This window comes from Micromonospora carbonacea (assembly GCF_014205165.1).
In the GTDB taxonomy this organism is placed as follows: Bacteria; Actinomycetota; Actinomycetes; order Mycobacteriales; family Micromonosporaceae; genus Micromonospora; species Micromonospora carbonacea.
Genome location: NZ_JACHMZ010000001.1, coordinates 6,714,911 through 6,771,132, shown reverse-complemented (window position 1 = coordinate 6,771,132; position 56,222 = coordinate 6,714,911). Strand labels below are relative to the sequence as shown.

General features: G+C 74.5%; 50 protein-coding genes and 1 pseudogene (1 of these 51 cut by a window edge). 30 read left to right on the top strand and 21 right to left on the bottom strand.

The genetic code is table 11. The features are described 5' to 3' along the window. Positions 1–304 precede the first annotated feature (304 nt). On the top strand, positions 305–907 hold the full coding sequence (locus tag HDA31_RS28325; protein ID WP_178062916.1) for a ferritin-like domain-containing protein: 603 nt from the start codon (positions 305–307) through the stop codon (positions 905–907). On the opposite strand, the gene HDA31_RS28320 is transcribed toward HDA31_RS28325, so the two are convergent. Then, the gene (locus HDA31_RS28320; protein ID WP_178062917.1) at positions 843–3,608 is read right to left on the bottom strand and encodes an ATP-binding protein; all 2,766 of its coding nucleotides are present in this window, start codon (positions 3,606–3,608) and stop codon (positions 843–845) included. The two genes, HDA31_RS28325 and HDA31_RS28320, sit on opposite strands and share 65 nt — an antisense overlap. A 139-nt stretch (positions 3,609–3,747) precedes the next feature. Then, positions 3,748–4,656: an AraC family transcriptional regulator gene (locus HDA31_RS28315; RefSeq protein ID WP_178062918.1), complete on the bottom strand. Its 909-nt coding sequence runs from the start codon at positions 4,654–4,656 to the stop codon at positions 3,748–3,750. Between the two features lie 94 nt (positions 4,657–4,750). On the opposite strand from HDA31_RS28315, the gene HDA31_RS28310 reads away from it, so the two are divergent. Continuing rightward, the gene (locus HDA31_RS28310; protein WP_178062919.1) at positions 4,751–5,056 is read left to right on the top strand and encodes a hypothetical protein; all 306 of its coding nucleotides are present in this window, start codon (positions 4,751–4,753) and stop codon (positions 5,054–5,056) included. A gap of 197 nt (positions 5,057–5,253) precedes the next feature. Here the strand turns inward: HDA31_RS28310 and HDA31_RS28305 are convergent, their stop codons facing one another. From HDA31_RS28305 to HDA31_RS28290, 4 genes are all read right to left on the bottom strand, one after another. Further along, positions 5,254–6,000 carry a ZIP family metal transporter gene (locus HDA31_RS28305; RefSeq protein WP_178062920.1) on the bottom strand — a complete coding sequence of 249 codons (747 nt, stop codon included), beginning with the start codon at positions 5,998–6,000 and terminating at the stop codon, positions 5,254–5,256. Positions 6,001–6,061: 61 nt separating this feature from the next. Continuing rightward, positions 6,062–7,258, bottom strand: coding sequence for a GNAT family N-acetyltransferase (locus HDA31_RS28300; protein WP_178062921.1), 1,197 nt, complete (start codon positions 7,256–7,258; stop codon positions 6,062–6,064). Next, the gene (locus HDA31_RS28295; protein WP_178062922.1) at positions 7,255–7,977 is read right to left on the bottom strand and encodes a PP2C family protein-serine/threonine phosphatase; all 723 of its coding nucleotides are present in this window, start codon (positions 7,975–7,977) and stop codon (positions 7,255–7,257) included. Before HDA31_RS28295 ends, HDA31_RS28300 begins: the two co-directional genes overlap by 4 nt. Positions 7,978–8,103: 126 nt before the next feature. After that, positions 8,104–8,673, bottom strand: coding sequence for a helix-turn-helix domain-containing protein (locus HDA31_RS28290; protein WP_221486709.1), 570 nt, complete (start codon positions 8,671–8,673; stop codon positions 8,104–8,106). Positions 8,674–8,729: 56 nt separating this feature from the next. Here HDA31_RS28290 and HDA31_RS28285 point away from each other — a divergent pair, with 56 nt between their 5' ends. Continuing rightward, entirely contained in the window at positions 8,730–10,007 is a 1,278-nt protein-coding gene (locus tag HDA31_RS28285; protein WP_178062923.1) for a benzoate/H(+) symporter BenE family transporter, read from the top strand. Positions 10,008–10,113: 106 nt separating this feature from the next. Here the strand turns inward: HDA31_RS28285 and HDA31_RS28280 are convergent, their stop codons facing one another. From HDA31_RS28280 to HDA31_RS28265, 4 genes are all read right to left on the bottom strand, one after another. Next, the gene (locus HDA31_RS28280) at positions 10,114–10,497 is read right to left on the bottom strand and encodes a hypothetical protein (protein ID WP_178062924.1); all 384 of its coding nucleotides are present in this window, start codon (positions 10,495–10,497) and stop codon (positions 10,114–10,116) included. Positions 10,498–10,542: 45 nt separating this feature from the next. Continuing rightward, entirely contained in the window at positions 10,543–10,782 is a 240-nt protein-coding gene (locus HDA31_RS28275) for a hypothetical protein (protein ID WP_074475507.1), read from the bottom strand. Between the two features lie 82 nt (positions 10,783–10,864). After that, positions 10,865–11,338 (bottom strand): large conductance mechanosensitive channel protein MscL, encoded by a 474-nt coding sequence (gene mscL, locus HDA31_RS28270; protein ID WP_178062925.1) that lies wholly within the window; start codon positions 11,336–11,338, stop codon positions 10,865–10,867. 39 nt (positions 11,339–11,377) lie between these two features. Beyond that, positions 11,378–12,133: a FadR/GntR family transcriptional regulator gene (locus tag HDA31_RS28265; protein WP_246384264.1), complete on the bottom strand. Its 756-nt coding sequence runs from the start codon at positions 12,131–12,133 to the stop codon at positions 11,378–11,380. A gap of 197 nt (positions 12,134–12,330) precedes the next feature. On the opposite strand from HDA31_RS28265, the gene HDA31_RS28260 reads away from it, so the two are divergent. Continuing rightward, positions 12,331–13,491 carry an MFS transporter gene (locus HDA31_RS28260; RefSeq protein WP_221487866.1) on the top strand — a complete coding sequence of 387 codons (1,161 nt, stop codon included), beginning with the start codon at positions 12,331–12,333 and terminating at the stop codon, positions 13,489–13,491. Between the two features lie 4 nt (positions 13,492–13,495). Here HDA31_RS28260 and HDA31_RS28255 read toward each other — a convergent pair whose 3' ends face one another. Continuing rightward, a complete protein-coding gene (locus HDA31_RS28255; RefSeq protein WP_178062926.1) occupies positions 13,496–13,852 on the bottom strand; it encodes an STAS domain-containing protein in 357 nt (118 codons plus the stop codon). A gap of 164 nt (positions 13,853–14,016) precedes the next feature. On the opposite strand from HDA31_RS28255, the gene HDA31_RS28250 reads away from it, so the two are divergent. The 7 genes and pseudogenes from HDA31_RS28250 to HDA31_RS28220 form a co-directional block, all read left to right on the top strand. After that, positions 14,017–14,877 (top strand): STAS domain-containing protein, encoded by an 861-nt coding sequence (locus HDA31_RS28250; protein WP_178062927.1) that lies wholly within the window; start codon positions 14,017–14,019, stop codon positions 14,875–14,877. After that, the gene (locus tag HDA31_RS28245) at positions 14,877–15,281 is read left to right on the top strand and encodes an STAS domain-containing protein (protein WP_178062928.1); all 405 of its coding nucleotides are present in this window, start codon (positions 14,877–14,879) and stop codon (positions 15,279–15,281) included. The genes HDA31_RS28250 and HDA31_RS28245 overlap by 1 nt, the downstream gene beginning before the upstream one ends. Continuing rightward, positions 15,278–15,697 (top strand): ATP-binding protein, encoded by a 420-nt coding sequence (locus tag HDA31_RS28240; protein ID WP_178062929.1) that lies wholly within the window; start codon positions 15,278–15,280, stop codon positions 15,695–15,697. The genes HDA31_RS28245 and HDA31_RS28240 overlap by 4 nt, the downstream gene beginning before the upstream one ends. After that, positions 15,694–16,710, top strand: a complete 1,017-nt coding sequence (locus HDA31_RS28235; RefSeq protein ID WP_178062930.1) for a SpoIIE family protein phosphatase — start codon at positions 15,694–15,696, stop codon at positions 16,708–16,710. The genes HDA31_RS28240 and HDA31_RS28235 overlap by 4 nt, the downstream gene beginning before the upstream one ends. 32 nt (positions 16,711–16,742) lie before the next feature. Further along, entirely contained in the window at positions 16,743–18,068 is a 1,326-nt protein-coding gene (locus tag HDA31_RS28230; RefSeq protein ID WP_178067022.1) for an ATP-binding protein, read from the top strand. A 2-nt stretch (positions 18,069–18,070) separates the two neighbouring features. Beyond that, entirely contained in the window at positions 18,071–19,612 is a 1,542-nt protein-coding gene (locus HDA31_RS28225) for a SpoIIE family protein phosphatase (RefSeq protein WP_178067023.1), read from the top strand. 423 nt (positions 19,613–20,035) lie between these two features. Next, positions 20,036–20,152: pseudogene (locus HDA31_RS28220) on the top strand (DUF397 domain-containing protein); the annotation flags it as partial. A gap of 29 nt (positions 20,153–20,181) precedes the next feature. Here the strand turns inward: HDA31_RS28220 and HDA31_RS28215 are convergent. Further along, complete coding sequence (locus HDA31_RS28215) at positions 20,182–21,087, bottom strand: helix-turn-helix domain-containing protein (RefSeq protein WP_246384265.1); 906 nt, start codon at positions 21,085–21,087, stop codon at positions 20,182–20,184. 32 nt (positions 21,088–21,119) lie between these two features. On the opposite strand from HDA31_RS28215, the gene HDA31_RS28210 reads away from it, so the two are divergent. Both HDA31_RS28210 and HDA31_RS28205 read left to right on the top strand, forming a co-directional pair. Then, entirely contained in the window at positions 21,120–21,689 is a 570-nt protein-coding gene (locus tag HDA31_RS28210; protein ID WP_178062933.1) for a TIGR03086 family metal-binding protein, read from the top strand. 29 nt (positions 21,690–21,718) lie between these two features. Next, a complete protein-coding gene (locus HDA31_RS28205; protein ID WP_178062934.1) occupies positions 21,719–22,666 on the top strand; it encodes a threonine ammonia-lyase in 948 nt (315 codons plus the stop codon). Between the two features lie 55 nt (positions 22,667–22,721). On the opposite strand, the gene HDA31_RS28200 is transcribed toward HDA31_RS28205, so the two are convergent. Next, positions 22,722–24,818 (bottom strand): S9 family peptidase, encoded by a 2,097-nt coding sequence (locus HDA31_RS28200; protein WP_178062935.1) that lies wholly within the window; start codon positions 24,816–24,818, stop codon positions 22,722–22,724. 110 nt (positions 24,819–24,928) lie between these two features. On the opposite strand from HDA31_RS28200, the gene HDA31_RS28195 reads away from it, so the two are divergent. Then, on the top strand, positions 24,929–26,287 hold the full coding sequence (locus tag HDA31_RS28195) for an FAD-binding oxidoreductase (RefSeq protein WP_178062936.1): 1,359 nt from the start codon (positions 24,929–24,931) through the stop codon (positions 26,285–26,287). 194 nt (positions 26,288–26,481) lie between these two features. On the opposite strand, the gene HDA31_RS28190 is transcribed toward HDA31_RS28195, so the two are convergent. Next, on the bottom strand, positions 26,482–28,563 hold the full coding sequence (locus HDA31_RS28190; protein WP_178062937.1) for a SpoIIE family protein phosphatase: 2,082 nt from the start codon (positions 28,561–28,563) through the stop codon (positions 26,482–26,484). A 212-nt stretch (positions 28,564–28,775) separates the two neighbouring features. Here HDA31_RS28190 and HDA31_RS28185 point away from each other — a divergent pair, with 212 nt between their 5' ends. Together HDA31_RS28185 and HDA31_RS28180 are read left to right on the top strand one after the other, a co-directional pair. Next, entirely contained in the window at positions 28,776–33,143 is a 4,368-nt protein-coding gene (locus HDA31_RS28185) for a HAMP domain-containing protein (RefSeq protein ID WP_178062938.1), read from the top strand. Further along, a complete protein-coding gene (locus tag HDA31_RS28180; protein ID WP_074475491.1) occupies positions 33,140–33,694 on the top strand; it encodes a response regulator in 555 nt (184 codons plus the stop codon). The genes HDA31_RS28185 and HDA31_RS28180 overlap by 4 nt, the downstream gene beginning before the upstream one ends. A gap of 86 nt (positions 33,695–33,780) precedes the next feature. Here the strand turns inward: HDA31_RS28180 and HDA31_RS28175 are convergent, their stop codons facing one another. Beyond that, the gene (locus tag HDA31_RS28175) at positions 33,781–34,293 is read right to left on the bottom strand and encodes a GbsR/MarR family transcriptional regulator (protein WP_074475490.1); all 513 of its coding nucleotides are present in this window, start codon (positions 34,291–34,293) and stop codon (positions 33,781–33,783) included. Between the two features lie 87 nt (positions 34,294–34,380). On the opposite strand from HDA31_RS28175, the gene HDA31_RS28170 reads away from it, so the two are divergent. Further along, positions 34,381–35,298 carry an ABC transporter ATP-binding protein gene (locus HDA31_RS28170; protein WP_178062939.1) on the top strand — a complete coding sequence of 306 codons (918 nt, stop codon included), beginning with the start codon at positions 34,381–34,383 and terminating at the stop codon, positions 35,296–35,298. Beyond that, positions 35,295–36,944: an ABC transporter permease gene (locus HDA31_RS28165; RefSeq protein WP_246384266.1), complete on the top strand. Its 1,650-nt coding sequence runs from the start codon at positions 35,295–35,297 to the stop codon at positions 36,942–36,944. Before HDA31_RS28170 ends, HDA31_RS28165 begins: the two co-directional genes overlap by 4 nt. 69 nt (positions 36,945–37,013) lie before the next feature. Here HDA31_RS28165 and HDA31_RS28160 read toward each other — a convergent pair whose 3' ends face one another. Beyond that, positions 37,014–37,349, bottom strand: coding sequence for an STAS domain-containing protein (locus tag HDA31_RS28160; protein WP_074475488.1), 336 nt, complete (start codon positions 37,347–37,349; stop codon positions 37,014–37,016). A gap of 176 nt (positions 37,350–37,525) precedes the next feature. Between HDA31_RS28160 and hemL the strand changes: the two genes are divergently transcribed. The 7 genes from hemL to HDA31_RS28125 all read left to right on the top strand — a co-directional run bounded on the left by hemL (position 37,526) and on the right by HDA31_RS28125 (position 45,740). Then, the gene (hemL, locus tag HDA31_RS28155; RefSeq protein ID WP_178062940.1) at positions 37,526–38,863 is read left to right on the top strand and encodes a glutamate-1-semialdehyde 2,1-aminomutase; all 1,338 of its coding nucleotides are present in this window, start codon (positions 37,526–37,528) and stop codon (positions 38,861–38,863) included. A 3-nt stretch (positions 38,864–38,866) separates the two neighbouring features. Continuing rightward, complete coding sequence (locus tag HDA31_RS28150) at positions 38,867–39,514, top strand: histidine phosphatase family protein (RefSeq protein ID WP_074475486.1); 648 nt, start codon at positions 38,867–38,869, stop codon at positions 39,512–39,514. Further along, positions 39,514–40,089 (top strand): TlpA family protein disulfide reductase, encoded by a 576-nt coding sequence (locus tag HDA31_RS28145; protein WP_178062941.1) that lies wholly within the window; start codon positions 39,514–39,516, stop codon positions 40,087–40,089. Before HDA31_RS28150 ends, HDA31_RS28145 begins: the two co-directional genes overlap by 1 nt. Further along, a complete protein-coding gene (locus tag HDA31_RS28140) occupies positions 40,089–41,018 on the top strand; it encodes a cytochrome c biogenesis CcdA family protein (RefSeq protein ID WP_178062942.1) in 930 nt (309 codons plus the stop codon). Before HDA31_RS28145 ends, HDA31_RS28140 begins: the two co-directional genes overlap by 1 nt. Continuing rightward, positions 41,018–42,721, top strand: coding sequence for a cytochrome c biogenesis protein ResB (gene resB, locus HDA31_RS28135; RefSeq protein ID WP_178062943.1), 1,704 nt, complete (start codon positions 41,018–41,020; stop codon positions 42,719–42,721). The genes HDA31_RS28140 and resB overlap by 1 nt, the downstream gene beginning before the upstream one ends. Continuing rightward, positions 42,721–43,710 carry a c-type cytochrome biogenesis protein CcsB gene (ccsB, locus tag HDA31_RS28130; RefSeq protein ID WP_178062944.1) on the top strand — a complete coding sequence of 330 codons (990 nt, stop codon included), beginning with the start codon at positions 42,721–42,723 and terminating at the stop codon, positions 43,708–43,710. Before resB ends, ccsB begins: the two co-directional genes overlap by 1 nt. 551 nt (positions 43,711–44,261) lie before the next feature. Continuing rightward, positions 44,262–45,740, top strand: coding sequence for an AAA family ATPase (locus tag HDA31_RS28125; RefSeq protein ID WP_246384267.1), 1,479 nt, complete (start codon positions 44,262–44,264; stop codon positions 45,738–45,740). A gap of 58 nt (positions 45,741–45,798) precedes the next feature. Here the strand turns inward: HDA31_RS28125 and HDA31_RS28120 are convergent, their stop codons facing one another. Then, positions 45,799–46,671 (bottom strand): alpha/beta fold hydrolase, encoded by an 873-nt coding sequence (locus HDA31_RS28120; protein ID WP_178062945.1) that lies wholly within the window; start codon positions 46,669–46,671, stop codon positions 45,799–45,801. Positions 46,672–46,862: 191 nt separating this feature from the next. On the opposite strand from HDA31_RS28120, the gene HDA31_RS28115 reads away from it, so the two are divergent. Further along, positions 46,863–48,323: a menaquinone biosynthesis decarboxylase gene (locus HDA31_RS28115; protein ID WP_178062946.1), complete on the top strand. Its 1,461-nt coding sequence runs from the start codon at positions 46,863–46,865 to the stop codon at positions 48,321–48,323. Beyond that, on the top strand, positions 48,323–49,234 hold the full coding sequence (gene mqnP / locus HDA31_RS28110; RefSeq protein ID WP_178062947.1) for a menaquinone biosynthesis prenyltransferase MqnP: 912 nt from the start codon (positions 48,323–48,325) through the stop codon (positions 49,232–49,234). The genes HDA31_RS28115 and mqnP overlap by 1 nt, the downstream gene beginning before the upstream one ends. Positions 49,235–49,337: 103 nt before the next feature. Here the strand turns inward: mqnP and HDA31_RS28105 are convergent, their stop codons facing one another. Then, positions 49,338–50,345 carry a terpene synthase family protein gene (locus HDA31_RS28105; protein WP_178062948.1) on the bottom strand — a complete coding sequence of 336 codons (1,008 nt, stop codon included), beginning with the start codon at positions 50,343–50,345 and terminating at the stop codon, positions 49,338–49,340. 132 nt (positions 50,346–50,477) lie between these two features. Here HDA31_RS28105 and HDA31_RS28100 point away from each other — a divergent pair, with 132 nt between their 5' ends. Next, positions 50,478–51,107 carry a UbiX family flavin prenyltransferase gene (locus HDA31_RS28100; RefSeq protein ID WP_074475477.1) on the top strand — a complete coding sequence of 210 codons (630 nt, stop codon included), beginning with the start codon at positions 50,478–50,480 and terminating at the stop codon, positions 51,105–51,107. A 136-nt stretch (positions 51,108–51,243) separates the two neighbouring features. On the opposite strand, the gene HDA31_RS28095 is transcribed toward HDA31_RS28100, so the two are convergent. After that, positions 51,244–51,510, bottom strand: a complete 267-nt coding sequence (locus HDA31_RS28095) for a BldC family transcriptional regulator (RefSeq protein ID WP_043961351.1) — start codon at positions 51,508–51,510, stop codon at positions 51,244–51,246. Positions 51,511–51,778: 268 nt separating this feature from the next. On the opposite strand from HDA31_RS28095, the gene HDA31_RS28090 reads away from it, so the two are divergent. Together HDA31_RS28090 and cds1 are read left to right on the top strand one after the other, a co-directional pair. Beyond that, positions 51,779–52,237: an Lrp/AsnC family transcriptional regulator gene (locus HDA31_RS28090; RefSeq protein ID WP_074475476.1), complete on the top strand. Its 459-nt coding sequence runs from the start codon at positions 51,779–51,781 to the stop codon at positions 52,235–52,237. A 42-nt stretch (positions 52,238–52,279) separates the two neighbouring features. After that, on the top strand, positions 52,280–53,371 hold the full coding sequence (gene cds1 / locus HDA31_RS28085; protein WP_178062949.1) for an L-cysteine desulfhydrase Cds1: 1,092 nt from the start codon (positions 52,280–52,282) through the stop codon (positions 53,369–53,371). 74 nt (positions 53,372–53,445) lie between these two features. Here the strand turns inward: cds1 and HDA31_RS28080 are convergent, their stop codons facing one another. Further along, the gene (locus tag HDA31_RS28080) at positions 53,446–54,108 is read right to left on the bottom strand and encodes a putative glycolipid-binding domain-containing protein (protein ID WP_246384268.1); all 663 of its coding nucleotides are present in this window, start codon (positions 54,106–54,108) and stop codon (positions 53,446–53,448) included. A gap of 104 nt (positions 54,109–54,212) precedes the next feature. Then, positions 54,213–56,222, bottom strand: partial view of a DEAD/DEAH box helicase gene (locus HDA31_RS28075; RefSeq protein ID WP_425488124.1) — the 3' portion only. It continues 99 nt past the right edge of the window; only the last 2,010 of its 2,109 coding nucleotides appear in the window; the start codon falls outside the window, past its right edge; it ends in the stop codon at positions 54,213–54,215.

Sequence of the window (56,222 nt, the reverse complement as noted above, 5' to 3'; positions counted from 1 at the left end):
CGCCGGATCCGGCGGCGACGGTGTTGCCTGGCTGGGCTCCACTCTCGGGGCCGCCCGGCCGGCCCCCATCAGTCATCCGACTTCCCAGTTCGGGCCACCGCCGGCCGGTGACCTAGCCGGACGTGCCGGAACCGGGCAGGCCGGCGCCCGGGTGGGGCCGGCGACGCGGGCGGAGCCGCCGGCCGGGCCGCGCCCCGGTGCGCCGGGGCACGGCTGCGAGGACCCTCCGCCGCCGGCACCTCGTCCCCGGGTTAGGTCATTCGACAGATGCGCAGGTCGAGAGCCCCGCCGCACCATCGACGGCGTGACGCCATCAGGACGGGAACACCCCGCATCGCCGCCCAGCGTGCTGCGGATGCGCGAGGTCCGCGACCGGGCCCTGTTCGACCTCGACGACGGGCCGGTCACGCCGTCGAACCGGGCCGACCTGACGGCGACCACGCGCCTGCTCAACGTGTTGCTGGCGAGCCTGGTCGTGTCCTCGTTGCAGTACGAGCAGCACGCGCTGGCCGTCCGCGCCCCGTCGGCCCGGCCGCTCGCGGAGCTCCTGTTCGCCGGGGCCGACCGCGACCGTGGCGACGCCCGGCTGGTCGCCACCCGGATCCGGCAGCTCGGCTGCGCCGGCGACTACGACCCGCAGCACCTGAGCGCCCGGTCCCGGGTCGCCTTCCGGGCGTTCCCCGACGGTGACGTCGTCGGCATCGTGACGCAGAACCTCGTCGGGGCGCGGATCCTCGTTCAGACGTTGCAGGAGGCGGTGCGCTGGATCGGCGACGACGACCCCACCACGCGGCGGCTCCTGGAGCGGCTGCTCGAAGCGAAGGAGACGCAGGCCGACGAGCTCAGCGCGCAGCCTGCCCAGCAGCAGGCGGCGACAGCGCGTCCCGGAGCGCGGCCCGGGACGTGACGCCCAGCTTGGGGAAGATCCGGTACAGGTGGGCGCCGACGGTCCGGTGGGACAGGTACAGGCGCTCGGCGATCTGCTTGTTGGTCATGCCGCTCGCCGCCAGCTCCGCGATCTGGAGTTCCTGCGCCGTCAGCGCGGTCAGGTCACCCCGCTGCCGGGGGACCGGGCGGTGACCGCCGGCGCGCAGTTCCCCTTCCACCCGGTCGAGCCAGGGCTCGGCCGCCAGGGCGGCGAACCCGTCGCGCGCGGCGAGCAGGTGCCGCCGGGCCTCCGTCGCCGACCGGGTCCGCCGCAGCCGCTCCCCGAGGGCCAACCGCACCCGGGACGCGTCGAACAGCCACCGCCGGGTCCCGGCGTCGGCCAGCAGGGCCTCCAGGCGGGTCACCGACTCGTCGTCGTCGAGGACGAGAGCCTCCGCGCCGGCCTGGAGCAGGGCCATCCGGGGCGACAGGGCGGCCACGTCCGCGTCCCGCATCGCCCGGACGTGCGCCCGGGCCTCGGCCGTGCGCCCGGTGCGTACGGCTGCCTCGACCAGGTCGAACATGACCCAGGTGCAGTGCGGCACGTGGGAGGCGAGCACGCCGGGCGGGCTCATCGCGGCGGCGTGGCCGAAGGCGGCGTCGTAGTCGCCCTGCCCCATGGCGGCGAGCACCCGGGGGTGCTGCGCGAACAACGCGGCGGCGGCGACGCCCCGGGGCAGCGCCCAGTGGGTGATCTCGTCGGCGAGCGCGTACGCCTCGTCGAACCGCCCCCGGCCGGCGGCGAGGATCGCCCGGTTGTACCTGAAGTACCACGCGAAGAACGAGAAGCCGCTGGTGTCGCAGATCCGCTGGCCCTCGGTGGCGAGTTCCCCGGCCTCGTCCCAGCGGCCCGTCAGGAAGTCGTCGAGGCACAGGTGCATCAGGGCGCCGAGGTGCCGGCGGGGCGCGCCGCCGTTGCGCCCGTGCTGGACCAGCCGCCAGGACGCCTCCCGCGAGTCGCCGAGACGGTCGAGATACACCGAGGCCGTGCCGATCCGCACGATGCGGGTGGGGTCGGCGTCCTCGGTCAGCGTCCGCAGCACCGCGTCGATCCGGCCCAGCGCCGCCTTCCCGGTGCGCACCGGGTCGGCGAAGCTGTCGCTCGCCAGCGCGAGCACGTCCGGCGGCCGGGGCTGGATCCGGCGCAGCACCGCGAAGAAGGGCTCCCAGTACTCCGGGGTGCTGCCGTACCAGCACAGCAGCAGCAGGGTGTGCATGGCCTCGACGAGCGCGGGGTCGTCGGCCCGGTAGCCGTGGTCGCCGGTCTCGATGGCGCCCGCCAGCAGCCGGTGGGCGGTGTTCACGTCGCCGTCCCCGTTGATCATGAGAAAGGCGGTCGCGTTGGCCGCGTGCAGGGAGCTGGCCGAGTCGGGGGCCGCCCGCCTCGCGTCGGTCAGCAGGATCTTCGCGTCGTCGATGGTGCCGCTGGCCTCCGCGCCGATGTACGCGGCCTCGGCGAGCCGCCGCCCCCGGCCGGCGCTGGTGGTGCTCAGCTCGGCGGCGCGGACCAGGGCCGCCACCGCGGCGAACCCGTCCCCGCGCCGCATCACCCGGTGCGCCGCCTCCTCCAGGAGCTCCGCCACCACCTCGTCCGGGCCGACGGCCGCCGCCGCGAGGTGCCACGCGCGGCGTTCCCCGTCGTCGGGCAGGGCTCCGGCGAGGGCGACGTGCGCGGTGCGGCGCTCCTCGTGGGTGGACATGGCCACGACCGCCGACCGGATCAGCGGATGCCGGAACGCGATCCGGGCCGTGGCGTCGTCCACCCGGACGAGCTGCGCCCGCTCGGCGGGGGCCAGGTCGGCCAGGCTGGGCTGGTCGGGCAGGGCGGCGCGGAGCACCCGGACGTCGCCGGTGCCCTCGAAGGTGGCGAGCAGCAACACCCGCCGGGTCGCCTCGGGCAGCCCGGTCAACCGGGCCGCGAAGATCGCCTGCAACCGGTCGCTGAGGGGGACCACCTCGGGTTGCGTCTCCGTGCGCCGCACGGAACCCAGCAGCGTGGCGGGCAGCTCCATCAGCGCGAGGGGATTGCCCTGGGCGAGGTCGAGCAGGCGTCGGCGCACCCGCGCCGGCAACTGCGGGTGGCGGGCGTCGACCAGCCGCCCCGCGGCCTCGTCGTCGAGCGGCCCGACGACGTGCTCGGCCAGCCCCCGCAGGTCGAGGAAGCTCACCGAACCCGTTCTGGTCGACGCCAGCAGCCCGGCCCGGCGACCCGCCAGCCGCCGGGCGACGAAGCCCAGGACGACGGCGCTCGCCCGGTCGAGCCAGTGCACGTCGTCGACCACCAGCACGACCGGGCCGTCGACCGTGAGCTCCGTGACGAGCAGCAGGGCGGCGTTGCAGACCAGGAGGACGTCCGGGGGCGTGCCGACGCCGAAGCCGAGCGCCACCGACAGCGCCTCGCGCGGGCCGGGCGGGAGGCGGTCGAGAGCCGCGTACGCGGGCAGCAGCAACTCGTGCAGGCCGGAGTAGCTGACGTCGGCCTCGAACTCCGACCCGGACGCCCGCAGCACGCGCATCCCGTCCGCGAGGGCGAACTCCATCGCGGCGGTCATCAGGGCGGACTTGCCGACCCCCGGCTCGCCGCAGATCAGCCGCGCGCCGCCGCCCTGGCGTACACCGTCGAGGAACTCGGCGAGCTGCGCCAGGTCGGCGCGGCGTCCGAACAGTTCGCTACCGGCCACCCGTACCTCACGTGCCCGTCGTCGTCCGTCGGCCCCGGCCGACCTTGCCTTCTGTCCGGGCAGGCTACCGGGGACGTTCCGCCATCCGGACGTCCGTCCGGCAGGCGGGCAGGATCGCGCAAGGAAACGCGAGTTCTGGTCAACTGTCGTGGGACGTGACCCGCGGGGCGGTCCGGGCGTGCAGGCGGGCCGCGTCCTGGCGGGGCGGGCCCCCGAACTGCCGGCGGTATTCGCGGCTGAACTGTGCGGGGCTCTCGTAGCCGACGCGGCGGCTGACCCCGGCGATGTCGCCGGGGCTGGCGGCGAGCAGCAGCCTCGCGCGTTGCAGGCGGATCTGCTTCTGGTACTGGATCGGGCTCATCGAGGTGACGGCCTGGAAGTTGCGGTGGAACGCGGAGACGCTCATCCCCGCCTGCTGCGCCACGTCCTCGACCCGGAAGGGCTGCGCAAAGTTGTCGCGGATCCACTGGACGGCCCGGGCGACGTGGCTGAGGCTGCTGTCGGGCAGGCCGAACTGGCGCAGGACGCCGCCCTGCTCGCCGGTGAGCAGCCGCCAGATGATCTCCCGCTTGATCAGGGGCGCGATCATGGGAATGTCGCGGGGCTGGTCGAGCAGGCGCAGCAACCGGACGGCGGCGTCGAGCAGCTCGACGGGGGCCCGGCTGACGGCCAGGCCCGCCGGTGTGTCGGCGGCAGGCTCCGGCAGGCCCGCCGGGTCCGCCTGGAGCAGCACCTCGGCGACGGCCGCCGGGTGGAGGGTCAGGCCGAAGCCGAGCGCCGGCTCCTCCGGGCTGGCGCGGGCGAAGTGCGCGGTCACCGGCAGGTCGACCGAGGCGACGAGATAGTCGCCGGCCTGGTACTCGTACACGCGGTCGCCGAGCGCGAACCGCTTCGTGCCCTGGGCGACGAGGGCCAGCACCTTGCCGTAGGTGGTCGGCGTCGGCGGGTTGGGCCGGTCGGCGCGGAAGATACGGACATCGGGGATGCCCGTGCTCAGGTCGGGCCGGGCATGCCGGGCCAGCAGAACGCGCAGCTCGTCGAGTGGCATGCCCACCATTGAAGCACCGTGACCAGGAGCGAGGCCCCGGTCGATCCCGCCGCGAGCGGCGGATGGATCGCCCCCGACGGGGGAAGCGGAGGACATGCGGATCAGCAGCGCGCCGGCGGTGGCGGCGTCGAGCGAGGAGACCGGCCCCGACGGGGTGCGCCGGCCCGGCGGCGAGGTGCACGCCTGGCTGCCCGGGCAGAACCAGACCCTGTGCGGGCTGCCCCTGAGCAGGGCCGGGCTGCGCCGCTTCCCGCACGTCCGCTTCGACTACTCCCCGACCGACGTGCTCACCGCCGCCGACGCGGTGGGCCACGTCTGCCCGCGCTGCCTGGCCGCCACCGGGCGCAGCCGGGACCGCCGGCAGCGGCAGAGCTGGGTACGCACCTCCCCCCGACCCTGACGCCCCGCGCGGTTCGGCCCCCGCGCAGCGGGTACGGGGCCAGGCATGCGGATCGTGGTGGTGGGGGCGAGCGGGAACGCCGGGACGGCGCTGCTGCGCCGGCTACGCCGGGAACGGGGCCTGGACCTGGTCGGGGTGGCCCGCCGCCCGCCCGGCCACACCAACCCCTACCGACCTCGCCCGCGCCCGGAGCGCACTCAGGCGTGGGAGAGCGCGAAGGCGGTCAGGAAGCCGGCGACCGTGATCAGGCCGACCAGCAGGTGCGCGTCCTCGAACGCCTCGGGGACCATGGTGTCGGTGATCATCGCGAGGATCGCGCCGGCTGCCAGCGCGGTGATCGAGGCCAGCACCTCCGGCGGCGCGCCACCCAGCAGCGTGTAGCCGGCGAGCGCCGCGAGGCCGCTGACCAGGGCGATCCCGGCCCACAGGGCGAAGACGTACCGGCTGCTCCGGCCGGCCCGGCGCATCCCGGCGGCGCTGGACAGGCCCTCCGGCACGTTGCTGAGGAAGACCGCGACGACCGTGACCAGGCTGACCGGGCCGCCGGTGAGCAGGCTCGCGCCGATCACCACCGACTCGGGGATCCCGTCGAGCAGCGCGCCCACCGCGATCGCCGACCCGGAGCCGGGCGCGTCCTGTTCCGACGGCTGCGCGCCGGAGCGCTTGCGGTGCCGCGCGCCCCGCCGGGCCAGCAGGACGTTCGCCCCGGTGTACGCGACCGCGCCGCCGGCCGCCCCGACCGTGGTGGGCAACAGGCCGCCCTGCTCGTGCGCCTCGGCGATCAGCTCGAAGGAGACGGCGGAGAGCAGCACCCCGGCCCCGAAGGCCATGATCGACGCGATGACCCGGCGCGGTACGGGCACGAACCAGCCCAGCGCCGCCCCGAGCAGCAGCGCCGACCCGGCCAGCAGCCCCCAACCACCCGCTTGCGACCATTCCGGCATCCGCAGGACGCTACCCGCGCCCCCGAGCCGCGAAACAGCACCCGCTCGCCGCGGCCAGGGTCTAGAAGTCCGCGAAGAGGTATGGCAACCGGCGGGGGAAGAGCCGGCGCAGCTCGGCGGCGGCGTCCGCCGGCACCCGGCCCAGGCCCCGGACGTCGACCTCCGCCGGGTCCAGCACCCCGTACGCCAGGGCGGAGAGCCCGGCCGCCGTGAGCGTCGCCGCCGGCACGGACCCGGCGGTGCCGGCGTCGCCGGGCAGCTCCAGCCGACCGGTCGCGCCGTCGAGCAGGTGGGTGCCGGCGAGCCACCGGTCCCCGGTCAGCTCCACCCGGACCCGCCCCGGCCCGGCCGGGAGACCGGCCAGCGCGTCGAGCGCGAGCAGCCGGGCCATCGGCGCGGACGACCCTGGCCGGGCGACCCGCGCCTCGACGTGCACGGCCAGGTCGGTCAGCCACAGCTCGGGCAGCTCGTCCGCCGGGATCCGCAGGCGGACCCGCTCCACCTGGTCGACGTGTCGGGCGAGGAACTGCAGGATCAGGGACCGGGCGTACGGGTCGGCGACCAGCAGGTCGTCGCCGGCCAGCTCGCCGCCGTGGTCGTCGATCCGGTACGTCAGCACGCCGACCGTCTCGCCGTCGACGCGGGCGGTGAGCTGCCACCGGTCGTCGTCGTCGCGCTGCCGCACCGCCCTGGTGTCGGGGAAGACCGCGAACCCGTGCCGCTCGGCCAGGCAGCGCTCGGTGAAGGCGCGGTGGTCGGCGTACCCGACGCCGCTGCGGCCCCAGGCCAGCTCGCCGGGCAGGTCCGCGCGCAGCAGCGGGGCCAGGTCGGCCGGGGCGAAGGCCACCGTGCGCGCCCGGGGCAGCCCGACGTAGCCGAAGCGCTCGTAGAACGACGCGCGGAACGGGTACAGCGTGGTCAGCGGGTGCCCCTCGTCGCGCATCTCGTCGAGGAGCTGGCGCAGCAGGTCCCGGACGTGCCCGCGCCGCCGCGCCAGCGGGTGGGTGGCGACCCCGGCGACGCCGGCCATCGGCAGCACCGCCCCGCGCAGGTTCTGCCGCATCGGGATGGCCGACACGGTGGCCACCGTCTCGCCGCCCTCCTCGGCGACGAGGGTGCGGGTGGCCTCGTGGTAGGGCAGGTAGCTGCGGAACTCCTCGGCCCGCCCGGCCCGCATCGGGGACGCCTCGAAGGCGTACGCCTGGAGCGGGAAGGAGGTGGCCGGCCGTTCGGCGTTGGTCAACCGGCGGATGGTCATGCGAGCGCGCTGACGTCGGAGACGACGACGGTGACGTTGTCGGGCGCGCCGGCCTGGTGGGCGAGCTTCACGAGCTGCTCGCCGCACTGCTGGCGGTCGCCGTACATGGCGAGGGCGGCGGCGATCGCCGCGTCGTCCACGTAGTCGGAGAGCCCGTCGCTGCACAGCAGCAGCCGGTCGCCGCCGAAGACGGTGAGCGTGCCGATCGCCGGGGGCGTGTCGGCGCCCTGCACGGCGCGGGTCACCAGCGACCGCTGCGGGTGGTGCCGCGCCTGGTCCGGGGAGAGCGCGCCCTGGTCGACGAGCGCCTGCACGAACGTGTCGTCCCGGGTGAGCTGGGTCAGCTCGCTGTCCCGCAGCAGGTAGCAGCGGGAGTCGCCGACCTGCGCGAGGACCAGGACGTCCCCGGCGAGCAGGCCGGCCGTGAGCGTCGTACCCATGCCCTCGCGCGCCGGGTCGACGGAGATGGCGGCCCGGATCCGCTGGTTGGCGGTGCTCACCACGGCCCGCAGCGCGTCGGCGGCCCCCTCGGTGGTGGTGGGCGGGTCCAGCTCGTCGAGGATGCGGATGACGATCTCGCTCGCCACCTCACCAGCCGGCAGGCCACCCATCCCGTCGGCGACGGCGACGAGGCGGTCACCGGCGAGGGCGGAATCCTCGTTGTTGGTCCGCACGAGGCCGACGTCGTTGAGGATGGCCGAGCGGAGGATCAGCGTCATACGACAAGCTTGCCAAGAAGACCCGCCCGGCGTCTCTACGCCCTCCGGGGTCGGCCCGAAAAGAATCTTGTGTCGGCGCGGGTGGCCGACCGGCCGGCGGCCCGAACGGTCGACCGGCCCGAACGATCAGCGGCGGGGGTAGCGCAGCAGCAGGCTCGCCCACACCTCCTCGTCGCCGATCGCCGCGTAGCCGTGCGGCACGTCCGACGTCCACCGCAGGTGGCCGCCGGGACCGGCGGTCAGCGGGGCGTCCACCGGCCCGGCGCGGAGCTGCCCGGCGAAGACGGTGACGTGCTCGGTGACCCCGGGCTGGTGCGCGGGGGAGAGCTGCCCGACGCCGGGGGCGACCCGCATCCGGTACAGCTCGTACGTCGCCCCGGCCTCGGTGAACACCTCCAGCAGGGTGGCGCTCACCGCCGCCCCGCGCACCGTGGGGGTCGCCGCCGGCCCGGAGAGCGCCGCGGTCAGCGGCACCCCGAGCTGGGCGGTCACGGCGTAGAGCGTCTCCAGGGTGGGGTTGCGGGTGCCGTTCTCCAGGCCGGAGAGGGTGGCCTTGCCCACCCCGGCGAGCCGGGCCAGCGTGGACAGTGACAGGCCGCGCTCCTCGCGCAGGGCGCGCACCCGGGCGCCGACCGTGCCGGCGTCCGTGACTGCCTGCTCCCGGGCCGTTCGGGGGGTTGGTGTCGGCGACTCCATCCCGCTATCGTGCTACACGCCATCGTTCCGTAAACGGAACGGCGAAGGGGGAAGACGTGGCCGGCCTGCTGCAACCCGTGCTCGCCGGGGTGGTGACCGCGCTCGTCGGCTTCGCCAGCTCGTTCACCGTCGTGCTCGCCGGGCTGCGCGCCGTCGGCGCCGACGAGCGGCAGGCGGCCTCCGGGCTGCTCGCGGTCAGCGTCGCGTCCGGCCTCTGCGCGGTGTGGCTGGGCCTGCGCCACCGGCTGCCGATGGCGATCGCCTGGTCCACCCCCGGGGCGGCGCTGCTGGTGGCCACCGGCCCGGTCCCCGGCGGCTGGCCGGCGGCCGTCGGCGCGTTCGTCGTCTGCGGTGCGCTGATCGTCGCCGCCGGCCTCTTCCCGGCCCTCGGCCGGGCGGTGGCCGCGATCCCCGGGCCGATCGCCGCCGCGATGCTGGCCGGGGTGCTGCTGCCGCTGTGCACCGCGCCGGTCCGCGCCCTGGTCGAGGTGCCGAAGCTGGCCGCGCCGGTGGTCGTCACCTGGCTCGTCCTGCACCGCTTCGCCCGGCGCTGGGCGGTGCCCGCCGCACTCGTCGCGGCGGCGGTCGCCATCGCCGCGACCACGCCGGGCGGCATCGGCGCGCACGGCCTGCGGCCGGTGTTCGTCCTCACCGCGCCCGAGTGGACGGTGCCGGCGGTGATCGGGCTGGCCCTGCCGCTGTTCCTGGTCACCATGGCCGCGCAGAACGTCCCCGGGATGGCGGTGCTCACCGGGTACGGCTACCGCCCCCCGCTAGGCTCCGCGCTGCGGGTCACCGGCCTGGCCAGCGCGATCGGCGCGCCGGTCGGCGGGCACGCGGTCAACCTCGCCGCGATCACCGCCGCGCTGGCCGCCGGCCCCGACGCCCACCCGGACCCGGAGCGCCGCTGGGTCGCCTCGGTCACGGCGGGGGTCGGGCTGGCGCTGCTCGGCCTCGGCGCGGGCGTCGCCACCGCCCTCGTGCTGCTCTCCCCGCCCGTGCTGATCGAGGCCGTGGCGGGGCTCGCGCTGCTCGCCGCGCTGGCCGGCGCGGTGTCGGCGGCCGTCGCCGACCCGGCGACCCGGGAGGCGGCCGTGGTGACCTTCGTCGTCACCGCCTCCGGGGTGAGCCTGCTCGGCGTCGGGGGCGCGTTCTGGGGGCTGCTCGCCGGCTGGTTGATGCTGCTGTTGCTGCGTCGCCGCCGTGCGGGCGACCCCACCGCGCCGCCTGCGCCGGTCGAGCCCGCGCCGGTCGAGCCCGCGCCGGTCGAGCCCGCGCCGGTCGCGCCGCCCGCGCCCGTCGAGCCCGCGTCGGCTGGGCCGGCGGAGCGCTAGATCGACTCCATGTCGGCGACATGGTGGGGAAAACCGCCCCGGGATACCGCGATGTCGCCGACATGAAGTCGATCAAGGGACCGGCGTCGATCGAGGCCCGCTGGGGTCACTCCTCGGCGGGGAGGCTCGCCGCGAGGACGTCGAGGCGTACCCGGCCGTCGGCGACGGCGGCGATCTGGTCGGCGAGCACGTAGACCGCGCCGGTCGGGGCGTGGTCGGTGGAGACCTTCAGGTAGCCGGTGCGCAGCAGGCGGGCGGCCAGGTCGGCCGGGACGTCCGGCTCCTCGACCGCCGCGGATTCGATCAACTCGTCCAGGCTGCCGCCCGGGTCGGCGGTGGGGGCGGTCGACGCCTGCACGGTCAGCGCGTTCGGGTCGCCCCGCTGGACGAGGTCCACGGTGCCGACCTCGACGCCGGTCACGTCGACCACGGGCATCCCGGTGGTGACGCGGGAGATGCCCGCCTGCTGATCCGTCCCCTGCTGCTCCATCCCGGGGCGGTTCCCGCCCGGCCACCGGACTAAACGCCGCGCCGGTCAGGCCCATCCGGACGGCGGCCGGGGGGACAGTTCCCGCCACCCGTCCGTTCCGGCGAGCAGCGCGCGGACGGTCTCCTCGGCCTCCTCCGCGCTCGGGTGCTCGTAGAACCGGGAGACCCCCTCCGCGCCCCCGGCGCGCTGCTCGACGTGCCACCGGTCGCCGTCGACCCGGAGGAAGACGTCCCGCCGGGCCAGCCGCCCCCATTTGCCGTTCCACCAGTGCTTACGCTGTTCCATGGCCGGACTCTATCGAACATGTGTACGACATAATCCGGCCCCCACGGGATCCCGTGAGGGCCGGATTGTGTCGCGGTGGGCGTCAGCGCGCGGCCGGGGGCTCCGGGTTGCGGCCGAGCACGTCGTCCAGGGCCCCCCGCTGCTGGCCGGGGGTGGTGTGGCCGGCGGTCACCAGCGCGTCCCGGATCTCGGTGAGCAGCTTGACCTCCTCGCTGGGGGCGGCGGGCGGCGGCTCCTCGCCGCGCTTGCGCCGCTCGGCCAGCCTGTTCATCGGGAAGACGACCAGGAAGTAGAGCGCCGCCGCGGTGAGCAGGAAGGTGATCGCCGCGTTGACGAAGGCGATCCAGTCGAAGGCGATGCCCCGGAACTTCGGGGCCGTGCCGGCGAGGCCCTTGTCGCTGCCGGTGATCAGCAGCACGAGGACGCGGATCAGCGGGTCCAGGAACGACTTGGTCAGCTGGGTGACCACGCCCGTGAACGCCGCGCCGATGACGACGCCGACCGCGAGGTCGACGACGTTGCCGCGCATGATGAAGTCCTTGAAGCCCTTGAGCATCCGTCACTCCCGTGGTGTCCGGTTCGGTTCCCGGGCAACCTATTCCCCCGGGGAGGGCTCCAGGAAAGCACCAGCCTCCCGGGCCGCCAAGTCCGGGTCGCCGGCCCGGATCGCGTCCACCAGGCGGGCGTGGTCGACGTACCGCTCGGGCTCCAGCGCGTCGCCCGTCGCCTGGCTGATCGTGCTGCGCAGCGCCGCGCCGACCGACGCGTACAGCTCGGCGAGCATGCGGTTGTGTGCGGCGGCCACCACCGCCGTGTGCAGGGCCGCGTCGGCCTCGACGAACTCGTCGACCCGGCCCGCGCGCCAGGCGGCCTCCCGGGCGGCGAGCGCGCCGTCGAGGGCGGCCAGGTCCGCCGGGGTACGCCGCAGCGCGGCCAGTCGCGCCGCCTCCACCTCGAAGGCGCGGCGCACCTCGACGACCTCGGTCATCCGGTCGTCGGTGAGTCGGCGGGCCACCACGGGGGCCAGCTCGTCGGTCGACACCACGTACGTCCCGGAGCCCTGCCGGCACTCCAGCACCCCGGCGTGCACCAGGGCGCGGACGGCCTCCCGGACGGTGTTGCGCCCCACGCCGAGGGCGGCGACGAGTTGCGGCTCGGTGGGGATGCGGCCGCCCACCGGCCACTCGCCGCCGAGGATGCGGGCCCGGAGCTGCTCGGTCGTCTGCCGGACGCGTTGGCCCCGGGGCGGCGGCGCGGCGGCACCGGGCGGGGATGCGGGGTCGGGCGGGGGCGTGGGGTCGGGTCGGGCGGCCGGGCCGGGCGGAGGTGCGGAATCAGCCGACGGTGGCACTGGTTACATCACCTGCCCAGGATTCATCCCATGATTGTAGGTTGAAGACCATGACCCCGCCACCGACCGTCATCGCGGAACCCGTCACCGGGGCAGCCCGGCCTCGACCGACCGTCGACGTGGCCCCGGCCCCCGCGCCCGTCACCCCGGCCCCCGGCCCGAAGCCCGCGACCGGCGGCCTGCTGGTGCTGGCCGGGATGCTGCTGGTCGCCCTCAACCTGCGCGCCGCCGTGACCAGCCTCGGCGCGCTGCTCGGCGAGGTCCGCACCGGCCTCGGGCTCTCCGGGGCGATGGCCGGTCTCGTCACCACCCTGCCGACGATCGCCTTCGCCGGGCTCGGCGCGCTCACCCCCTGGCTGGTCCGGCGGTACGCCCCGGCCCGGGTGCTCGTGGTCGCCATGACGGCCCTCGCCGTCGGGCAGGTGCTGCGCGTGGTCACCGACTCCGCGCTGGTCTTCGTGGCCACCAGCGCGCTCGCGCTGGCCGGCATCGCGGTGGCGAACATCCTGCTGCCGATGCTGGTGAAGCAGCACTTCCCGCACCGCACCGGGCTGGTCACCGGGGCGTACACGATGGCGTTGACGACGGGCACGACGGTGGCCGCCGCGTCGGCGGTGCCGGTGGCGCACGCCTTCGGCTCCTGGCGGGCCGGGCTCGGGGTCTGGGCCGGGCTGGCCGCGCTGGCCGTACTCCCGTGGGTGCCCCTGGCGCTGCGGGCCCGCGCCGCGCGACGGGCCGCCACCGGCGCGTTGGCCGTCGCCGCCCCGGCCCGGGTGCGGCCGGCGCGGACGCGGCTTGGCTGGGCGATGGCGGTCTACTTCGGCGCGCAGTCGCTGAGCGGGTACGCGATCATGGGCTGGCTGGCCCAGCTCTTCCGCGACGCCGGCTTCCGCCCGGAGACGGCCGGGCTGCTGCTGGCCGGGGTGACCGCGCTCGGCGTGCCGGTGGCGCTGCTGATGCCGACGCTCGCCGGCCGGCTGCGGACGCTGCGCCCGCTGGTGTTCGGGCTGACCGCCTTCTCGGCCGCGTCCTACCTGGGGCTGGCGCTCGCGCCGCGCGGCGGCGCGCTGCTCTGGGTGGCCCTGCTCGCCCTCGGCCAGGGCGCGTTCCCGCTGATCCTCACCACCATCGGGCTGCGCGCCCGCACGGCGGAGGGGACGGTGGCGCTGTCGGCGTTCGCGCAGAGCACCGGCTATGTGATCGCGGCGCTCGGGCCGCTGCTGGTCGGCGTCCTCTACGAGGCGACCGGCGGGTGGACCGCGCCGATCGGGTTCCTGCTCGCCGCCCTCGCCGTGCAGACGGGCGCGGGCCTGGTCATCGCCCGCCCCCGCTTCGTCGAGGACGAGAGAACGAGGTGAGCGGTCAGGAGGAGGTCGGCGTGGGGTCGCCCGCGACGGCCTGCTCCACCGTCGGGTAGGTGTGCAGCACCTCGACGAGCCCGCTGACCTCCAGGATGCGCAGCACCCCGCGCTGCGGCGCGGCCAGTCGGACCACGCCCCCGGCCTCGTCGCAGCTGTTCTTGGCGCGCACGAACACCGACAGCCCGGTCGAGTCGCAGAACGAAACCTCCGCCAGGTCGAACACGAGACGGCTGCGGCCCTTGTCCAGCAGGTCCGTGATCTGGTCCTGGAGCTGCGGGGCCGTCGCCATGTCCAGCTCGCCCGCGACCGACACGACGACCACGTCGCCGCGCTGTTCCGTCTGCACCGTCAAGGACATTCGCCGACCTCCTGCTGTTATCGGTGGAACCGTATCCCACGAGCGGGGTTCGGCGCAGAACCGGGAGCGCCGGGGTGCCGGTCGTCATGTCGTTGCCGTGGGACAACTACTTCCCGGCTACCCGGTGGTAGAGTCCGGCCGATCCAGGTCCTAGGGAGGATGCCGTGGCGTTGAGCGCGGAGGAAAGCGGTCGCCTGACCGGTCTGCTCGACGGGCACGCCGAGCGGATCACCCAGCGCTGGGCGGAGCTGCTGGCCGCCTCGCTACGCGGCCGGCTCAGTCAGGCGGAGCTGCGTCGCCAGGTGCAGGAGCTGCACCGCGCCGTCATCGAGGCCGCCCGCGGCGGCGGGTTCGACCTGGAGTCCGAATCGGCCGGCGAGCTGCGCGCCGTGCTGGCCGAGCTGTCCCGGGGCCGGGCCCGGCAGGGCTTCACCGCCACCGAGACGGCGATCAGCGTGTACGCCCTCAAGGACGTCCTGCTGGAGCTGCTGGAGGCCGACGCCGCCGACACGGCGCTGCGCGACTACGTTGCCTTCTCCGCCCTGGTCGACCAGATGGGGCTGTTCACCTTCGAGAGCTTCGTCCGCACCCGGGAGAGCCTGATCGCCGACCAGGCCGAGCAGCTGCTCGAACTCTCCACCCCGGTCGTGAAGATCTGGGAGGGCGTGGTCGCCGTCCCGCTGGTGGGCACGCTCGACTCCGCCCGCGCCCAGGTGGTGATGGAGCGGCTGCTCCAGACCCTCGTCGACACCGGCTCGCCGTACGCGATCATCGACATCACCGGCGTGCCGGCGGTCGACACCCAGGTCGCCCAGCACATCCTCAAGACCGTGGTGGCCGCCCGGCTGATGGGCGCCGACTGCATCATCTCCGGCATCCGTCCGCAGATCGCCCAGACCATCGTCGCCCTCGGCATCGAGTTCGGCGACATCGCCACCAAGGCCAGCCTCGCCGACGCGCTGCGACACGTGTTGCGGCTGACAGGCGTGGAAACGGCGCGCCGCCAGCCGCGCCGGGAGTCCTGATGGAGCGGGTGCCGGTCCTGAAGATCGGCGACATCCTGCTCGTCTCGATCCAGGTCGACATGTCCGACCAGACGGCGGTGCAGCTCCAGGAGGACCTGGCCGAGCGGATCGTCGCCACCGGCTGCCACGGCGTGATCATCGACATCACGGCGCTGGACATCGTCGACTCGTTCGTCGGCCGGATGCTCTCCACCATCGCCTCCATCTCCAAGGTGCTCGACGCCGAGACGGTGGTGGTCGGGATGCGTCCCGCCGTCGCCATCACCCTGGTCGAGCTGGGCCTGTCGCTCAACGGCATCCGCACCGCCCTCAACGTGGAGCGGGGCATGGAGCTGATCGCGGCGACCCGCGACGACCACTACGACCTCGACGAGCCCGGCGACCAGCCCACGGACACGAGGTGACCGCGGGCGTCGACCTGGGCCACCCGCAGGCCCAGGCGATCCGCAGCGACGAGGACGTGGTGCGGGTCCGCCAGCTGGTGCGCACGGTCGCGGTGGCGGTCCGGCTCTCGCTGGTCGACCAGACGAAGCTGGTCACCGCCGCCAGCGAACTGGCGCGCAACACCCTGGTCTACGGCGGAGGCGGCAGCGCCGAGGTGTCCGTCGTGGACAACGGCCTGCGGCGCGGGGTGCGGATCGTCTTCGCCGACGACGGCCCCGGCATCGCCGACCTGGACCTGGCCCTCACCGACGGCTACACCACCGGCGGCGGCCTCGGGCTCGGCCTCAGCGGCGCCCGCCGCCTCGTCGACGAGTTCGCCATCGACACCGGCCCGGGGCGGGGCACCCGGATCACGGTCACCAAGTGGTCCCGATGACCCCGGACGCCGTTTCCGACCACGGCCTCTGGTTCCGGGTCGAGAGCGGCAGCGCGGCCAGCGCGGTCCGGCGGGCCGCCGAACGGCTGGGCGGGCAGCTCGGCATCGGCGACGCCCGCACCGCCGACCTGGCCATCGTCGCCGCCGAGCTGACCAGCAACCTGGTCAAGCACGCCGACGACGGGGTGCTGCTGCTGCGCCCCGTGCGCGTCGGCGACCGGGCCGGCGTGGAACTCGTCGCCATCGACTCCGGGCCGGGCATGGCCGACCTCACGGTCTCCTCCCGGGACGGCCACTCCACCGCCGGCACGCTCGGCATCGGCCTCGGCGCGATCATGCGCCAGGCGGACTGGTTCGACGGCTACTCCCGCCCCGGCCGGGGCACCGTGCTCGCCGTGCAGGTCTGGCCGAAGGGGCCCGCCCCGGAGCAGTCCTGGGCCGGGGCGCTGACCCGGCCGCTGACCGGTGAGGCGGTCAGCGGCGACGGGTACGCCGCCCGGGTCGCCGAGGGGCGGCACCAGGTGCTCGTCTGCGACGGGCTCGGGCACGGCCCCCTGGCCGCGTCCGCGACCGACGCGGCGCTCGCCGCGTTCCGGGCCGCCCCGGCCGCCCCGCCGGCCGCCGTGGTGCAGCACCTGCACCGGTCGATGTCGCACACCCGGGGGGCCGCGCTGGCCGTCGCCGAGCTGGACGGGGAGGCCCACCTGCTCCGGTACGCCGGACTCGGCAACATCGCGGCGACCGTGCTCGCCGAGGGCGAGCGGCGGCGCGGGCTCGTCTCCCTGCCCGGCATCGCCGGCCACCAGCGACCCGTCGTCCGCGAATACGAGTACGCCTTCCCCGCCGGGGCGACGCTGGTGATGCACAGTGACGGGGTGGCGGACCGCTGGCAGCTCGACGACTATCCCGGCCTGGCCGGGCGCGCCCCGCTGGTGCTGGCCGCGACCGTGCTGCGCGACGCCGGGGTGCGGCGGGACGACGCGTGCGTACTCGCCGCGAGGGCGCCCTGGTGACGGGCCCGGCGGGCGGCCCGTCGCTGCTCCAGATGGCGCTGCGGGTCGAGCACGACATCTTCCTCGTCCGGCAGCGGGGCCGGGAGGTGGCCGAGGCGGTCGGGCTGGAACACCAGGACCAGGTCCGGCTCGCCACCGCGCTGAGCGAGGTGGCCCGGGACCTGCTGCGCCTCTGCGGCGGTGCGGACGTCACCTTCTCCGTCGTCGTCGAGGTGCAGGGCCCGGTCCACCTGCGCGTCGACCTGGCCCCGGCGCGCCCGCTGCCCCACCATGGGTACGAGCCGCAGTCCGGCGCGGTGGCACGCCTCGTGGACATGCTGGGCGTGGTGGGCCGCGGGGGCGATACGGTCGTGAGGATGTCCCGACGTGTCCCGGCCAACGCGCAGGCGCTGACCCCGGAGCGCCTCGCCGAGCTGCGCGCCGAACTCGGCAGCTCCGCTCCGGCCAGCGCCCTGGACGAGCTCGCCCTCCAGAACGAGCAGCTCATCGCCGCCCTCGACGAGGTGCGCAGCCAGCGCGACGAGCTGGCCGTGCTCAACGAGGAGCTCCAGGAGACCAACCGGGGCGTGATGGCGCTCTACAACCAGCTCACCGAGGAGCTGGAGGAGACCAACCGGGGCGTGGTGGCGCTCTACGCCGAGCTGGACGAGAAGTCGGCCCAGCTCCGCACCGCCAGCGAGTCCAAGAGCCGGTTCCTGGCCAACGTCAGCCACGAGCTGCGCGCCCCGGTGACCGCGGTCATCGGGCTGAGCCGGCTGCTGGCCGACTCCGCGTCCGACCCGCTCACCGCCGAGCAGGCCCGCCAGGTGGGGCTGATCCGGGACTCCGCCACCGACCTGCTCGGCCTGGTCAACGACCTGCTCGACCTCGCCAAGGCCGAGTCCGGGCGGCTGGAGCCGACCTGGACCGAGGTCGACCTGCGGGCGGTCTTCGGCCAGCTCCGCGGCACCCTGCGGGCGCTGTCCACCAAGCCCGGCGTCGAGCTGGTGGTGGAGGACCCGCCGCCGCCCGGCACGGTCCGCTCCGACGAGGTGCTGCTCGCCCAGGTGCTGCGTAACCTGCTGCACAACGGGCTCAAGTTCACCGAGCGGGGCGAGGTCCGGCTGCGCGCCGAGATCTGCGACGGGCGGTGGCGGCTGTCCGTCTCCGACACCGGTGCGGGCATCGCCCCGGAGCTGCACGAGCGGATCTTCGAGGAGTTCTACCAGGTGCCGGGGAGCACCCGCATCGGCGGCACCGGCCTCGGCCTGCCGTACGCCCGGCGGGTGACGCACCTGCTCGGCGGCGCCCTGGAGCTGGTCAGCAGGCCGGGACAGGGGAGCACCTTCACCGTCGTCCTGCCCACCGACGGGGCGTGACGGTGGACGGCGGTCAGGGGACCGTGCTGGTCGTCGACGACAGCCGCACCAAGCGTTACCTCCTGGTGAGCTGGCTGAGCCGGGCCGGCTTCGCGACGCTGGAGGCGGAGAGCGGCGGCGAGGCCCTGGCCCGGGTCGGGGTGGACCCGATCGACCTGGTGGTGCTCGACGTCCGGCTGCCCGACCTGACCGGGTTCGAGGTCTGCGAGCAGATCAAGAAGGCCCACCCGGCGATGCCGGTGATCCACGTGTCGGCGCACGCGGTCGACGTCAACGACCGGGCGCAGGGCCTGACCCGGGGCGCGGACGCCTACCTGGCCGAGCCCATCGAGCCCGACGAGCTGGTCGCCACCGCCCACGCGGTGCTGCGTTACTACCGGGCCCGGCAGCGCGCCGAGCAGCTTGCCGACCGGCTCATCCGGCTCGCCGAGACGACCCTCGCCGTCAACTCCGCGCCGACCTTCCCCCGGCTGATGGTCGCCGCGGCGAAGGGCGCGGCGGAGATGCTCGGCACCCCCGTCGTCGTGCTGGCCGAGACGATGGACGGGACCACGCTCGCCGCCGCCACCACCGGCCCCGGCGCGGAGCCCGTGGTGCGCCCCTGGCCGATGCCGACCGACGACGTGCCGATCGGGGCGATCCTGCGCGAGCAGGTGGACCCGGCCGAATGGGCGGTGCACGACTGGGGCGGCGAGCCGGAGCTGGTCGTCGCGGTCGCCCGGCTGCGCCCCGACCGGTCCCCCATCTACGTGGCGGTGCCGCCCCGGGCCCTGCTCCCCGACGCCCCGGTGGTGCGGCAGCTCGCCCAGGCCCTCGCGGCGGCCGTGGAGGCGCAGCGCACCCTCGACGAGGAGCACCGGATCGCGGTGACCCTGCAACGCAGCCTGCTGCCGCGCCGGCTGCCCGAGGTGACCGGGCTGGACCTAGCCGTCCGCTACGAGCCGGCCAGCGCGCAGACCGAGGTGGGCGGGGACTTCTACGAGCTGGTGATGCTCGGCGACGAGCTGCTGGTGGCCATCGGCGACGTGGCCGGCCACTCGCTGCACGCGGCGACGGTGATGGCCGAGCTGCGGCACGCGGTGCGGGCGTACGCGGTCGAGGGACATCCGCCCGGCGTGGTCCTGACCCGGGTCGACGCGCTGATGCGCGCGCTGCTCCCCGGCGAGCTGGCCACCCTCTGCGTGCTGCTGCTGCACCCCGGCACCGGCCGGGTCCGCCTCGCCAGCGCCGGTCACCTGCCGGCGCTGATCAGCCGCGCCGGCCAGGTGGAGTACGTCAACCACTCCGCGCCGCTGCTCGGCGTGCGCGCGGACCGCCCCGCCGACCTGGAGTTCGTGCTGCCGGCCGGGTCGACGCTGGTGCTCTACACGGACGGGCTGATCGAGCGGCGGGACGCCACCATCGACGAGGGACTGGCAGCCCTGGCCCGCTGCGCCGAGGCGGTCGACGACGACCTGGACGGCTTCTGCCAGCGGCTGGTGGTCGAGCTGGCCCCCACGGAGATCCAGGACGACGTGGCGGTGGTGGCGGTCCGCCGGAGGTAAGGAAGGGCACCTTGTTAACGCTTTCTGTTGTACAGGGGCCCCTTCCTAACACCCGTCGCGCTGCTCGCCCGCCTTCAGCATCAGCCCGGCGAGCAGGGCCACGGCCCGCCGCGGACCCGGCAGAGCCAGATCGGCCGGACCGGCAGATGCCCCCGGGCCGGCGGGCGTTCGAGAGGCTGCGTCGCGTGTTCGCGGGCCGGGTCCCGGGGTCGTTCGTCCACTGTGGCTGTCCCTTCTCGACGCGGTGCGGGGGCGTGCCGCCGTGCCGGAGCCCCCGCGCGGTCCCGCCCGGGCCGGGGAATCGCGGGGGAAGGCGACCGAACGGGCCCGCCGGGGTCACATTCTGCTGATGCTACGGTTACTGTGTGAATGGTCGCGGCCCGGGCCGTCCGGGCGTCCGGGCCGCGATTCCGCAGGTCCCATGGCAACCTGCCCGGCGTGGTGGTCGTGCGCGACTCGAAGGACCGCACCGGCCCGGTGCTGGCGTTCGCCCCGGCGGCGTGGGGAGCCTTCCTCACCCGCCTCGCCCCGGCCGACTGACCCGCTTCGCCCCCGCTGGCTGACCCGCTTCACCCCGGCTGGCTGAGCGAGCTTCCCGCCGGTCGATGGAGCGAGCGGGCGTACGCGGCCGGGGTGAGGCCCGTCGCGGCGGCGAACTCGCGGATCAGGTGGGCCTGGTCGGCGTACCCGAGGTCGGCGGCGACGGCCGCCCAGTCCACCGGTCCGCCGCCGGCGGCGTGCTCGATCGCCTCCTGGATGCGGTACCGCCGGATCACCCACTTCGGGCCGACGCCGACGTGGTCGAGGAACAGCCGTTGCAGGCGTCGGGTGGTGGTGCCGTGCCGGCGGGCCAGGTCGTCGACCCGCAACACGCTGCGGTCGGCGCGGATCTCCCCGGCCAGCGCCATCGCCTCCGCCGTCGGCGGGTCGGCCGCCGGCAGGCCGGTCGCCGGGACGCCGGCCGCCGACCGGGAGGCCGGCAGCGAGACGGGGCGGGGGTGCCAGGTGAGCAGGAGGGCGTCGAGGGTGGCGGCGCGCTCGTCGTCCGTACCGTCACAGGGGTGCCGGCCCCCGACGAGCCCGGCGGGCAGCGGGCGGCGCTCGCCGGTCAGCTCGGCGACCGGTCGCGGCCAGAACGGGCGGAACCCGCCGGGGCGGAACTGCACGCCGCTGACCCGGCCGGTGCCGGCGAGGGTGATCCGGAACAGCTCCCGCCCGACGCCGGCCACCTCGGCGGACCCGGAAGCCGGACCGCCCGCCGGGTCGCGGCGGAAGACGAGGTTGACCGCCGGGTGCGGGAGCACCCGCTGCTCGAACGGCTCATCGAGGTCCCAGTCGATCAGCCAGTAGTGCTCGACGTACGGGAGCAGGGCGGCGGCGGGCAGACGGCGGCGGAAGCGGACCTCGCGTCGCAGCCGCGCGGGGTCGAGGATGCCCCGGTTGTCGGCGCGCGGGCCGCTGTCGCACTTCTTCAAGCTTGCCCTCCCGGGCTGCATACGCTGCCCCTATGACCACGAAGACTAGTGAACTGCTGGCGGATGCCGCGCCGCGCGCCGTGGCGGTGGTCCGGGCGATCTCCGACGACCAGTTCGACCTGCCGACCCCGTGCGCGGACTACACCGTGCGGGACCTGCTCGGGCATCTCTTTCAGGTGGTGGTCAACTTCCAGGCGATGGCCGCCCGGGAATCGGCGGACTGGGCCGACAAGACCGACCGGCTCACCGACGGCTGGCGGGCCCGGTTCGCCGCCGAGACGGAGCGGCTGGTGGCGGCGTGGGCCGATCCGGCCGCGCTGGAGGGCGTGTCGCCGGGGATGGGCCTGCCGCAGGAGACCATCGGCGACATGGCGCTGATCGACCTGACCGTCCACGCGTGGGACCTGGCGCGGGCCACCGGCCAGCCGTACGAGGCCGCGCCGGCCGTGATCGCCACGCTTGACGCGTTCATGGACCGGATGGGCGACATGGGCCAGCAGCAGGGTGCCTTCGCCGCCCCGGTCACCGCCCCGCCGAACGCCACCGCCCTGGAGCGCGCCGTAGCCCGAATGGGCCGCGACCCCAACTGGTCCCCGAACTGACCTCCACCCTCGGGGGGCAGGATGGGGCCGTGGACCTCGTGACGCTCGACGACATCCGGGCCGCCGCCGCCGACATCGCGCCGACCGTCCTGCGCACGCCGCTGCTGGCCGCGCCGTGGGACGACGGGCTGTGGCTGAAGCCGGAGAGCCTGCAACCGGTCGGTTCGTTCAAGCTGCGCGGGGCCACCCACGCGGTCGCCCGGCTCGACCCCGGCGCGCGGGCCCGGGGGGTGGTCACCCACTCGTCCGGCAACCACGGCCAGGCCCTCGCGTACGCGGCGCGGGCCGCCGGCGTGCCGTGCACGGTGGTGGTGCCCGAGGGCGCGCCGGAGGTGAAGGTCGCCCGGATGCGGGCGTTCGGGGCGGAGGTGCTGCTCGTCCCGCCGGCCCGGCGGCTGGCGGAGGCCCGGCGGATCGTCGCCGAGACGGGGGCGACCCTGGTGCCGCCGTTCGACGACCGGCGGATCATCGCCGGTCAGGGCACCGTCGGGGCGGAGATCGTCGCCGACCTGCCCGACGTCGACGTGGTGCTGGTGCCCGTCGGCGGCGGCGGCCTCGCCTCCGGGGTCGCCACGGCGGTCCGGGCGCTGCGCCCGTCGACCGCCGTGTACGGCGTCGAGCCGCTGCTCGCCGCCGACGCGCGGGACTCGCTCGCCGCCGGGCGGGTGGTCACCTGGGACGTGGAGCTGACCTACCGCACCTGCGCGGACGGGCTGCGCACCAACCTGTCGGAGCTGACGCTGGCCCACCTGCGGGACCGCCTCGACGGCATCGTCACGGTGACCGAGGAGGAGATCCGGGCGGCCGCCGGTCGCCTGATCCGCGAGGCCCGGCTGGTCGTCGAGCCCAGCGGCGCGGTGGCCACGGCCGCCCGGCTGTTCCGCGTGGGCGAGCTGCCGGCGGGGCGTACGGCCGCGGTGGTGACCGGCGGCAACGCCGACCCGCAGGTCCTCGCCGACCTGGTCACCACCGCGTGACCAGTGGTGAGAAGGGTGCCCTTCTCGACCGGATGCGTTAACAGGGGGCCCTTCCTTACGCAGCGCCCAGGCGGTCGAGGATCCAGGCGTTGATGAACGCCTCCTCGCGCCACGCGTCGTACCGGCCGCTGGGGCCGCCGTGCCCGGCCCCCATCTCCGTCTTGAGCAGGTAGTCGCCCTGCGGGGCGGCAGCCCGCAGCCGGGCGATCCACTTGGCCGGCTCGTGGTAGAGGACCCGGGTGTCGTTGAGGCTGGTCACCGCGAGGATCGCCGGGTAGTCCACCGCCGCCACGTTCTCGTACGGCGCGTACGACTTCATGTACGCGTAGACCTCGGGGTCGTCGAGGGGGTTGCCCCACTCCTCCCACTCGGTGACGGTCAGCGGCAGCGACGGGTCGAGGATCGAGGTGAGCGGGTCCACGAAGGGCACCTGCGCGACGATGCCCGCGAACGCGTCCGGCGCGAGGTTGGCCACCGCGCCCATCAGCAGGCCGCCGGCCGACGCGCCCCGGGCCACCAGCCGGTCGGCCGACGTCCAGCCGGACTTGACCAGGTGCCGGGCGCAGGCCACGAAGTCGGTGAAGGTGTTCTTCTTGGCCAGCATCTTGCCCTGGTCGTACCAGCACCGGCCCAGCTCGCCGCCGCCCCGCACGTGCGCGACGGCGAAGACCACGCCCCGGTCCAGCAGGGAGAGCCGGGCGACGGAGAACCACGGGTCCATGCTCGCCTCGTACGAGCCGTAGCCGTAGATGACGCAGCCGGCGGAGCCGTCGCGGGGGGTGCCGGCCCGGCAGACCAGCGAGATCGGCACGCGCGTGCCGTCGTCGGCGAGCGCCCAGTCCCGGTGCTGCTCGTAGTCGGCCGGGTCGTACTCGCGGCCGTCCGGGCCGGGCAGGACCGGCTTGCGGCGGCGCAGGGTCAGCTCCCGGGTGACCAGGTCGTAGTCGTACACCGACTCGGGGGCGACCAGCGAGGCGTAGCGCAGCCGGACCTGCCGGGTGCGGTACTCCGGGTTGCTGTCCAGCCCGACGCTGTAGAGCGGCTCGGGGAAGTCGATGTCGTGACCGTCGCCGCCGCCGACCGGCAGCACGCGCAGCCCGGTCAGCCCGTTGGTGCGCAGCGACACGACCAGGTGGTCGGCGAACGCGTCGACCGACTCCAGCCGGGTGCCGGGGGTGTGCGGGATCAGCGGCACCCAGTCGCCGGGCGCGTCCGCCGAGGTGTACGCGAGCGCGAAGTCCTCGGCGTCGTCGTTGTGCAGGATCAGGAAGCGGTGCCCGTGGTGCTCGACGCTGTATTCCACGCCTTGCCGCCGGGGCGCGACGGACGCCGGCTCGCCGGTGGGGTTGCCGGCGGGGATGACCAGCACCTCGCTGGTGATCTTGCTGTGGATGTCGATGAGGACGAACTTCTCCGACCGGGTCAGCTCGACGCCGACCCAGAACCGCTCGTCGTCCTCCTGGTAGACCACCACGTCCTCGGTGGACGGGGTGCCGATCCGGTGCCGCCACACCCGGTGGGGCCGCCAGGCGTCGTCGACGGTCACGTAGAACAGCACCGAGGCGTCGGCCGACCAGGCCGTGCCGTAGAACGTGCCCGGCACCTCGTCGGCCAGCACCTCACCGGTGCCCAGGTCCTTGACCCGCAGCGTGAACCGCTCGTCGCCGCTGAAGTCCGTCGAGTATGCCAGCCAGCGGCCGTCGGGGCTCACGTCGAACGCGCCGAGGGAGAAGAAGTCGTGCCCCTCGGCGAGCAGGTTGCCGTCGAGCAGCACCTCCTCGCCGTCGAGCGGGGCGCCGTCCACGCTGACCGGCGGGTCGGTCTCGCCGTCGCGTACCGCGCGGCGGCAGTGCACGCCGTACTGCTGGCCCTCGACGGTGCGGGTGTAGTACCAGTGGCCGCCCTTGCGGGCCGGCACCGACAGGTCGGTCTCCTGGGTGCGCCGGCGCGTCTCCTCGAACAGGGCGGCCCGCAGCTCCGCCAGGTGGGCGGTGCGCGCCTCGGTGTGCGCGTTCTCCGCCGTCAGGTGGGCGATCGTCTCCGGGTCGTCCTTGGCGGCCAGCCAGGCGTACTCGTCGACGACGGTGTCGCCGTGGTGGGTGCGCTCGCTGGGGACCCGCTTGGCGACGGGCACGGGAGTCTCGGTGGTCACGCCGGTCAGGTTACCGTCCGTCGGGACGCCGGCACTCGCCCGGCGAGACCGACGCCCGACGCCGGCCCGGCGGCACGACCGGCTGTTCGAACACATGTACGATTGCGGCCATGGCGGCAGCAGCGGGGTCCATCGATCGGTCCGGGGCAGTGGGCATCACCCGTCGGCTGGCGGAGATCTGCGGCCCGCCCTTCGCACGGTTCGCGGGGGCGGCCGACGAGGTGGCCGGCGCGCAGGCCCGGTGGGTGGCCGTGCCCGGCGCCCCGCAGGCCGCGGCCGAGGTGCTGCGGCTGGCCGCCGCCCACGACCTGACGGTGGTGCCCCGGGGCGCCGGCACGAAGATCGACTGGGGGGCCACCCCCGCGCACGTCGACATCATGCTCGACACCGGGCGGCTGGCCGGCATCTGCCACCGGCCGGCCGACGGCGGCGTGGCCGAGATCGGCGCGGGCACCCCGCTGCGGGCCGCCCAGGCCGCCCTGGAGCGGGCGGGGCTGCGGCTGGCCCTCGACGCGCCCTCGCCCGGGGCCACCGTCGGCGGGGTGCTGGCCACCGACGAGTCCGGCCCGCTGCGGCACCGCCACGGCGGTCCCTGCGAGCAACTGGTCGGCCTGCGCTACCTGGACGCGGCCGGCGAGCTGATCAGTGCCGGCGGCGGCGCGCCTGGCCTGGAGCTGGCCCGGCTGCTGTGCGGGTCGCAGGGCGGCCTCGGCGTGCTCGTCTCGGCCACCCTGCGGGTGCAGCCGGTGCCGGCCAGCCGCGCCTGGGTCACCCGCCCGGTGTGGAGCCCGCTGGAGGTCGACGACCTGGTCCGGGAGGTGCTCGCCGCCCGGCTCGACCCGGCGGCCGTGGAGCTGGACCTGCCGGCCCGGGCCAACCGGGTGCGCCCGCCGCTGCCCCCCGACTCCCCGGAGGCCCTGGCCAGGGCCCGCCACCCCGCCATGTTCCGGCGCACGGTGACCCCGGCCGGGGCGGGCAGCCTGACCGTGCTGCTGGAGGGCGGTCCCGCCGACGTCGCCGAACGCGCCGACGGCCTGCGCGGCCTGCTGGGCGGAGAGGCGAAGACCGAGAGCTCGGCGCCGCAGTGGTGGCGGCGTTATCCGTTCGGCCCCGGCGAGACCGCGCTGCGCATCGAGGTGCCGGTCAGCGACCTGCACGCGGCCGTCTACGCGCTGCGCGACGCGGCCGGTGGCCCGGTGCCGGTGCGGGGCTCCGCCGGGCAGGGGGTGCTGCACGCCGGCCTGCCCGGCACCCTGCCCGCCGAGCGGGTGGCGTCCATCGTCGCCGGGGTGCGGGCCGTCCTGCTCGCCCGGCGGGGCCGGTGCGTGGTGGTCGCCGCGCCGCCGCCGGTGCGGGAGGCCGTCGACCTGTGGGGCGAGCTGGCCTCGCTGCCCCGGCTGCGGGCGGCGAAGGAATACCTGGACCCGCACCAGCGCCTGGCCCCGGGCCGCCTCCCCGGCGGCCTCTGACCGGCCCGCCGCGCCCCGCCCCTCCGTCTCCATGCGCCCGCGCCCGCGCCCGCCCCGCGGCCGCCGGGCCGGGTCGCCATGTCGGCGACATGGAGGTATCCCGGGCCGGGGATACCGCGATGTCGCCGACATGCAGCGCCGACGCGCCCCCCGGCCCCCGGCGCCCGGTGCGGGCCTGCCCGGCGGGCCGGGCGTCAGCGGCGGTCGTTGCGCAGCACCAGGATCGCGATGTCGTCGCGGGGCGTCTCGGCCGAGAACCCGATCGCCGTCGACCGCAGCCGGGCGGCCACCACGTCGGCCGAGTAGCCGGCCAGCGGCGCGGCGGACTCCCGCAGCCGCTCCGTGCCGAACAGCTCCCGGCCGCGCCGTCGTTCGGTCACCCCGTCGGTGTAGAAGATCAGCGAGTCGCCGGGGGTCAGGCTCAGCTCGGCGGCCGGGGAGGCGATCGCGTCGAGCAGGCCGAGCGCGGTGCCGCCGGCCCCGACGAACGCGGCACCGTCGCCGGCGCGCAGCAGCACCGGGCGGTCGTGGCCGGCCAGGTGCAGGGACACGTCGAGCTGGTCGCCCTCGCCCGGCCCGACGGCCGCCAGCGCCAGCGTGCAGTAGCGCCCGCCGCCCCGCTCGACCAGCGTGTTGTTGAGCCGGCCCAGCGCCTCCGGCAGCGGCTTGCCGTCGCTGACCAGCACCCGGATGACGTCGCGGACCAGCCCGGTGACGGCCGCCGCCTCGACCCCCTTGCCGGACACGTCGCCGACCACCACGAGCCAGCGCCCGTCGGGCAGGGGGAGCACGTCGTAGAAGTCGCCACCCACCTCGGCGTCGTCGCCGGTCGGCACGTACTCGGCGGCGAAGCCGATGCCGTCGACGACCGGCAGGACCGGCGGCAGCAGCGACCGCTGGAGCGCCTGCGCCACCCGCCGCCGCTCGGCGTGGATCCGGGCGTTCTCGATGGCCAGGGCCGCCCGCCGGGCCACGTCCTCCAGCACGGCCACCTCGTCGGGGTCGTGCCGGTGCCGCTGGTGGCGACCCACCGCCAGGGTGCCGAGCCGCTGCCCGCGCGCCACCAGCGGGACGGCGAAGCCCTCCATCGGCCCGCCCAGCGGCACCTGCGACCCGATCCGGGACGCCTCCCGCAGCCGGGACTGCACCGAGTCCGTCCCCGTCTCGCGGAGCACCTTGTGCAGTTGCGGCAGCACCGACTCGTCGGCGTGGGTGGCCGCCGCGAGCCGCAGCCGGCCCCACTCGTCGGCCGTGTGCACCGCGCACCACTGGCCGAGCCGGGGCACGACGAGCTGCGGGATCAGCACCATCGTCAGCTCGACGTCGAGGGACTGGGCGAGCAGCTCGCCCGCCTCGGCCAGGAACGTCAGCCAGGCCTGTCGCCGCACGTCGGCCCGGCGCAGCCGGTCGTTCTCCAGGTGCAGCGAGAGCCGCTCGGCGGTCAGCACGGCGAGCGGCCGCGCGTACGTCGAGGGGGCCGCGTCCAGCTCCAGCTCCCCGGAGTACGGCCGGTGCACCGCCAGCGGCACCCGCAGCAGCTCGTTGCCGGTGCGGGGGGTGCGACCGTAGCGGGCCAGCACCTGCCGGCCCAGCCCGTCGCCCCGGTCGAGTCGGACGAGTCCGCCGGCCGCGCCGACCATCTCGGCGAGCCGGGTGAGCAGGTCGGTGGCGAAGTCGGGCAGCGGGTCGTCGGCGTACTGGTCGGGGGCGGTCTGCATCAGCTCGCTCATCGCCCCGGCGCTGGGCCCCGCGTGCTCCGCGCCGCCAGCCGACGTCGGCGTGCCCCCGGCGGCGCCGGCCTGGGGGCCGGCGGCGACCCGCTGCCCGTCGGCGACGCCGGCCCGGTCCAGCCGGAACCACACCCCCTTGCCGGTGGGCAGGTAGGTCGTGCCCCACCGGCTGGCGAAGTGGTCCACCAGCAGCAGCCCCCGGCCCCGCTCGGACACCTCGTCGATCTCCGAGGTGTCGTTGCGTACGCCGATGGTCAGCTCGTCGACGGACCCGGCGGCGAAGTCGGAGACCGTCACGGTGAGGCCGACGTCGTCGCCGACGACCTCGATGTCCAGCTCGGTGCGGGCGTGTTCGACGGCGTTGGTGGTCAGCTCGGTGGTGAGCAGCAGGGCCTCGTTGAGCAGGTCGTCGAGCCGCGCGGCGGCGAGCACGGAGCGGACCAGGGCGCGGGCGGCGGCCGGTGTGCGCCGGTCCGCGGGCAGCCGGACCCGCCGGACGCGCTCGTCCGGACCGTCGAACGCCGCCGGCCCCGCCTCCGCTGACACCTCCGTATCCTCCACCGCCGCCGGGCCCCGCGCCAAGCTGATCCGGCACTAGGGGCCGTCGCGCCGGACGGGCCGCGGCCCGGCGACGGCGGCGTCGCCGGGCGTGGCGGGCCGGCGGGCGGCGCGTCCGGGGAGCCCAGCCGGGCACAATGAGGGAACGGCCGGTGCGTTCGACGGGCGCCGGCGGCCCCCGGAACTCAGCGAGGAATGCGATGACCACGGCGAAACACCAGGTAGCCGCGGACCCGTCCGCGCCGGACCAGGCCGCGCTGCTCGGCGATCTGGCGGAGGCGCTGCGGCGCGTGCGCGGTGGCGACCTGAAGGTGCGGCTGCGCCCCCGGGCGGGCGCGGCCGGCGAGGTGGCGGACGCGTTCAACGAGGTGGTGGCGCTCCAGGAGCGGCAGCACCGCGACCTGCTGCGGATCAGCCGGGTCGTCGGCCGCGACGGCCGGCTCAACGAGCGACTGGAGGAGGAGGGGCTGGAGGGCTCCTGGGCGGAGGACCAGCGGGCGGTCAACTCGCTGATCGACGGCCTGGGCCGGCCGACCACCGAGATCGCCCGGGTGATCGTGGCGGTGGCCGACGGCGACCTCTCCCAGCACATGGCGTTGGAGATCGACGGCCGCCCGCTGCGGGGCGAGTACCTGCGGATCGGCCGCACGGTCAACACGATGGTCGACCAGCTCTCGTCGTTCTCCAACGAGGTGACCCGGGTGGCCCGGGAGGTGGGCACCGAGGGCAAGCTCGGCGGCCAGGCCGACGTGCGCGGCGTGGCCGGCACCTGGAAGGACCTCACCGACTCGGTGAACACCATGGCGTCGAACCTGACCGGCCAGGTGCGGTCGATCTCCCAGGTGGCGACGGCCGTGGCGAAGGGCGACCTGTCGCAGAAGATCACGGTCGGGGCGCGCGGCGAGGTCGCCGAGCTGGCCGACACGATGAACTCGCTCACCGACACGCTGCGCCTCTTCGCCGAGCAGGTGACCCGGGTGGCGCGCGAGGTGGGCACGGAGGGCAAGCTCGGCGGCCAGGCCGACGTGCCGAACGTCGCCGGCACCTGGAAGGACCTGACCGACAGCGTCAACTCGATGGCGTCGAACCTGACCGCGCAGGTGCGCAACATCGCCCAGGTCTCGACGGCCGTCGCCCGGGGCGACCTGTCGCAGAAGATCACCGTTGCCGCGCAGGGCGAGATCCTGGAGCTGAAGGACACCGTGAACACGATGGTGGACCAGCTCAGTTCGTTCGCCGACGAGGTGACGCGGGTGGCGCGTGAGGTGGGCATCGAGGGCAAGCTGGGCGGTCAGGCCCAGGTGCGCGGGGTCTCGGGCACCTGGCGCGACCTCACCGAGAACGTCAACCAGCTCGCCGGCAACCTGACCAGCCAGGTCCGCAACATCTCGCAGGTCTCGACGGCGGTCGCGAAGGGCGACCTGAGCCAGAAGATCACGGTGGACGCGCAGGGCGAGATCCTGGAGCTGAAGAACACCGTGAACACGATGGTGGACCAGCTCAGCTCGTTCGCCGACGAGGTGACGCGGGTCGCGCGTGAGGTGGGCACCGAGGGCAAGCTGGGCGGCCAGGCCCAGGTCAAGGGCGTTCTGGGTACGTGGCGGGACCTGACCGACAACGTCAACTCGATGGCGTCGAACCTGACGTCGCAGGTGCGCAACATCGCCTCGGTGACCACGGCGGTGGCGAAGGGTGACCTGTCGCAGAAGATCACGGTGGATGCCCGGGGTGAGATCCTGGAGTTGAAGTCGACGGTGAACACGATGGTGGATCAGCTCAGTTCGTTCGCCGACGAGGTGACGCGGGTGGCGCGTGAGGTGGGCACCGAGGGCAAGCTGGGCGGTCAGGCGCAGGTGCGCGGCGTCGCGGGCACCTGGCGCGACCTGACCGACAACGTGAACTCGATGGCGTCGAACCTCACCGCCCAGGTGCGCAACATCGCCCAGGTCTCCACGGCGGTGGCGAAGGGTGACCTGTCGCAGAAGATCACGGTGGATGCCCGGGGTGAGATCCTGGAGTTGAAGTCGACGGTGAACACGATGGTGGATCAGCTCAGTTCGTTCGCCGACGAGGTGACGCGGGTGGCGCGTGAGGTGGGCACCGAGGGCAAGCTGGGCGGTCAGGCGCAGGTCAAGGGCGTCTCCGGCACATGGCGGGACCTTACGGACAACGTGAACTCGATGGGGTCGAACCTGACGTCGCAGGTGCGCAACATCGCCTCGGTGACCACGGCGGTGGCGAAGGGCGACCTGAGCCAGAAGATCACGGTGGACGCGCAGGGCGAGATCCTGGAGCTGAAGAACACCGTCAACACGATGGTGGACCAGCTCCGGTCGTTCGCCGACGAGGTGACCCGGGTGGGCCGCGAGGTCGGCATCGAGGGCAAGCTGGGCGCGCAGGCCCAGGTGAAGGGCGTCTCGGGCACGTGGCGGGACCTGACGGAGAACGTCAACCAGCTCGCCTCGACGCTCACCACCCAGCTCCGGGCCATCGCCCAGGTGTCGACGTCGGTGACCCGGGGCGACCTGACCCAGCGGATCGCGGTCGAGGCGCAGGGCGAGGTCGCCGACCTGAAGGACAACATCAACCAGATGATCGTCACCCTCCGGGAGACGACGAAGAAGAACGCCGAGCAGGGCTGGCTGGACTCCAACCTGGCCCGCATCGGCGGCCTGCTCCAGGGGCAGCGCGACCTCGGCGAGGTCTGCCGGATGATCATGATGGAGGTGACCCCGCTGGTCGACGCGCAGCTCGGCGCGTTCTTCCTGGCGGACACCTCCGACGGCAGCATGCGGCTGCGGCTGACCGCCTCGTACGGCTACGTGGCGCGGGGGCACGACGTCACGTTCGGGCCGGGCGAGGGACTGGTCGGGCAGGCCGCCCTCTCCCGGCGGACGATCCGGGTGAGCGCCTCGCCGGACGGCCGGCTCACCCTGCGTTCCGGGCTGGCCAACACCCCGCCGGCCGACCTGGTGGTGCTTCCCGTCCTGTTCGAGGGCGAGCTGCTCGGCGTGATCGAGTTCGCCGGCGTGGCGGCCTTCCCCGACCTGCACCTGGCGTTCCTGGAGCGGCTGGTGCTGACCATCGGCGTGGCGGTCAACACCATCCAGGCCAACCGGCGCACCGAGGAGCTGCTGGCGCAGTCGCAGCGGCTGGCCCACGAGCTCCAGGAGCAGTCGGCCGAGTTGCAGCGCACCAACGCCGAGCTGGAGGACAAGGCCCAGCTCCTGTCGGAGCAGAAGGCCAACATCGAGACCCAGAACCGGGAGATCGAGCTGGCCCGGCTGGGCCTGGAGGACAAGGCGCAGCAGCTCACCCGGGCGTCGGCGTACAAGTCGGAGTTCCTGGCCAACATGAGCCACGAGCTGCGTACGCCGCTGAACTCGTTGCTGCTGCTCGCGCGGCTGCTGGTGGAGAACTCGGAGCAGAACCTCACCCCGAAGCAGATCGAGTTCGCCCGGACGATCCACGGCTCCGGCTCGGACCTGCTGCGCCTGATCGACGACATCCTCGACCTGTCGAAGATCGAGGCGGGCCGGATGGACGTCGAGCCGACGGAGGTCCAGTTCGCCGAGATCCGGGGGTACGTCGAGCAGGCGTTCGCCCCGCAGGCGGAGGAGAAGGGCCTCGACTTCCAGGTGCGGCTGGCGAAGGAGCTGCCCCCGGCGCTGGTCACCGACGCGCAGCGGTTGCAGCAGATCCTGCGCAACCTGCTCTCCAACGCGGTGAAGTTCACCGACAACGGCGCGGTGACGCTGCGCATCGCCCCGGCCCCCGAGAACGTCGTGTTCGACGTGCCGGCGCTGACCAACGCCCGCCAGGTGATCGCCTTCACGGTGATCGACACGGGCATCGGCATCTCGGACGACAAGCTGTCGCTGATCTTCGAGGCGTTCCAGCAGGCGGACGGCACGACCAGCCGCCGCTACGGCGGGACGGGGCTGGGCCTGTCGATCAGCCGGGACCTGGCCCGCCTGCTCGGCGGCTCGATCACGGTCAGCTCGGCGCCCGGGGAGGGTTCGACGTTCACCCTCTACGTCCCGGAGGTGCTGGCGCCGGACGCGGTGGTCGCGCCCGCGCCGCCCTCGCCGGCCCGGGCGGGCCTGCCGTCGTCGCTGCTCATGCCCCCGCTGGAGCTGCCGGAGCCGGCCGACACGCCGGGGACCCGCCGGCTGGAGGGCGTGACCGTGCTGATCATCGACGACGATGTGCGAAATGTCTTCGCTCTGACCAGCGCATTGGAGTTGCACGGTATGACCGTGTTGTACTCGGACAACGGGGCGGACGGGGTCCGCCTGCTGGCCGAGCATCCGGAGGTGGACATCGTGCTGATGGACGCGATGATGCCCGACCAGGACGGCTACGAGACGACCCGGCAGATCCGCCGCAACCACCACTTCGCCGACCTCCCGATCGTCTTCCTCACCGCGAAGGCGATGCCGGGGGACCGCGAGTCCGCGCTCGCGGCGGGAGGCAGCGACTACATCACCAAACCGGTCGACCTGGACGAGCTGATCGAGCTGATGTCGTCCTGGGCGAGCGGCGGCCGAGGCGAGGAGAGTTCGTGATTCAGACGGCCAAGGCGCTGCTGGTCGACGACCGGCGGGAGAACCTGATGGCCCTGGAGGCGATCCTCCAGGGGCTGCCGGTGCAGTCGGTGGCGGTGGAGAGCGGCGAGGCGGCGCTCAAGCAGTTGCTGGTGGACGACTTCGCGGTCATCCTGCTGGACGCGCAGATGCCCGACATGGACGGCTTCGAGACCGCCAGCCACATCAAGCGGCGGGAACGCACCCGGCACGTGCCGATCATCTTCCTCACCGCCGCCGACAAGGACGCCCAGCTCGCCCTACGCGGGTACGCGGTCGGCGCGGTGGACTACCTGACCAAGCCCTTCGACCCGTGGGTGCTGCGGGCCAAGGTGTCGGTGTTCGTGGAGCTGTGGGTGAAGACCCGGCAGTTGGCGGCGCAGTCCGACCTGGTCCGCGAACGCGAGACGCAGTGGCGGGCGCTCACCGACGCGGTCGACGAGGCCACGGCGCTGCTGCGCGGCGACGCGCCGGACGGCCGCGCCCGCGCCGTGGAGCTCCTCGAACAGGCCCGCTGGGGCAACAGCCTCTAGATCGCGCGGCACCGGACCGGCCGCGTCGACCGGTGGAGCGGTGGCCGGTGGAGTGGCGGCCGGCAGGCGCGGTGGCCGGCGGGACGTCAGCGGCCGGCCGGGTGCCCGTCGTGCCCGGTGGCGGCGCGCCGGGCCCGCCAGCGCTCGCCCAGCGCGTCGATCTCCTCCTGGACGAAGACGAAGAAGTCGCGCATCTCGGAGACCCGCTCGCCGGCCACGGTGCCGCGTCCGTTCAGGGCGTCGACCCCGCCGTCGGCGAGGTCGATGAGGTTCTTGTAGATCCCGGTCTTGGTGAGGGTCCCCTCGTACCAGGGGTTGTCGGGCAGCCGGTAGCGGTCGCGGCGGGAGCCCTTCACCGGCTCGCGGACCAGCATGCCGAACTGGGTCAGGTAGCGGACCGCGCCGGAGACGGCCGCCGCGCTGACGTCGAGCCGCTCGCCGATCTCGGCGGCGGTCAGCGGGTCGTCCGCGCTCATGACCGTGAACAGCACCCGGGCCGCCATCCGGGGGAAGCCGACCTCCGCGAAGGCCATGGCCATCCGTTCGACGAAGTGGTGGACCGCCTCCTCGTTGCGGCGGGGCGGATCGGCGGCGCTCATCGGGTTCTCCTCGGCAGTCGGGTATCAGATCGTGCCTCAGGCTCCACATGCTTCACAACTTTCTGAAATCACTGTAGCTTCGGAAGTGTGGAAACTCCGATAGAGATCTCCGGCCTGGTGAAGACCTTCGGCCGGACCAGGGCGCTCGACGGGCTCGACCTGACCGTCCGCGCGGGCGAGGTGCACGGGTTCCTGGGCCCCAACGGGGCCGGCAAGTCCACCGCCATCCGGGTGCTGCTCGGCCTGCTCCGCGCCGACGCGGGAACCGTCCGGCTGCTCGGCGGCGACCCCTGGCGCGACGCCGTCGCCCTGCACCGCCGGCTCGCGTACGTGCCCGGCGACGTGACGCTGTGGCCCAACCTGACCGGCGGCGAGGTCATCGACCTGCTCGGCCGGATGCGCGGCGGCCTCGACCGCGCCCGCCGCGACGAGCTGCTCGCCGCCTTCGAGCTGGACCCGCGCAAGAAGGGCCGGGCCTACTCCAAGGGCAACCGGCAGAAGGTCGGCCTGGTCGCCGCCCTCGCCTCCGACGCCGAGCTGCTGATCCTCGACGAGCCCACCTCCGGGCTCGACCCGCTGATGGAGGAGGTCTTCCAGCACTGGGTCCGCCGGGCCCGCGCCGACGGCCGCACCGTCCTGCTCTCCAGCCACATCCTCGGCGAGGTCGAGGCCCTCTGCGACCGGGTGACGATCATCCGCACCGGCCGGGCCACGGAGGCCGGCACCCTGAGCGAGCTGCGCCACCTCCAGCGCACCAGCGTCGACGCCGAGCTGGCCGGGCCGCCGCACGGGCTGGCCGGGCTGCCCGGCGTGCACGACCTGCGGGTCGACGGCGACCGCGTCCGCTTCGACGTGGACACCCCGGCCCTCGACGCCGCGCTGCGCCGGCTCACCGAGATCGGCGTACGCAGCCTGGTCAGCCGGCCGCCCACGCTGGAGGAGCTGTTCCTGCGGCACTACGGCACGGCCGCGCCCGACGCCGCCCCGGCCGGGGCGACGCGATGAGCCGCGCAGCCGCCGCACGGGTCGGCGCGACGAGCCGCGCAGCCGCCGGGCGGGGCGGGCCGCTCACCGGCACCCGGCACCTGGCCCGGCTGATCCTGCGGCGCGACCGCGTCCTGCTGCCGATCTGGGTGCTGGTGATCGCCGCCCTCCCCGCCAGCTACGCGGCGACCTACGCCGAGCTGTACCCGACCGCCGCCCAGCGCGCCGGCTACCTGGCGACCACCGCCAGCAACCCGTCGGTCGAGGCGCTGCTCGGCCCCGTGTACGGCGACAGCGTCGGCGCGCTCGCCGCCCAGCGGGCCGGGCTGCTGCACCTGATCGTGGGCCTGATCAGCCTGCTCGTCGTCGTCCGGCACACCCGCACCGAGGAGGAGGCGGGCCGGCGGGAGCTGCTCGGCGCCACCGTCCTCGGCCGGGCCGCGCCGCTGGCCGCCGCGCTGCTCGTCACGTACGCGGCGGACCTGCTGCTCGGGCTGCTCGTCGCCGGTGGCCTGGTCGCCACCGACCTGCCGGCCGCCGGCTCGGTGGCGTTCGGGCTGTCGGTGACCCTCGCCGGGATGTTCTTCGCCACCGTCGGCGCGCTCGCCGCGCAGCTCACCGAGAGCGCGGGCGCCGCCCGAGGGCTGGGCCTCGCGGCCCTCGGCGTGGCCTACCTGGTCCGGCTCGCCGGGGACGCCGGCGGGGTGGAGTGGCTGAGCCGGCTCTCCCCTCTGGGCCTGGCCCAGCGCACCCACCCCTACACCTCCGAGCGGTGGTGGCCGCTGGCGGTGCTGGCCGGGCTGACCGCCCTGGTCGGTGCGCTGGCGTCGCGGCTGGCCGCCCGGCGGGATCTCGGTGCCGGCGTGCTGCCGCAGCGGCTCGGCCCGGCCACCGCCGGTGCCGCCCTCGCCGGCCCGCTGGGGTTGGCCTGGCGGCTCAACCGGGTCGCCCTGATCGGCTGGACCGTGGGCGCGGCGGCGCTCGGCGCGGTGCTCGGCGGCGCGGCGGAGGCGGCCGGTGGCGCGGTGGACGGCAACGAGACCGTCGCCCGGATGATGGAGCGGCTGGGCGGCACCGCGTCGGTCGCGGAGGCGTACCTCGGGGCGACCCTGAGCATCACCGCCCTCGCCGCCGCCGGCTACGGCATCCAGGCCGCGCTGCGGATGCGGGCCGAGGAGACCGCCCAGCGGGCCGAGCCGGTGCTCGCCACCGGGGTCAGCCGGCCCCGCTGGCTGCTCGGCCACCTCGTCTTCGCCCTGCTCGGCCCGGCGGTCGTGCTGGTCGTCACGGGGCTGGCGACGGGCCTGGCGTACGGCCTCAGCAGCGGCGACGTCGCCGGCCGGGTGCCCCGGCTGACCGGGGCGGCGCTGGCCCACGTGCCGGCGGTGTGGGTGCTGGTCGGCGTGGCGGTGCTGCTGTTCGGCCTGCTGCCGCGCGTCAGCGTCGGGGTGGCCTGGGCGACGCTCGCGGCCTGCCTGCTGCTCGGCCAGCTCGGCGCGGTGCTGGAGTTGAGCCAGTGGCTGCTGGACCTGTCGCCGTTCACCCACACCCCGCAGGTGCTGGGCGGGCCCGTGCCCCGGACGCCGCTGCTGGCGCTCACCGCCGTCGCGGCGGCCCTGTCGGCGGCGGGCCTGCTGGCGTTCCGCCGCCGCGACCTGCCGAGCTGACGCGACCAGCCGCCGAGCTGACGCGGCCCGGCCCGCCGAGCTGACGCGACCAGCCGGCCGGTGCCCGGGTCAGTCGGCGGCCGCGCCGTTGCGGATCATCAGGGCCGAGCGCAGGCCCGTGATGTCCAGGACGCGCAGCAGGAAGTCGCCGACGTTGGTCAGGACCAGCAGGCTCTGCGCGTGGCTGGCCTTGCGGCTCAGGACGACCAGGGTGCCCAGGCCCTGCGAGTCGCAGAAGGTGACGCCGCCCAGGTCGAGGACGATGCGCGGCGGCGGGTCGGCGAGCGCCTCGTTGACGGCGGTCGAGAGCTGGGCGGCCGTGAGCATGTCGATCTCACCGGCGAGGCGAAGCACGGCTTCATCGCCCGTCCGGTGTACCGTGATGGACAGTTCGGCACGATCCACCCGGTCAGCCTAGCGCGATCTCGCTCACCCGGCCCGCTGAGGCGACCAGGCGCGGCGGGCCCCTCCCGCAGCGGGCGTCCTCCCGGCGCGTGAGCGCCGCCGCCGGGGTGAGCCCGGTAACCCCGATCAGGGGTGGCTGCCGATTCGCCGTCCGGCGCTGACACAATGGCCGCATCGTGACCGATGACTTTTCCGCCGGATCCGGCCGCTACCCGGCCGACGCGCCGGCCTCAGAGGCCCTGTTCGACCGCGCCCGCGCCATCGTGCCGGGCGGGGTCAACTCCCCCGTGCGCGCGTTCCAGGCCGTCGGCGGGACGCCGCGCTTCATGGTCCGGGGGGAGGGCCCCTGGCTCTACGACGCGGACGGCCGGCGCTACGTCGACCTGGTCTGCTCCTGGGGCCCGCTGCTGCTCGGGCACGCCCACCCCGAGGTGGTCGACGCCGTCCAGGCCGCCGCCGCCCGGGGCACCAGCTTCGGCACCCCGACCCCCGGCGAGGTCGAGCTGGCCGCCGAGATCGTCGACCGGACCCCGGTCGAGCAGGTCCGCCTGGTCAACTCGGGCACCGAGGCCACCATGTCGGCGATCCGGCTGGCCCGGGGCCACACCGGCCGCTCCAAGATCATCAAGTTCGCCGGCTGCTACCACGGGCACGTCGACGCGCTGCTCGCCGCCGCCGGCTCCGGCGTGGCCACCCTCGGCCTGCCCGACTCGCCGGGCGTCACCGGCGCGGCGGCGGGCGAGACCATCGTGCTGCCGTACAACGACGTCGCCGCCGTCGAGGAGGCGTTCGCCGCGCAGGGGCAGCACATCGCCGCCGTCATCACCGAGGCGGCGGCCGGCAACATGGGCGTGGTCGCCCCGCGCGACGGGTTCAACACCCAGCTCGCCCGGATCGCCCACGCGCACGGCGCGCTGCTCATCGTCGACGAGGTGATGACCGGGTTCCGGGTGTCCCGCTCCGGCTGGCACGGGCTCGACCCGGTCGACGCCGACCTGTGGACGTACGGGAAGGTCATGGGTGGCGGGCTGCCCGCCGCGGCCTTCGGCGGGCGCGCGGAGATCATGGCGCGGCTCGCCCCGGCCGGGCCGGTCTACCAGGCCGGCACGCTCTCCGGCAACCCTCTCGCGTGCGCCGCCGGCCTGGCCACGCTGCGGCTGGCCGACGACGCCGTCTACCGCCGGCTCGACGACACGGCCGCCGTCGTGGGCAAGCTCGCCTCCGACGCGCTGGCCGCCGCCGGGGTCCCGCACCGCCTGTCGTACGCGGGCAGCATGTTCTCGATCTTCTTCACGGACGCCGACGTGGTCGACTACGACAGCGCGCGGACCCAGCAGGTCCCGGCGTTCCGGGCGTTCTTCCACTCGATGCTCTCCGACGGCGTCTACCTGCCGCCGAGCGCGTTCGAGTCCTGGTTCGTCTCGGCGGCGCTCGACGACGCCGCCCTGGAGCGGATCGCCTCGGCCCTGCCGGCGGCGGCGGGCGCGGCGGCAGCGGCAGGTAACGGGGGGTAACCGGTGAGCAAGACGGTGGTCCATGTGCTGCGGCACGGCGAGGTGCACAACCCGGGCCAGATCCTCTACGGCCGGTTGCCCGGCTTCCGCCTGTCGGAGCTGGGCGTGCAGATGGCCAAGGCGGCGGCCCAGGGGCTCGCCGAGCGGCACGTGGTGCACGTGGTGGCCAGCCCGCTCGAACGCGCCCAGCAGACCGCCGAGCCGATCGCCGCCCAGTTCGGCCTGCCCGTCGGGGTGGACGAGCGGCTGATCGAGAGCGCCAACTGGTTCGAGGGCAAGAAGGTCTCCCCGGGCGACGGGTCGTTCCGCGACCCGCGCAACTGGTGGGTGCTGCGCGACCCGGTCACCCCGAGCTGGGGCGAGGCCTACCGGGCGATCGCCGAGCGGATGTTCGCCGCCCTGCACGCGGCCCGCGTCGCCGCCGAGGGCCGGGAGGCCGTGCTGGTCTCCCACCAGCTCCCCATCTGGACCCTGCGCCGGTACGTCGAGCGCAAGCGGCTCTGGCACGACCCGCGCAAGCGGCAGTGCGGGCTGGCCAGCCTCACCTCGTTCCACTTCGACGGCGCGAAGGTGGTGGGCATCGGCTACTCGGAGCCCGCCGCGCACCTCGTCGCCATCTCGCCGACCGCCCGGACGGCCAAGGGGGCCTGATGCCAGCCCGAAGGTGGATCGCCGGACTGCTCGCGGCCGTGACGGCCACGGCGGCGCTGGCCGGCTGCTCCGGCGACAGCCAGGAGCGGCGCTGCGTCACCACCGACGGGGTCATCGAGTGCGCCCCCGACCAGCGCTCCGCCGCGCCGAAGCTGACCGGTGAGCTGCTCACCGGCGGCAGCTACGACATCGCGAAGGACCTCGGGCAGGTCGTCGTGGTCAACTTCTGGGGCTCCTGGTGCCCGCCCTGCCGGGCCGAGGCCGACGACCTGGAGGCCACCTACCAGGCCACGAAGGGCTCCGGGGTGACGTTCCTGGGCATCAACGTGCAGGACAACCGGGACAAGGCCCTCGCGTTCGAGGAGGGGCGGGTCACCTACCCGAGCCTGTTCGATCCGCCGAGCCGGCTCGCCCTCGCCTTCGACATCGCGCCGAACACCATCCCCGCCACGGTGATCCTCGACCGGGACGGCCGGGTCGCCGTGGTCATCCGGTCGGCGGTCACCCAGGACCGGCTGCAACCGATCGTCGAGCGGATCGCCGCCGAGAAGCCCGCGCCCGACGGTTCCCGCTGATGGGCGAGACCTTCCACGACATCGCCAGCGGCGGCCCGCTGCTGCTGGCCATCGGCGCGGCGGCGCTCGCCGGGCTGGTCAGCTTCCTCTCCCCGTGCATCCTCCCGTTGGTCCCCGGCTACCTGTCCTACGTCACGGGCCTCGCCGGCACCGACCTGGAGCGTGCAAGGAAGGGCCCCCTGTTAACGCCTTCTGTAGAGCAGGGGCCCCCTGTTAACACCCCCGCGCCGGGGGAGCCGGCCGACGGCGGGGCGGCGGCGACCGGCCCCGGCGACCCGGCCGGCGGCGGGGTCGCCGTGCGGGAACGGGCGGCGGAGCGTACCCGGGAGGGCAGCCGGACCGGCGCGGCCGTCAAGGGGCGGGTGCTCGCCGGGACGCTGCTCTTCATCGCCGGCTTCACCGCTGTCTTCACCGCCACCGCGATCCTCTTCGCCAGTGTCGGCCGGGTCCTCATCCAGTACGAGCGGCAGCTGGAGATCGGCGCGGGCGTGCTGATCGTCGTGCTGGGGCTGGCCTTCGTCGGGGTGCTCCCCGGCCTGCAACGGGAGTTCCGCATCCAGCGGCTGCCCGCCGCCGGCCTGCTCGGTGCCCCCGTCTTCGGCGCGGTCTTCGCGCTGAGCTGGATGCCCTGCACCGGCCCGACGCTCGCGGCGGTGCTCGGCATGGCCACCCCCGGCGGGCAGCTCGACCGGGCCGTGGTGCTCGCCGTGGCATATTGCCTCGGGCTGGGGGTGCCGTTCGTCGTCTTCGGGCTGGCCTTCCACCGGCTGCTCGGGGTGTTCCGCGCCGTGCGGCGCAACAGCCGCTGGGTCACCCGCGTCGGCGGGGTCCTGCTGATCCTGATCGGCCTGGCGCTGGTCACCGGCGGGTGGACCAACTTCGTGATCTGGTTGCAGACCACCGTCGGCGTGGGCGAGGTGAGCATCTGATGACGGTCGTCGAGGACCGGCCGGCACCGCCGGCCGACGCCCCCCGCCGCCGGCCCAACCCCGTGCTGGCCCTGCTGCGCAACTCGTGGCGGCAGCTCACCAGCATGCGTACGGCGCTGATCCTGCTCTTCCTGCTCGCGGTCGCCGCCGTCCCCGGCTCGGTGCTGCCGCAGCGCGGGGTCAACCCGGAGAACGTCAACACGTACTTCGCCGAGCACCCCGACCTGGCCCCGAAGCTGGACCGGATCGGCGCGTTCGAGGTGTTCGGCTCGGTCTGGTTCTCGGCGATCTACCTGCTGCTGTTCACCTCGCTGATCGGCTGCATCGTGCCCCGGCTGCGCGACCACGTGCGCGCCCTGCGGGCGAAGCCACCGGCCGCGCCGAAGCGGCTCGACCGGCTGCCCCAGCACGCCGTGCTGGCCGGCGTCGCCCCGACGGGCCCCGAGGCCGTCGAGGCCGTCGCCGCCGAGCTGCGCCGCCGCCGCTGGCGGGTTCAGGTGCGCGGCACCGAGGTCTCCGCCGAGAAGGGCTACCTCAAGGAGACCGGCAACCTGCTGTTCCACACCTCGCTGATCGCCGTGCTGCTCGGGGTCGCGCTCGGCTCGTGGTACGGCTGGCACGGCAACAAGCTGCTGGTGGCCGGCGCGGACAACGCGTTCTGCAACACCCGGCAGCAGTACGCCGAGGCCAAGCTCGGCCCCCGCGTCGACAGCGCCGACCTGCCGCCGTTCTGCCTGACGCTGAAGAGGTTCGACGCGACGTTCCTGGAGTCGACGCAGCCGGAGTCGTACCGGGCGACGGTCGACGTGGAGGAGGCGGGTCGGGCCACCCGCACCGCGTCCTTCTCGGTGAACGACCCGCTGCGCCTCGCCGGGGCCAACGTCTACCTGCTCGGCCACGGCTACGCTCCGGTCCTGCGCTACACCGACCGCTACGGCAAGATGCAGACCAGCAACTTCCCGTTCCTGACCACCGGGGACGCCACCCTCACCAGCGAGGGCGTGGCCGCGTTCCCCGACGTCAACGTCGACCCGGCCACGGGGAAGCGGAACGCCGACCTCCAGGTCGCCTTCGAGGGGCTCTACCTGCCCACCGCGCCGCAGCAGCCCCCGTTCACCCGGTCGGAGTTCCCGACCGAGCGCAACCCGGCGGTGGTGCTGGTCGCCTACCGGGGCAACCTGGGCATGGACGCCGGCATCCCCGGCTCGGTCTACCAGCTCGACCAGCGCCAGGTCAGCAACGGCAAGCTCAAGCAGATCGGCGACCGCAAGCTCGCCGTCGGCGAGAAGTGGACGCTGGACGACGGCAGCGTGCTGGAGTTCGTCGGCACCCAGCCGTACATCACGATCTCGGTCCGGTACGACCCCGGCTCGGCCCTGCTGCTCGTCAGCTCGACGACGCTGCTGATCGGCCTCATGGGCGCGCTGTTCGGCAAGCGCCGCCGGGTCTGGTTCCGCCTCACGCCGGCCGGGACGCCCCCGGCGGCCGGGGCGACGGAGACCACGGCGGACCCCGCCGGTGGATCTCCGACGGCCGGTAGTAGCTTGGTGGAGGCCGGTGGCCTGCCGCGCACCGACTATCCAGGGTTCGCCGACGAGTTCGCGCAGCTCGTCGCCGCCATCCGCGGCGACGGGACGCCGGGCGAGCGGGCCGGCGAGGCGACAGCGCGTGGCCCGGCCGGGACGCGAGAAGGAGCGCAGTGATGTCCGCACTCTCCGACCAGCTGGTCACGTTCGCGACCCTGGCATACCTGATCGCGATGATCAGCCACGCCGTCGAGTACGCCCTGGGCAACGCCCGCGCCGTCGCCCGGCCCGCCGCGCCCGCGCGCGAGCTGGTCGGGGCGGGGGTGGGTGCCGGGGGTGCCGCCCGCTCCGACGGTCCCGTCGCCAGGGCCGACGCCCCGCCGGCCGGCGTCGACCGTTCGGCGGCCCGGGGCCGGCTCGCCGGCCGCGTCGCGGTGTGGATCACCGCGCTCGCCGCGGCGCTGCACCTCGGGGCCACGGTCACGCGCGGCATCGCCGCCGACCGGATGCCCTGGGGCAACATGTACGAGTTCGTGCTGACCGTGTCGTTCATCGGCACGGCGGCGTGGCTCGCCGTGCTGTGGAAGCGCCCCTCGCTGCGCCGCCTCGGGCTGTTCCTCACCCTCGTCATGGTGCTGCTGCTGGCGTTCGCCGAGCTGAAGCTCTATGTCGAGGTGGTGCCGCTGACCCCGGCGCTCAACTCCTACTGGTTCGTCGTGCACGTGTCGACGATCAGCTTCTCGTCCGGCATCTTCCTGCTGGGTGTCGTGCCGGCGGTGGCGTTCCTCATGCGCAACGGCTACGAGCAGGGCAAGCGGAGCTTCCCGTACACCCTGGCGAAGCGGCTGCCGGCGGCTGCCGGCCTGGAGCGGCTGACCTTCTCGCTGCACGCCTTCGCGTTCCCCGTCTTCACCTTCGCGGTGATCGCCGGGGCGATCTGGGCGGAGGCCGCGTGGGGCCGGCCGTGGGGCTGGGACCCGAAGGAAACCTGGGCGTTCATCTCCTGGGTGGTCTACGCGGGCTACCTGCACGCCCGGGCCACCCCGAGCGTGCGCCGCAACGTGGCGACCTGGCTCGCCGTCGTCGGCTTCCTCACCGTGCTGATGAACCTGTTCGGCGTCAACTTCTTCTTCACCGGCCTGCACTCGTACGCCGGGGTGAGCTGACCCCGCCGGGTCCGACCCGCACGCGCGGGCCGGACCCGGACCGGGTCAGTGGCAGGTGCCGGTGCCCGAGTCGGTGAACCAGGTGTTGCTGCGCACCGTGCCGAGCGAGCCGAGCGGTCCGCCGATCGACGGCGGCCGGGTGGCGTACGTCAGCGTGCGCTCCGACCAGTCGGTGCCGACCTCCCGTGCCGTGCCGCCGGCCGGGCTGGGCGCGTTGGCGGGAGGAACGTCACGGTGGTGGTTGCCGCCGCTGCCGGCGGCGCGCCGCCAGCAGCCCGGCCACGAGGGCGAGGGCCGCCAGCACGCTGTGGGGAGCGCGTCTGCTCATGGGGATCTCCGTCCGGGCCGGCCGACCGCCACGGGTCGCGGCGCTGCCTCCCGGCCCGCCCATGCCCGGCGAGTGGACCCCGGGGCCCGTCACCGCCGTGTCAACGTCCGGTCACCGCACGGCTGGGTTCTCCGGCTGGCCTCTTCGGCGACCGGGGCGCCCTGCTGCAAGATGTATAAGTACACTTCTTATAACTGTACTTATAAGAAATGTGGTGGGTGCGGTGGCGCTGACGAAACCGTCCGGCATCTTCGACCGGGACGTCGAGTGGGCCGAGCTGACCCGGTTCGCCGCAGACTCGCGGGAGGGCGCGACCCTCGGGGTCGTCAGTGGCCGGCGTCGTCAGGGCAAGACCCTGCTGCTGTACGAGTTGGCACGGGCGACGGGCGGCTTCTACTTCGGTGCCACCGAGGCCACCGCCACCGAGTCACTCCGCCGGCTCGGTGCGGCACTGGGCCAGTTCAGCGGCGCACCGGGCCCCGTCGACCTGCCCGACTGGGGCAGCGCCGTGGATGCTCTCCTCGCGCTCGGCCGCGACCGGCCGGTAACCGTGGTGATCGACGAGTTTCCGTACCTGGTGCGGGCCGCGCGGGACCTGCCGTCGATCATCCAGCACGCGTTGACCCCCGGCCGCCCGGAGCGTACCGGTTCCCGTACCCGACTGTTGTTGTGCGGGTCCGCGCTCTCCTTCATGGGCGGGCTGCTCGCCGGCTCGGCACCGCTGCGGGGCCGCGCCGGGCTGGAGCTTCCGGTGCAGCCGCTGGATCATCGGGCGGCGGCGGCCTTCTGGGGGATCGATGACCCCGGGCTGGCCGTCGAGGTCTTCTCCATCGTCGGCGGGACGCCCGCCTACCGGCGGGAGTACGTCCAGGACGACGCGCCGACCGGCCCGGACGACTTCGACGACTGGGTGGTGCGCGCGGTGCTGAACCCCGCCCGTCCGCTGTTCCGCGAGGCACGCTACCTGCTCGCCGAGGACCCCGACCTGCGGGACGCCGCGCTCTACCACTCGGTCCTGGCGGCGGTGGCGGAGGGGAACGCGACCAGGGGCGGCATCGCCGGTTACATCGGCCGGAAGGCGACGGACCTGCATCACCCGCTGACCGTCCTGGAGGATGCCGGCCTGCTCGCCCGCGACCCGGATCCGCTGCGCAGCGGGCGGAGTCGCTACCGGATCACCGAGCCGCTCATCACCTTCTACCAGGCGGTGATGCGGCCGGCCTGGACAGCCTTGGAGCAGCGGCGAGGATCGGATGTCTGGCGGCGTTCCCAGCGCCGGTACGCCAGCGCGGTGCTGGGGCCCACCTTCGAGGAACTCGTGCGTCAGTGGGCCCTCCGCTTCGCCGACCCCGACACGCTCGGCGGGATCGTGGCGGAGGCGAGCGCGGCGACGTTGACCGACCCGTCCACCCGGACCGCCCACGAGCTGGACCTGGTGGCCCTCGGCGAGCCGCCCCTCGGTGACGGCGCGCGTCCGCTGCTGACCATCGGCGAGGTCAAGTGGGGACGGACCCTGGGCCGTCCCGACCTGGAACGACTGGGCCGGGCCCGTGACTTGCTGGCGGGTCGCCCCGGGCTCGACGCGGCGGGCACCCGACTGCTGTTGGCCAGCGCCGAGGGCTTCACCGACGAGTTGGCCCGGGAGGCGGCGCGTCGGCCGGACGTCGTCCTCGTCGACGCCGCCCGGCTGTACGGGGACTGAGTGGCGCCGAGTCAGACCAGGGCGTCGAGACTGAGCGGGCTGGCGGGCGGCCGGTGGGTCACTCGCGCAGGAAGGGCAGCAGCAGGCCGGTCAGCTCGGCCGGGCGCTCCTCGAAGAGCCAGTGACCGCTGTCCTCGACGACCCGGCCCTCGACCGTGCGGGCGTACCGGCGCACCTGGTCGGCCACCTGCCCGCCGAGGCTGGCCGCGGCCCCGACGGCGAGCACCGGCATCGGCAACGGCCGCTTCCGGTACGCCGCGTTGTCCGCGACGTCCTGCCCGAACGCCCGGAAGTAGGCGAAGCTGGCCCGCAGGTGCGCCGGGTCCCTCAGCTGCCGGGCGTACTCCTCGATGTCGTCCGCGCCGATGCTGCCCTTGCGCACCATGAGCGAGTCGGTGAAGCGGTCCACCCAGAGCGACTCCCGGCCGGCGACCAGTTCCTCCGGCAGGCCGTTGGTGAGGTTGAAGAAGCCGAAGTTCCAGACCGCCGGCCCGGCGGCGGTCAACGCGGGGAACGCGTAGATGCTCTCGTCGGGGATCGGCGCCTCGGTCAGCACCAGCCGGGACACCTCGTCGGGGTGCGCGGCGGCGTAGGCGTACGCGACCATGGTGCCGACGTCGTGGCCGACCAGCCGGATGCCCCCGGCCAGGCCCAGGTCGGTCAGCAGCCCGTGCAGGTCGGCGGCGAGGGTCTTCTTGTCGTACCCGCCGGGCGGGGCGTCGCTGTCGCCGAAGCCGCGCAGGTCGGGGGCGATCACGTGGTACGAGTCGGCCAGCTCCGGCAGCAGCCCCCGCCACATCCGCCAGCACTGCGGGTAGCCGTGCAGCAGCACCAGGGTCGGCCCCCGGCCGCCCCGGACGTAGTTGATCGCCACCGCGCCGACCTGGGCCCGCTGCTCGGTGAACCCCGCCGGCACCCGTCCGTCGCCCATCGCCGCCCCCGTCCCGACCCCGGCGGCCGATCACCCGGCGCGCCGCCATCCGTACCAACGAGCGCCGGTCGACTGGGGAGACGCCCGCCGCCCGGCGACCGGGCTTTGTTAACAGGGGGCCCTTCCTCTACAGAAGGCGTTAACAAGGGGCCCTTCCTTGCACCTCAGCACGGTGCGGGAGACTGGGGGGCATGGCGGTTCGTGGGTTCCCGTACACCGATCTGTTGGACTTCCTCGCGGCCCTGGAGCGGGCGGGGGAGCTGCGCCGCGTCCGCGTCCCCGTGGACCCGACGCTGGAGATCAGCGAGATCGTCACCCGGACCGTGCGCGAGGGCGGCCCCGCGCTGCTGTTCGAGCGCCCGACCCGGGGCGAGCTGCCGGTGGCGATCAACCTGTTCGGCACCGAGAAGCGGATGGCGATGGCGCTGGGCGTCGACTCGCTCGACGAGGTCGGCGCGCGGATCGGCGCGCTGATCAAGCCGGAGCTGCCGGTCGGCTGGTCCGGCATCCGCGAGGGCCTCGGCAAGGTCATGCAGCTCAAGTCGGTGCCGCCGCGCAAGGTCAAGACCGCCCCCTGTCAGCAGGTGGTCTACTCGGGCGACGACGTCGACCTCGGCCGGCTGCCCGGCCTCCAGGTCTGGCCCGGCGACGGCGGGATCTTCCACAACTACGGGCTCACCCACACCAAGCACCCCGAGACCGGCAAGCGCAACCTGGGCCTCTACCGGCTCCAGCAGCACTCCCGCAACACCCTCGGCATGCACTGGCAGATCCACAAGGACTCCACCGCCCACCACGCGGTCGCCGAGCGGCTCGGCCAGCGTCTGCCCGTCGCGGTCGCGATCGGCTGCGACCCCGTCGTCTCGTACGCGGCCAGCGCGCCGCTGCCCAGCGACATCGACGAATACCTGTTCGCCGGGTTCCTGCGCGGCGAGCGGGTCGAGATGGTCGACTGCCTCACCGTCCCGCTCCAGGTGCCCGCGCACGCCCAGATCGTGCTGGAGGGCTACCTGGAGCCCGGCGAGCGCCTGCCCGAGGGGCCGTTCGGCGACCACACCGGCTTCTACACCCCGGTCGAGCCGTTCCCCGTGCTGCACATCGAGACGATGACCATGCAGCGCGACGCGGTCTACCACTCGATCGTCACCTCGAAGCCGCCGCAGGAGGACCACGGCCTCGGCAAGGCCACCGAGCGGATCTTCCAGCCGCTGCTGAAGCTGCTGATCCCCGACATCGTCGACTACGACCTGCCGGCCGCCGGGGTCTTCCACAACTGCGCGATCGTGTCGATCCGCAAGCGCTACCCGAAGCACGCCCAGAAGGTGATGAACGCGATCTGGGGCGCGCACCTGATGTCGCTGACGAAGCTGATCGTGATCGTCGACGAGGACTGCGACGTGCACGACTACCACGAGGTCGCGTTCCGGGCGTTCGGCAACGTCGACTACGCCCGCGACCTGCTGCTCACCGAGGGGCCCGTCGACCACCTCGATCACTCCTCCTACCAGCAGTTCTGGGGCGGCAAGGTCGGCGTCGACGCCACCCGAAAGCTGCCCACCGAGGGCTACACCCGGGGCTGGCCCGAGGAGATGACCATGGCTCCCGAGGTCGTCTCCCTGGTCGACAAGCGCTGGAAGGAGTACGGGATCTGATGGCCGCCGCCGCCGCTGCGCCCGCGCGGCCGGGCCGCGTCAAGTCCTTCCTCAAGCTCGTCGCGATCGAGCACTCCGTCTTCGCGCTGCCGTTCGCGTACCTGTCGGCGCTGACCGCGATGCAGGTCGACGGCGGCCGGGTCCGCTGGCTCGACCTGCTGCTGATCACCGTGGCGATGGTCGGGGCGCGGACGTTCGCCATGGCCGCCAACCGCATCCTCGACCGGCGGATCGACGCGCGGAACCCGCGTACCGCCGCCCGGGAGCTGGTCACCGGGGCGGTGAGCGTGCGGACGGCCTGGACCGGCGCGGGTGTCGCGCTCGTGGTGTTCCTCGCCGCCGCCGCCCTGCTCAACCCGCTCTGTCTGGCGCTCGCGCCGCTGGCCGTCGTCCCGCTGGTCGTCTACCCGTACGGCAAGCGGTTCACCAACTGGCCGCACGCGATCCTCGCGGTCGCCCAGGCGGTCGGCCCGGTCGGCGCGTGGCTCGCCGTCACCGGCACCTTCGCCGGCTCCTGGCCGGCGTGGCTGCTCGGCGCGGCCGTCGGCCTGTGGATCGGCGGCTTCGACCTGATCTACGCCTGCCAGGACGCCGAGGTCGACCGCGAGATCGGCGTGCACAGCGTCCCCGCCCGGTACGGGCTGCGGTTCGCCCTGCACGCCTCCACCGTCGCGCACGTGGTGACGTTCGCGCTGTTCGTCTGGTTCGGGGCGCTCGTCGGGTTCGGCTGGCCGTGGTGGATCGGGCTGGCGCTCACCGCCGCCGCGTTCGGCTACCAGCACCTGGTGGTCAGCCCGACCGACCTGAGCAAGGTCAACCGGGCGTTCTTCACGGCGAACGGGTTCGTCGGCATCGCGCTGTTCGTGTTCGCGCTGGTCGACCTCGTGGCCAGGCTGGGCCTGCGCCCCTGAGCGAGCCCGCCCCGCCCGCACTGCCCCCCGCCGCCCGGCCCGCGCTGCCCCCCGCCGCGCCTGCCGCTCCCGCCGCTGCCGCTGCCGCCGCCGCCCAGCGTGGTTAGGAAGGGGCCCCTGCTCTACCGGAAGCGTTAAGAAGGGGCCCCTCCTTACCGTCGTCCCCGTAGCGGGCGCTCTCCAGCGTCCAGTCGATCGTGCCCCGCACGGCGGCGGCGACCCCGTCGAGGTGGTCGGCGACCGCCTCGTCCAGCGCCGGCCCGAACGACGGCACGCCCGCGCGCAGCTCGCCGAAGCGGCGCATCGCCGCCCGCCACCGCTCGGCGGCCGGGCCGAGCGCGGCCGCCACCCCGATGCCCCGCTCGGCGGCCAGCGCCAGCACCAGGTTGTGCCCGCCGGAGGTGACCCGGTCCCGCTCCAGCGAGGCGATGTCGTTGTACCAGGAGAGCAGGTCGTTGCCGAGATCGCCGATCTCGCGCAGCAGCGGGTGGTGGTACACCGCGTCGGGCAGCGGCCGGCCCGTGACGAACTCGATCAGCGGATACGACACGTACGCCGCCGAGGTGGCCCGGCGCAGCTCGACGTACCGGGCGACGTCCGGCGGGCGGCCGGCCGCCTTCTCCACCGCCTCCCGCCACGCGCCGTGCAGGTGGTGACCGACCGCGTCCGTGAACCGCTCCCGCCAGCGTGCCGGCATCCGGCGGCGCGGTTCCCGCCACGCCCGCACCAGCAGCCGGCGCAGTGGGCCCGTGAGGCCCGGGTGCCGCCCCCGGGGCCCGTCGCGCAGCAGCCGGAGCGTCCCGTCCCGCAGCGCGAGGATCTCGTCGGGGCACAGCCGGCCCGGCCTGTCGCAGGCGTCGTCGACCAGGAAGAACCAGGTGAACAGGGCTGCGATGACCCGCAGGTCGGGCTCGGTGGCCTGCGGGTAGAGCCGGCCCGCGTACCGGGCGAACCGGGCGCGGGACAGCCGTTCCAGGGCAGGGGAGTCCAACGGGAGGCCGACGCCGGGCAGCCGGTCGTCGAGCCAGCGTTGCACCCGGTCGGCGTGCGGCGACAGCCGGGGCGGGATCGGGCAGTCGGCGCGCAGCGACCGGAGGATGTCGTCGGTCATCACCGATTCCCTCTGTGGGATGTGAATCGTTCTCGGCAGCATGGCAGGTCGGCCCCGCGCGGCTGCCCCCGCCCCGTCCCGGTGGTGGGGGCGGTCGGCGGCCCGCCGCCGTGACCAGGCAGGCTGGACGGCATGCGGGAACCATGGGTGGTGGGAGTCTCCGGCGCATCGGGCACGCCGTACGCGGCGGCGGTCGTCCGGGGGCTGCTCGACGCGGGCGAGCCGGTGGACTTGGTCGTCTCCCGGGCCGCCCGGCTGACCATCCTCGACGAGACCGGGCGGGCGTTCCGCGACGGGCACTGGGCCGAGGACCTCGCGGCCTGGCTCGGGCGCGACCTGGGCGACGCCGACGTGCGGCACTGGCCCGCCGGTGACCTCGCCGCCGGCCCCAGCAGCGGCTCCTACCGGGTACGCGGCATGGCGGTCGTGCCGGCCAGCACGGCGGCCTGCGCCGGCATCGCGATCGGCCTGTCGAAGGACCTCTTGCAGCGGGCCGCCGAGGTCAACCTCAAGGAGCGCCGGCCGGTGGTGGTCGTGCCCCGGGAGACGCCGGTGACCCGCAGTCACCTGGAGCACCTGATCGCCCTGCACGACGCCGGGGCGGTGGTGCTGCCGGCCAGCCCCGGCTTCTACGGGGCCGGGGCGGCCGCCTCGGCGCAGCAGCTCGTCGACTTCGTGGCGGGAAAGGTGCTCGACGCGTTGGGCGTGCCGCACACGCTGTTCCGCCGCTGGTCCGGCGAGCTGGGCACCGCCCGCTCCTGAACCGGGCCCGGGCCGGTCGCTCCCGCCCCACGGTCCGGGGCCGGTCGTCGGCCCCGCCGCCGTGGCACTCCCGCCGCCGGGGCCGGTGGCCGGACGCGGGCCGGACTGGCCGGCCCGTGCCCGTCAGCACACCTGCTCAGTACATCCCGGCATTGGCCGGGCCAGGGCCGGTCGACGCGGCGGGGCCGACGTTACGGGCCTTCCCCATCTCGTCCGCCTCGTCCAGCATGCCCTCCCCCTCAAGCAGGGCCCGCACCTCGGATTCCCGAAACCGGCGATGCCCGCCTGGAGTCCGGATGCTGCCTATCCGGCCGGCCGCCGCCCAGCGCGTCACAGTCTTCGGGTCAACCCGAAACAGCGCGGCGACCTCACCCGGTGTCAGCAGGCGATCTCCAGTGTCCACAGCCCCCTCCTCGCGTCGACGAAGCCCTCGGCTGAACACACTGCCCCCGGCCGGTGCGAGCCCAGAGCCGTCATGAGGGACGTATGGCAATTACAGCACCAGCGACCTGGCCTGTCCGCCAAACGCGAAAAACGCACTGAGTGGGAAGTTAGTAAACTGGGGCGGTTCTGCTCTCCCTCGACCGAAGGTCTGCGGACACTCACCTACTGTCATGTGCAACGCATGCCGGGCGACCGGCGTTACGCCCCAACGACTAGGGTCACAGTCCGTGGACGCCATCGACCTCAGCCTCGTGGAGCTGTTGCAGGGCAACGCCCGACTCTCGTACGCCGAGCTGGCCCGCCAGGTCGGCCTCTCCGCCCCGGCCGTGCACGAGCGGGTCGGCAAGCTGGAGTCGAGCGGCGTCGTCCGGGCGTACCGGGCCGAGGTCGAGCCCGAGGCCATCGGCCTCGGCGTCACCGCGCTCATCGGCATCGTCGAGGACTCCGGCGGCGACACCGACGACGTGCTGGAGGCGTTCCGGCGGATGCCCGAGATCGAGTCCTGCTACTTCATGGCGGGCGTCGAGTCGTTCCTGCTGAAGGCCCGGGTCGGCACCATCGCCGAGCTGGAGCAGCTGATCATGCGGCTGAACCGCACCCCCGGGGTGGCCTCGACCCGGACGGGCATCGCGCTGTCCACCAAGTGGGAGAACCGCCCGCAGCCACTGGCCCGCCCCGCGACCTGACCGCCCGCGACCAGGGCCGATCCGCTTGCTACGTTTCCGAACATGACTCATCTCGACCGGTGTGACGAGGCCAGCCGGCGCTGGGTGACCGAGGCGATCGCCACGGTGGAGGCCGACGCCAACCGGTCCGCCGACACCCACCTGCTGCCGTTCCCGCTGCCCCGCGAGTGGGGCGTCGACCTCTATCTCAAGGACGAGTCGGTGCACCCCACCGGCTCGCTCAAGCACCGGCTCGCCCGCTCGCTGTTCCTGTACGGGCTCTGCAACGGCTGGATCGGCCCGGGGACGACGATCGTCGAGGCGTCCTCCGGCTCGACGGCGGTCTCCGAGGCGTACTTCGCCCGGATGCTGGGGCTGCCGTTCATCGCGGTGATGCCGGCGTCCACCTCGCCTGAGAAGATCACCCAGATCGAGTTCCAGGGCGGGCGCTGCCACCTCGTCGACGACCCGGCGAAGGTGGTCGTCGAGGCGCGCTGGCTCGCCGAGGACTCCGGCGGGCACTTCATGGACCAGTTCACGTACGCCGAGCGGGCCACCGACTGGCGGGGCAACAACAACATCGCCGAGTCGATCTACGCCCAGCTCGCGCTGGAACGGCACCCCGTGCCGGCCTGGATCGTCGTCGGGGCCGGCACCGGCGGCACCAGCGCCACCATCGGCCGCTACACCCGGTTCCGGCGGCTGCCCACCAAGCTCTGCGTGGTCGACCCGGAGAACTCGGCGTTCTACCCCGCCTGGCAGGCCGCCGACTGGGCGGTGTGCACCGGCCGGGGCTCGCGGATCGAGGGCATCGGCCGGCCCAGCGTCGAGGCATCGTTCCTGCCCGCCGTGGTGGACCGGATGGTCCAGGTGCCCGACGCCGCGTCCCTGGCCGCCATGCGGGCCGGCTCGGCCCTGCTCGGCCGCCGCGTCGGCGGCTCCACCGGCACCAACCTGTGGGGCGCGTTCGGCCTGATCGCCGGGATGCTCGCCGAGGGCCGTACCGGCTCGGTGGTCACCCTGATCTGCGACCCGGGGGACCGGTACGCCGACACCTACTACGCCGACGACTGGGTGGCCGGGCAGGGCCTCGACCTTGCCCCGCACCTGGCGACCGTCGACCGCTTCCTGGCGACCGGCGCCTGGCCCGAGTGAAAGGAAGGGCTCCCTGTTAACGCATTCTGTTGTACAGGGGACCCCTGCTAACACTGGCGTCAGGCCGGGAACGTTCAGCGCGGCGCGATGCGGTCGGCCAGGCCCGGATAGTGCAGCACCCAGCCGCCCGGGTCGACGGCCAGTTCCGTGGTGAACGTCTCGCTGGCGAAGCGGACCCGCCCGGGCCCGAGCGCCGCGTAGACCTGCTCGGCGGGCAGCACCAGCAGGCTGGGCACCTGCACCCACGCCACGGTGATCCGGTGCGCCGCCCCCGGCTCCGCCGCAGCCGGAGACGACGTCGTGGTCGGGGATGCGGCGGTCAGCCCGAGCCGGCGTACCGGAAGGGTGTTGAACAGCGGCGAACCGCCGAGGTCGACGTCCACCGCGTCGGCCAGCCGCTCCGGATCGTCGGCGCCCGGCAGACCGGCCGCCGGATGCCCGGCCGCCCGCAAGGCCGCGTCCAGGTCGCCCTGCTCGGCGGCGGTCACGCGCCACCGGCCACCCACCGCTTCCAGGCGTACGCTCCGCTGCCAGCCCGCGCCCTCCACCTCGACCTCCAGCCGGCTGGTCGCCCAGTCCGACCCGGCCGTCAGCCGGTAACGGCAGGTGTAGGGGATCGGGTCGACCGCGAGCACGACGCCCCGCGCGCCGAGCCCGGCGCCGTCGTCGAACACCACGTGCTCGCTGCCGGCGGTGTCCGTCCGGGCCCAGAACAGCGACTTCGGCATTGTCGGCATGAACCGGACGTTACGGCACGCCGGACCCGCCGGCAGCACAAGCGGAAACGCCGCCGCGGAGCGTGGGCTCCGCGGCGGCGTGCCGACCAGTGGCGGCGTTGCGATCAGTGGGTACGCGCCGGCGGCCGCCCGCCGAAGCCGCGCCGGTCGTCCCGGGGCCGGTCGTCCCGCCCGCGCCCCTCGGGGCGGAACCCACCCCGTCGGTCGCCGGTACGGGCGTCCCCGCCCCGCTCGCCGAAGGCCCGATCCCCGAAGCGGCGCTCGCCCATGGGCCGGTCGCCGCCGGGCCGGTCGTCGTGTCGGCGCTCGCCGCCGGGCCGGTCGCCGTAGCGGCGCTCGCCACCGGCGCGCTCGTCGAACCGGCGCGGCTCGGCCGGCCGGTCGCCAAAGCGGCGCTCGCCGGTGGCCCGGTCACCGGTCGACCGGTCACCGAAGGACCGCTCGCTGGTAGGCCGGTCGCTGTGGCGGCGCTCGCCGGTCGGGCCGTCGCCGTAGCGGCGCTCGCCGGTCGGTCGGTCGCCGTAGCGGCGGTCGCCACCGGCGCGCTCGTCGAACCGCCGGTCGCCGAAGCCGCGCTCGCCCCGGTCCTCGTGGCGGCGCTCACCCGTCGGGCGGTCACCGAACCGGCGGTCCCCGCCAGCGCGCTGCTCCCGGTCGCCGTACCGCCGCTCGCCGAAGGCGCGGTCGCCGCCGGGCCGGTCGCTGTGGCGCCGCTCGCCGGTCGGCCGGTCGCCGAAGGGCCGCTCGCTGGTAGGCCGGTCGCTGTGGCGGCGCTCGCCGGTCGGGCCGTCGCCGTAGCGCCGCTCGCCGGTGGGTCGCTCGCCGAAGGACCGCTCGCTGGTGGGCCGGTCGCCGTAGCGGCGCTCGCCGAAGCCGCGCTCGCCCGACGGCCGGTCGCCGAAACGGCGTTCGCCGCCGCCGGGCCGGTCGCCGGTCGGCCGGTCGCCGTAGCGGCGCTCGCCCCGGCCGTCCCGGTCGCCGTGCCGGCGCTCGCCCCGCTCCTCGAACCGGCGCGGACCGGACGGCCGGTCGCCGTAGCGGCGCGGGGCGGGCGGCTCGTCGCGGACCGGCACCCCGCTGGGCTCCCGGGCGCCGGTCAGCTCGGCCAGGGCCGGGTCGCCGGCCCGGACCCGCGTCTCCGCCGGCTCGACGCCGGCCTTCTGCAACATGGCGAGGGTGGTCCGGCGCTGCTTGGGCAGCACCAGCGTGGCCACCGCGCCCGACTCGCCGGCCCGGGCGGTACGCCCCGCCCGGTGCAGGTAGTCCTTCGGGTCCTTCGGCGGGTCCACGTGCAGCACCAGCGAGACGCCGTCCACGTGGATGCCCCGGGCCGCGACGTCCGTGGCGACCAGCACGCTCATCCGGCCCTCGCGGAACTCGGCGAGGGTCTTGGTGCGCATCCGCTGCGTCTTGCCCCCGTGCAGCCCGCCGGCCCGGACGCCGACGGCGGCGAGCTGCTCGACGAGCCGGTCCACCCCGAGCTGGGTGCGGGCGAAGAGCATCGTCCGGCCGGACCGGGCGGCGATGGACGCCGCCACGGCGAACTTGTCGTGCGGCGGGATCAGCAGCAGGTGATGGTCCATCGTGGACACGGCGGCGGTGGCGGGGGCGGTCGAGTGGGTGACCGGGTCGGTCATGAACCGCTTGACCAGCGAGTCCACGTCACCGTCCAGGGTGGCCGAGAAGAGCAGCCGCTGGCTGCCGGCCGGCGTCTTGGCCAGCAGCTCGGTGACCTCCGGCAGGAAGCCCATGTCGGCCATCTGGTCGGCCTCGTCGAGCACGGTCACCTCGACGTCGTCGAGGTGGCAGACGCCCCGGTTGATCAGGTCGCCCAGCCGGCCGGGGGTGGCCACGACGATCTCCACCCCCCGCCGGAGCGCGTCGATCTGCCGGTCGTACGGCACGCCGCCGACGGCGGTCTTGAGGAAGATCCCGACCGCCTTGCCGAGCGGCACCAGCGCGTCGTTGACCTGCATGGCCAGCTCCCGGGTGGGCACCAGCACCAGGGCCCGGGGGTGCAGCGGGCGGGCCCGGTTGCGCTTGGCGAGCCGGGCGATCACCGGCAGGCCGAAGGCGAGGGTCTTGCCGGAGCCGGTCTGGCCCCGACCGAGGAC

Coding starts and splice junctions, on each gene's coding strand:
- HDA31_RS28280 (WP_178062924.1), bottom strand. CDS start 10,497: ATGGAGCAGCAGGGGACGGATCAGCAGGCGGGCATCTCCCGCGTCACC.
- HDA31_RS28260 (WP_221487866.1), top strand. CDS start 12,331: ATGCTGCTGGTCGCCCTCAACCTGCGCGCCGCCGTGACCAGCCTCGGC.
- HDA31_RS28315 (WP_178062918.1), bottom strand. CDS start 4,656: ATGCCACTCGACGAGCTGCGCGTTCTGCTGGCCCGGCATGCCCGGCCC.
- HDA31_RS28310 (WP_178062919.1), top strand. CDS start 4,751: ATGCGGATCAGCAGCGCGCCGGCGGTGGCGGCGTCGAGCGAGGAGACC.
- HDA31_RS28255 (WP_178062926.1), bottom strand. CDS start 13,852: ATGTCCTTGACGGTGCAGACGGAACAGCGCGGCGACGTGGTCGTCGTG.
- HDA31_RS28100 (WP_074475477.1), top strand. CDS start 50,478: ATGCGGGAACCATGGGTGGTGGGAGTCTCCGGCGCATCGGGCACGCCG.
- HDA31_RS28300 (WP_178062921.1), bottom strand. CDS start 7,258: ATGACCATCCGCCGGTTGACCAACGCCGAACGGCCGGCCACCTCCTTC.
- HDA31_RS28295 (WP_178062922.1), bottom strand. CDS start 7,977: ATGACGCTGATCCTCCGCTCGGCCATCCTCAACGACGTCGGCCTCGTG.
- HDA31_RS28230 (WP_178067022.1), top strand. CDS start 16,743: ATGGCGCTGCGGGTCGAGCACGACATCTTCCTCGTCCGGCAGCGGGGC.
- cds1 (WP_178062949.1), top strand. CDS start 52,280: ATGACTCATCTCGACCGGTGTGACGAGGCCAGCCGGCGCTGGGTGACC.
- resB (WP_178062943.1), top strand. CDS start 41,018: ATGACGGTCGTCGAGGACCGGCCGGCACCGCCGGCCGACGCCCCCCGC.
- ccsB (WP_178062944.1), top strand. CDS start 42,721: ATGTCCGCACTCTCCGACCAGCTGGTCACGTTCGCGACCCTGGCATAC.
- HDA31_RS28080 (WP_246384268.1), bottom strand. CDS start 54,108: ATGCCGACAATGCCGAAGTCGCTGTTCTGGGCCCGGACGGACACCGCC.
- HDA31_RS28235 (WP_178062930.1), top strand. CDS start 15,694: ATGACCCCGGACGCCGTTTCCGACCACGGCCTCTGGTTCCGGGTCGAG.
- HDA31_RS28195 (WP_178062936.1), top strand. CDS start 24,929: ATGGCGGCAGCAGCGGGGTCCATCGATCGGTCCGGGGCAGTGGGCATC.
- HDA31_RS28145 (WP_178062941.1), top strand. CDS start 39,514: ATGCCAGCCCGAAGGTGGATCGCCGGACTGCTCGCGGCCGTGACGGCC.
- HDA31_RS28175 (WP_074475490.1), bottom strand. CDS start 34,293: ATGAGCGCCGCCGATCCGCCCCGCCGCAACGAGGAGGCGGTCCACCAC.
- HDA31_RS28275 (WP_074475507.1), bottom strand. CDS start 10,782: ATGGAACAGCGTAAGCACTGGTGGAACGGCAAATGGGGGCGGCTGGCC.
- HDA31_RS28120 (WP_178062945.1), bottom strand. CDS start 46,671: ATGGGCGACGGACGGGTGCCGGCGGGGTTCACCGAGCAGCGGGCCCAG.
- HDA31_RS28290 (WP_221486709.1), bottom strand. CDS start 8,673: ATGGAGTCGCCGACACCAACCCCCCGAACGGCCCGGGAGCAGGCAGTC.
- HDA31_RS28305 (WP_178062920.1), bottom strand. CDS start 6,000: ATGCCGGAATGGTCGCAAGCGGGTGGTTGGGGGCTGCTGGCCGGGTCG.
- HDA31_RS28115 (WP_178062946.1), top strand. CDS start 46,863: ATGGCGGTTCGTGGGTTCCCGTACACCGATCTGTTGGACTTCCTCGCG.
- HDA31_RS28165 (WP_246384266.1), top strand. CDS start 35,295: ATGAGCCGCGCAGCCGCCGCACGGGTCGGCGCGACGAGCCGCGCAGCC.
- HDA31_RS28140 (WP_178062942.1), top strand. CDS start 40,089: ATGGGCGAGACCTTCCACGACATCGCCAGCGGCGGCCCGCTGCTGCTG.
- mscL (WP_178062925.1), bottom strand. CDS start 11,338: ATGCTCAAGGGCTTCAAGGACTTCATCATGCGCGGCAACGTCGTCGAC.
- mqnP (WP_178062947.1), top strand. CDS start 48,323: ATGGCCGCCGCCGCCGCTGCGCCCGCGCGGCCGGGCCGCGTCAAGTCC.
- HDA31_RS28105 (WP_178062948.1), bottom strand. CDS start 50,345: ATGACCGACGACATCCTCCGGTCGCTGCGCGCCGACTGCCCGATCCCG.
- HDA31_RS28245 (WP_178062928.1), top strand. CDS start 14,877: ATGGAGCGGGTGCCGGTCCTGAAGATCGGCGACATCCTGCTCGTCTCG.
- HDA31_RS28210 (WP_178062933.1), top strand. CDS start 21,120: ATGACCACGAAGACTAGTGAACTGCTGGCGGATGCCGCGCCGCGCGCC.
- HDA31_RS28185 (WP_178062938.1), top strand. CDS start 28,776: ATGACCACGGCGAAACACCAGGTAGCCGCGGACCCGTCCGCGCCGGAC.